51 protein-coding genes (1 of these 51 running past the window's edge) are annotated in these 57671 nt (G+C 62.9%); 29 read left to right on the top strand and 22 right to left on the bottom strand.

From position 1 onward, the window contains the following. From ctaD to AC0L3D_RS06615, 5 genes are all read left to right on the top strand, one after another. Positions 1-1354, top strand: partial view of a cytochrome c oxidase subunit I gene (gene ctaD, locus AC0L3D_RS06635; RefSeq protein ID WP_473643579.1) — the 3' portion only. 1163 nt of this gene lie to the left of the window's left edge; 1354 of the gene's 2517 nt are visible here — the last part of the coding sequence; its start codon lies beyond the left edge, outside the window; it ends in the stop codon at positions 1352-1354. A gap of 7 nt (positions 1355-1361) precedes the next feature. Then, positions 1362-1742 (top strand): hypothetical protein, encoded by a 381-nt coding sequence (locus AC0L3D_RS06630; RefSeq protein WP_027151385.1) that lies wholly within the window; start codon positions 1362-1364, stop codon positions 1740-1742. Further along, entirely contained in the window at positions 1739-2362 is a 624-nt protein-coding gene (locus tag AC0L3D_RS06625; protein WP_287238705.1) for a cytochrome c oxidase assembly protein, read from the top strand. Before AC0L3D_RS06630 ends, AC0L3D_RS06625 begins: the two co-directional genes overlap by 4 nt. After that, positions 2362-3447 carry a c-type cytochrome gene (locus tag AC0L3D_RS06620; protein WP_473643577.1) on the top strand — a complete coding sequence of 362 codons (1086 nt, stop codon included), beginning with the start codon at positions 2362-2364 and terminating at the stop codon, positions 3445-3447. Before AC0L3D_RS06625 ends, AC0L3D_RS06620 begins: the two co-directional genes overlap by 1 nt. 63 nt (positions 3448-3510) lie before the next feature. After that, the gene (locus tag AC0L3D_RS06615; RefSeq protein WP_473643623.1) at positions 3511-4830 is read left to right on the top strand and encodes a PQQ-dependent sugar dehydrogenase; all 1320 of its coding nucleotides are present in this window, start codon (positions 3511-3513) and stop codon (positions 4828-4830) included. Positions 4831-4925: 95 nt separating this feature from the next. Here AC0L3D_RS06615 and AC0L3D_RS06610 read toward each other — a convergent pair whose 3' ends face one another. From AC0L3D_RS06610 to AC0L3D_RS06600, 3 genes are all read right to left on the bottom strand, one after another. Beyond that, positions 4926-6056, bottom strand: a complete 1131-nt coding sequence (locus AC0L3D_RS06610) for a GNAT family N-acetyltransferase (protein ID WP_473643575.1) — start codon at positions 6054-6056, stop codon at positions 4926-4928. Continuing rightward, on the bottom strand, positions 6053-7042 hold the full coding sequence (locus tag AC0L3D_RS06605) for a sterol desaturase family protein (RefSeq protein ID WP_473643573.1): 990 nt from the start codon (positions 7040-7042) through the stop codon (positions 6053-6055). The genes AC0L3D_RS06610 and AC0L3D_RS06605 overlap by 4 nt, the downstream gene beginning before the upstream one ends. A gap of 242 nt (positions 7043-7284) precedes the next feature. After that, positions 7285-9189, bottom strand: a complete 1905-nt coding sequence (locus AC0L3D_RS06600) for a heparinase II/III family protein (protein WP_473643572.1) — start codon at positions 9187-9189, stop codon at positions 7285-7287. A gap of 117 nt (positions 9190-9306) precedes the next feature. Here AC0L3D_RS06600 and AC0L3D_RS06595 point away from each other — a divergent pair, with 117 nt between their 5' ends. Together AC0L3D_RS06595 and asnB are read left to right on the top strand one after the other, a co-directional pair. Beyond that, entirely contained in the window at positions 9307-10545 is a 1239-nt protein-coding gene (locus AC0L3D_RS06595; RefSeq protein WP_473643570.1) for a glycoside hydrolase family 5 protein, read from the top strand. A gap of 235 nt (positions 10546-10780) precedes the next feature. After that, a complete protein-coding gene (asnB, locus tag AC0L3D_RS06590) occupies positions 10781-12667 on the top strand; it encodes an asparagine synthase (glutamine-hydrolyzing) (RefSeq protein ID WP_473643568.1) in 1887 nt (628 codons plus the stop codon). A 107-nt stretch (positions 12668-12774) separates the two neighbouring features. On the opposite strand, the gene AC0L3D_RS06585 is transcribed toward asnB, so the two are convergent. Beyond that, positions 12775-13893 carry a glycosyltransferase family 4 protein gene (locus AC0L3D_RS06585; protein WP_473643567.1) on the bottom strand — a complete coding sequence of 373 codons (1119 nt, stop codon included), beginning with the start codon at positions 13891-13893 and terminating at the stop codon, positions 12775-12777. Positions 13894-14044: 151 nt separating this feature from the next. Here AC0L3D_RS06585 and AC0L3D_RS06580 point away from each other — a divergent pair, with 151 nt between their 5' ends. Continuing rightward, a complete protein-coding gene (locus AC0L3D_RS06580; RefSeq protein ID WP_473643565.1) occupies positions 14045-15484 on the top strand; it encodes a lipopolysaccharide biosynthesis protein in 1440 nt (479 codons plus the stop codon). A 104-nt stretch (positions 15485-15588) separates the two neighbouring features. On the opposite strand, the gene AC0L3D_RS06575 is transcribed toward AC0L3D_RS06580, so the two are convergent. The 3 genes from AC0L3D_RS06575 to wecB are packed head-to-tail and all read right to left on the bottom strand — an operon-like array spanning position 15589 to position 18867. Beyond that, positions 15589-16392, bottom strand: a complete 804-nt coding sequence (locus tag AC0L3D_RS06575) for a WecB/TagA/CpsF family glycosyltransferase (protein WP_473643563.1) — start codon at positions 16390-16392, stop codon at positions 15589-15591. Next, entirely contained in the window at positions 16389-17720 is a 1332-nt protein-coding gene (wecC, locus tag AC0L3D_RS06570) for a UDP-N-acetyl-D-mannosamine dehydrogenase (RefSeq protein WP_473643561.1), read from the bottom strand. The genes AC0L3D_RS06575 and wecC overlap by 4 nt, the downstream gene beginning before the upstream one ends. Then, entirely contained in the window at positions 17713-18867 is a 1155-nt protein-coding gene (gene wecB, locus AC0L3D_RS06565; RefSeq protein ID WP_473629096.1) for a non-hydrolyzing UDP-N-acetylglucosamine 2-epimerase, read from the bottom strand. The genes wecC and wecB overlap by 8 nt, the downstream gene beginning before the upstream one ends. Before the next feature lie 519 nt (positions 18868-19386). Here wecB and AC0L3D_RS06560 point away from each other — a divergent pair. Then, the gene (locus AC0L3D_RS06560; RefSeq protein ID WP_473643560.1) at positions 19387-20508 is read left to right on the top strand and encodes a glucosamine inositolphosphorylceramide transferase family protein; all 1122 of its coding nucleotides are present in this window, start codon (positions 19387-19389) and stop codon (positions 20506-20508) included. 17 nt (positions 20509-20525) lie between these two features. On the opposite strand, the gene AC0L3D_RS06555 is transcribed toward AC0L3D_RS06560, so the two are convergent. Beyond that, positions 20526-21833 carry a VpsF family polysaccharide biosynthesis protein gene (locus tag AC0L3D_RS06555; protein ID WP_473643558.1) on the bottom strand — a complete coding sequence of 436 codons (1308 nt, stop codon included), beginning with the start codon at positions 21831-21833 and terminating at the stop codon, positions 20526-20528. A 171-nt stretch (positions 21834-22004) separates the two neighbouring features. On the opposite strand from AC0L3D_RS06555, the gene AC0L3D_RS06550 reads away from it, so the two are divergent. The 6 genes from AC0L3D_RS06550 (at position 22005) to AC0L3D_RS06525 (ending at position 29494) form a co-directional block, all read left to right on the top strand. Continuing rightward, the gene (locus AC0L3D_RS06550; protein ID WP_473643556.1) at positions 22005-23570 is read left to right on the top strand and encodes a GumC family protein; all 1566 of its coding nucleotides are present in this window, start codon (positions 22005-22007) and stop codon (positions 23568-23570) included. Positions 23571-23578: 8 nt separating this feature from the next. Further along, the gene (locus AC0L3D_RS06545) at positions 23579-24685 is read left to right on the top strand and encodes a glycosyltransferase (protein ID WP_473643555.1); all 1107 of its coding nucleotides are present in this window, start codon (positions 23579-23581) and stop codon (positions 24683-24685) included. Positions 24686-24945: 260 nt separating this feature from the next. After that, positions 24946-26178, top strand: coding sequence for a mannonate dehydratase (uxuA, locus tag AC0L3D_RS06540; protein ID WP_473643553.1), 1233 nt, complete (start codon positions 24946-24948; stop codon positions 26176-26178). Positions 26179-26438: 260 nt separating this feature from the next. Further along, a complete protein-coding gene (locus AC0L3D_RS06535; RefSeq protein WP_473643551.1) occupies positions 26439-27413 on the top strand; it encodes a tripartite tricarboxylate transporter substrate-binding protein in 975 nt (324 codons plus the stop codon). 100 nt (positions 27414-27513) lie between these two features. Continuing rightward, on the top strand, positions 27514-27975 hold the full coding sequence (locus AC0L3D_RS06530) for a tripartite tricarboxylate transporter TctB family protein (protein WP_023797766.1): 462 nt from the start codon (positions 27514-27516) through the stop codon (positions 27973-27975). Positions 27976-27985: 10 nt separating this feature from the next. Continuing rightward, positions 27986-29494, top strand: a complete 1509-nt coding sequence (locus AC0L3D_RS06525) for a tripartite tricarboxylate transporter permease (protein WP_027151366.1) — start codon at positions 27986-27988, stop codon at positions 29492-29494. Positions 29495-29584: 90 nt separating this feature from the next. On the opposite strand, the gene AC0L3D_RS06520 is transcribed toward AC0L3D_RS06525, so the two are convergent. From AC0L3D_RS06520 to AC0L3D_RS06495, 6 genes are all read right to left on the bottom strand, one after another. Beyond that, positions 29585-30661 (bottom strand): ABC transporter ATP-binding protein, encoded by a 1077-nt coding sequence (locus AC0L3D_RS06520; protein WP_128184032.1) that lies wholly within the window; start codon positions 30659-30661, stop codon positions 29585-29587. A gap of 5 nt (positions 30662-30666) precedes the next feature. Beyond that, on the bottom strand, positions 30667-31713 hold the full coding sequence (locus AC0L3D_RS06515) for a carbohydrate ABC transporter permease (protein ID WP_287321159.1): 1047 nt from the start codon (positions 31711-31713) through the stop codon (positions 30667-30669). Continuing rightward, positions 31710-32849: a carbohydrate ABC transporter permease gene (locus AC0L3D_RS06510; protein ID WP_473643549.1), complete on the bottom strand. Its 1140-nt coding sequence runs from the start codon at positions 32847-32849 to the stop codon at positions 31710-31712. Before AC0L3D_RS06510 ends, AC0L3D_RS06515 begins: the two co-directional genes overlap by 4 nt. 74 nt (positions 32850-32923) lie before the next feature. Continuing rightward, positions 32924-34396 (bottom strand): ABC transporter substrate-binding protein, encoded by a 1473-nt coding sequence (locus AC0L3D_RS06505; protein WP_473643547.1) that lies wholly within the window; start codon positions 34394-34396, stop codon positions 32924-32926. 313 nt (positions 34397-34709) lie between these two features. Then, the gene (locus AC0L3D_RS06500; protein ID WP_473643546.1) at positions 34710-35216 is read right to left on the bottom strand and encodes an SIS domain-containing protein; all 507 of its coding nucleotides are present in this window, start codon (positions 35214-35216) and stop codon (positions 34710-34712) included. Beyond that, positions 35201-35980 (bottom strand): orotidine 5'-phosphate decarboxylase / HUMPS family protein, encoded by a 780-nt coding sequence (locus AC0L3D_RS06495; protein WP_473643544.1) that lies wholly within the window; start codon positions 35978-35980, stop codon positions 35201-35203. Before AC0L3D_RS06495 ends, AC0L3D_RS06500 begins: the two co-directional genes overlap by 16 nt. 103 nt (positions 35981-36083) lie before the next feature. Between AC0L3D_RS06495 and AC0L3D_RS06490 the strand changes: the two genes are divergently transcribed. The 3 genes from AC0L3D_RS06490 (at position 36084) to AC0L3D_RS06480 (ending at position 39373) form a co-directional block, all read left to right on the top strand. After that, complete coding sequence (locus AC0L3D_RS06490) at positions 36084-36725, top strand: glucose-6-phosphate isomerase (protein ID WP_473643542.1); 642 nt, start codon at positions 36084-36086, stop codon at positions 36723-36725. Positions 36726-36798: 73 nt separating this feature from the next. Then, the gene (locus tag AC0L3D_RS06485) at positions 36799-37767 is read left to right on the top strand and encodes a shikimate dehydrogenase family protein (protein WP_473643540.1); all 969 of its coding nucleotides are present in this window, start codon (positions 36799-36801) and stop codon (positions 37765-37767) included. Between the two features lie 82 nt (positions 37768-37849). Beyond that, entirely contained in the window at positions 37850-39373 is a 1524-nt protein-coding gene (locus AC0L3D_RS06480) for a xylulokinase (RefSeq protein WP_473643539.1), read from the top strand. 87 nt (positions 39374-39460) lie between these two features. On the opposite strand, the gene AC0L3D_RS06475 is transcribed toward AC0L3D_RS06480, so the two are convergent. Both AC0L3D_RS06475 and AC0L3D_RS06470 read right to left on the bottom strand, forming a co-directional pair. Beyond that, positions 39461-40054 (bottom strand): DJ-1/PfpI family protein, encoded by a 594-nt coding sequence (locus AC0L3D_RS06475; RefSeq protein ID WP_023797753.1) that lies wholly within the window; start codon positions 40052-40054, stop codon positions 39461-39463. A 126-nt stretch (positions 40055-40180) separates the two neighbouring features. Further along, positions 40181-40882 (bottom strand): GntR family transcriptional regulator, encoded by a 702-nt coding sequence (locus tag AC0L3D_RS06470; protein WP_473643537.1) that lies wholly within the window; start codon positions 40880-40882, stop codon positions 40181-40183. 140 nt (positions 40883-41022) lie between these two features. Here AC0L3D_RS06470 and AC0L3D_RS06465 point away from each other — a divergent pair, with 140 nt between their 5' ends. Genes AC0L3D_RS06465 through AC0L3D_RS06455 form a run of 3 tightly spaced genes read left to right on the top strand, consistent with a single transcriptional unit; the run spans position 41023 to position 44591 of the window. After that, entirely contained in the window at positions 41023-42249 is a 1227-nt protein-coding gene (locus tag AC0L3D_RS06465) for an iron-containing alcohol dehydrogenase (RefSeq protein WP_473643535.1), read from the top strand. Between the two features lie 18 nt (positions 42250-42267). Next, the gene (locus tag AC0L3D_RS06460; protein ID WP_473643533.1) at positions 42268-43755 is read left to right on the top strand and encodes an NAD-dependent succinate-semialdehyde dehydrogenase; all 1488 of its coding nucleotides are present in this window, start codon (positions 42268-42270) and stop codon (positions 43753-43755) included. Positions 43756-43766: 11 nt separating this feature from the next. Then, positions 43767-44591 (top strand): alpha/beta hydrolase, encoded by an 825-nt coding sequence (locus AC0L3D_RS06455; protein ID WP_128246223.1) that lies wholly within the window; start codon positions 43767-43769, stop codon positions 44589-44591. Between the two features lie 61 nt (positions 44592-44652). Here the strand turns inward: AC0L3D_RS06455 and AC0L3D_RS06450 are convergent, their stop codons facing one another. From AC0L3D_RS06450 to AC0L3D_RS06430, 5 genes are all read right to left on the bottom strand, one after another. Next, positions 44653-45462, bottom strand: coding sequence for a formylmethanofuran dehydrogenase subunit C (locus AC0L3D_RS06450; protein WP_473643532.1), 810 nt, complete (start codon positions 45460-45462; stop codon positions 44653-44655). Beyond that, the gene (gene fhcD, locus AC0L3D_RS06445) at positions 45459-46367 is read right to left on the bottom strand and encodes a formylmethanofuran--tetrahydromethanopterin N-formyltransferase (protein WP_473643530.1); all 909 of its coding nucleotides are present in this window, start codon (positions 46365-46367) and stop codon (positions 45459-45461) included. The genes AC0L3D_RS06450 and fhcD overlap by 4 nt, the downstream gene beginning before the upstream one ends. Next, positions 46355-47986: a formylmethanofuran dehydrogenase subunit A gene (locus tag AC0L3D_RS06440; protein ID WP_473643528.1), complete on the bottom strand. Its 1632-nt coding sequence runs from the start codon at positions 47984-47986 to the stop codon at positions 46355-46357. The genes fhcD and AC0L3D_RS06440 overlap by 13 nt, the downstream gene beginning before the upstream one ends. Beyond that, a complete protein-coding gene (locus tag AC0L3D_RS06435) occupies positions 47980-49071 on the bottom strand; it encodes a tungsten formylmethanofuran dehydrogenase (protein WP_473643526.1) in 1092 nt (363 codons plus the stop codon). Before AC0L3D_RS06435 ends, AC0L3D_RS06440 begins: the two co-directional genes overlap by 7 nt. A gap of 118 nt (positions 49072-49189) precedes the next feature. Continuing rightward, entirely contained in the window at positions 49190-49570 is a 381-nt protein-coding gene (locus AC0L3D_RS06430; RefSeq protein ID WP_473643524.1) for a 4a-hydroxytetrahydrobiopterin dehydratase, read from the bottom strand. 159 nt (positions 49571-49729) lie between these two features. Here AC0L3D_RS06430 and AC0L3D_RS06425 point away from each other — a divergent pair, with 159 nt between their 5' ends. The 7 genes from AC0L3D_RS06425 (at position 49730) to fae (ending at position 56323) form a co-directional block, all read left to right on the top strand. Then, positions 49730-50698 (top strand): beta-ribofuranosylaminobenzene 5'-phosphate synthase family protein, encoded by a 969-nt coding sequence (locus tag AC0L3D_RS06425; RefSeq protein WP_287171195.1) that lies wholly within the window; start codon positions 49730-49732, stop codon positions 50696-50698. Positions 50699-50739: 41 nt separating this feature from the next. Continuing rightward, complete coding sequence (locus AC0L3D_RS06420; protein WP_473643522.1) at positions 50740-51633, top strand: NAD(P)-dependent methylenetetrahydromethanopterin dehydrogenase; 894 nt, start codon at positions 50740-50742, stop codon at positions 51631-51633. Beyond that, positions 51623-52759, top strand: a complete 1137-nt coding sequence (locus AC0L3D_RS06415; protein WP_473643520.1) for an ATP-grasp domain-containing protein — start codon at positions 51623-51625, stop codon at positions 52757-52759. The genes AC0L3D_RS06420 and AC0L3D_RS06415 overlap by 11 nt, the downstream gene beginning before the upstream one ends. Continuing rightward, positions 52756-53712 (top strand): methenyltetrahydromethanopterin cyclohydrolase, encoded by a 957-nt coding sequence (mch, locus tag AC0L3D_RS06410; RefSeq protein WP_473643519.1) that lies wholly within the window; start codon positions 52756-52758, stop codon positions 53710-53712. Before AC0L3D_RS06415 ends, mch begins: the two co-directional genes overlap by 4 nt. Positions 53713-53798: 86 nt before the next feature. After that, positions 53799-54767: an ATP-grasp domain-containing protein gene (locus AC0L3D_RS06405; RefSeq protein ID WP_473643517.1), complete on the top strand. Its 969-nt coding sequence runs from the start codon at positions 53799-53801 to the stop codon at positions 54765-54767. Continuing rightward, a complete protein-coding gene (locus AC0L3D_RS06400; RefSeq protein ID WP_473643516.1) occupies positions 54764-55648 on the top strand; it encodes a triphosphoribosyl-dephospho-CoA synthase in 885 nt (294 codons plus the stop codon). The genes AC0L3D_RS06405 and AC0L3D_RS06400 overlap by 4 nt, the downstream gene beginning before the upstream one ends. 168 nt (positions 55649-55816) lie before the next feature. Beyond that, positions 55817-56323 carry a formaldehyde-activating enzyme gene (gene fae, locus AC0L3D_RS06395; RefSeq protein WP_023797737.1) on the top strand — a complete coding sequence of 169 codons (507 nt, stop codon included), beginning with the start codon at positions 55817-55819 and terminating at the stop codon, positions 56321-56323. A 241-nt stretch (positions 56324-56564) separates the two neighbouring features. Here fae and AC0L3D_RS06390 read toward each other — a convergent pair whose 3' ends face one another. After that, positions 56565-57263, bottom strand: coding sequence for a HisA/HisF-related TIM barrel protein (locus AC0L3D_RS06390; protein ID WP_473643514.1), 699 nt, complete (start codon positions 57261-57263; stop codon positions 56565-56567). Between the two features lie 55 nt (positions 57264-57318). Between AC0L3D_RS06390 and AC0L3D_RS06385 the strand changes: the two genes are divergently transcribed. After that, a complete protein-coding gene (locus AC0L3D_RS06385; protein WP_473643512.1) occupies positions 57319-57585 on the top strand; it encodes a hypothetical protein in 267 nt (88 codons plus the stop codon). Positions 57586-57671: the final 86 nt, after the last annotated feature.

Genomic DNA, 57671 nt, shown 5'->3' with positions numbered 1-57671 from the left:
CTGGCAGGCGCACGACACGTATTTTGTCGTTGCGCATCTCCATTATGTGCTGATCGGCGGCATGCTTTTCCCGGTGGTGGCCGGGCTCTATTACTATTACCCGCTGATCGACGCGAAGAAACTCTCCGACCGGATGGGGCGGATCGCCTTCTGGCTGATGTTCTGCGGCTTCAACATCGCTTTTTTCCCCATGCATCTGAGCGGCTTGCGCGGCATGCCCCGACGCGTCTTCACCTATCCAGCCGAAATCGGCTGGGACTGGCTGAACCTGATCTCGACGGCCGGAGCCTTCATTTTCGCCGCGGGCGTGCTGGTGGTCGTCTTCGACGTGCTCAGGCCAAAGCACCGGCAGCCGCGCGGCGAATTCAACCCGTGGAATGCCGGCACGCTGGAATGGATTTCCGAGCCGGAGGAGAACTGGGGCGTCCGCTCGATACCCATCGTGCGCAGCCGCTACCCCTTGTGGGACCAGAAGGACCTTGCCCGCAAGGTCAACGAAGGCCGCTATTATCTGCCCGACGCGGAAGAGGGATGGCGCGAGGGACTGGTCACCACCGTGCTCGACGCCGAACCCGTCCAGGTGCTGCGCGTCGGCGGCACCTCGCATGTCACCATCGTCTCGGCTCTTTCGCTCGGAGGCGCCTTCATCGCGCTTACCTTCCACTGGTGGATCGCGACGGCGCTGGCCGCAATCATCTGCTTTTGCGCCATCATCTATTGGCTCTGGACGGGCACTGGCGAAATCCCCGAGAAACCGGAAAAGGATGTCGGCCTGGGCCTCAGCCTGCCGCTTTATGCCTCCGGCTCCGATTCGGTCGGCTGGTGGGCGATGTTCATCACCATGGTGGGCGATGGCACCGCGTTCGCCAGCCTCGTCTTCGGCTATTTCTTCTACTGGACGATCCATGCCAACTTCACCGCGGGGATTGCCGGGCCCGATGCGGTCTGGTCGCTGGTGGCTGCCAGCCTGTTCGCTGCGGCGTGGGGCCTGATGGTGGCGGCACGCACGGTCAACAGGCGCGGCGCTACGGCCACTATGCGCGGCTTGCTGGTGCTGTCCCTGCTAACGACCGTTGCCGCGTCCGCCACAGGCCTGGCCGCGCCATTGTCTCCAGGCATGGACCCGACGCGCCACGTCTATCCCGCAATCGTCTGGATCCTGGTGATCTGGGTGCTCGCCCATGCAGCGCTCGGCACAGTCATGCAGGCCTATTGCCTGGCCCGCTCGCTGGCCGGCCGACTGACACCGAAGCATGACCTGGATCTAGGCAATGTGGTGCTCTACTGGCATTTCCTGTTGATTGCCGCCGTCATCACCTTCGCCACAATCGGCCTCTTTCCGGCAGCGATGTGAGGCGGCGATGCGGCTCGTCCCGAAACAGATCGAGACACTGTGGACGCTGTTCACCGCGCCGGTGGTGTGGGCTGCGCATTTCCTTGTTTGCTATATCGGCGCGGCGATCTATTGCGCCAAGCCCGAGCTTGTCGGGCTGAGTTTCAGCGCTGTGCGCGCCGGCATCGCCGCCGCCACCGTGATCGCCCTGTCGCTGATTGCGCTGTCAGCATGGCTCGCCTGGCGGCAATGGGGCTTCGGCACAGACGATCCGCCGCATGACGATCCGACGAGACGCGACCGGACCCTGTTCCAGGGCTTTGCGACGCTGCTGCTCTCGGGTCTCAGCTTCATCGCCGTGATCTTCACCGCGATGCCCGCGTTGTTCCTGACGGAGTGTATCCGGTGAGACGCGCCTGCCTCATCCTCGGCATCCTTGTCCTCGCCCTGGTCTGGCTCGGGCCGCTGCTCGATGGCTGGCGGGATTCGTTTTCGGCGCACATGCTGGCGCATATGGGAGTGGTGGCGATCGCAGCGCCGCTGATGGCGATTGGGATCCCGCTCGGCCCGACACCAGGTGCAAGCCGGGCGTTCACCCTCGCGCTACCCGCCTCCCTCGTCGAACTCATGATCGTCTGGTCCTGGCACGCACCGGCCTTGCGGGCTCTGGCGCAAAGCTCGCTGTTTGTCACCGCTGTCGAGCAGGCCACGTTCCTCGCCGCCGGGCTGTTCCTGTGGCTGGCCTGCCTGCCGCGCCGCGGCTCGGACACCACAGGCAATGCCGCCGGCGCCTTTGCCCTGCTTCTGACGTCCATACACATGACCTTGCTCGGCGCGCTGCTGGCGCTGACCCCGCGGCCGCTTTATGGGACCGGCGAGACAAGCTGCTTCGGCGTCGCGCTCTCCGCCCAGCAGGATCAGGAACTTGGTGGCGTCATCATGCTTCTGGTCGGCGCCGCGGTGTACGTGGCCGGCGGCGTGACGCTTTTCGCGCGCATCCTCGCCACACCACCGCGAAAGACGGTCTGATGCATATCGGCTGGAAGAAGCTCGCCATCGCGCTTGCCATTCTGCCCTTTGTCGTGGTGCTGGCGGCTTGGATCGGCTTTTTCAATGTCGGTGCCTCGAGCGGCCACTGGAAGATCACAGAATGGTTTCTCCATTTCGCCATGCGATCGGCTGTGCGCACCTATGCCCTGGCGGTCGACGTTCCAGAGGCTCTGCCGCGCCATGCGATTCAGCCGGCCGCCGGGCATTTCGCGCGCGGCTGCGCCATTTGTCACGGTGCGCCGGGCGAGCCGCGATCTCCTGTCGTCTTGAGAATGCTGCCGCAGCCGCCTGACCTTGCCGGGACCATCGGCGAATGGTCGGACGCGGAACTTTTTCGTATCGTCAAGCACGGCGTGCGTTTCACCGGCATGCCGGCCTGGCCGACGCAGGAACGCGACGACGAGGTCTGGGCGATGGTCGCCTTGCTGCGCGAACTGCCGTCGATGGACGAAGCCAGCTATCGTGATCTCGCCTATGGCGAAAGGCCTGCGCCTCCTGCAGACGCTGCCAGAACCCTGCCGCAAGCGCTCGCGGATTGCGCCCGCTGCCACGGCGAGGACGGTTTTGGGCGCGGTTCCGCGATACCCGTTCTGGCCGGGCAGAGCGAGGCCTATCTCCTTGAAAGCCTGCGTGCCTATGCCGAGGAAGGCCGGGCAAGCGGATTGATGAGCCTGCCAGCCATTGCGGCAGGGCCTCAACTCTGGCCGGACCTGGCCAAGCATTTCGCTGCCCTGCCGGCGATGCATCCCGGCGGCGGGGGCGATCCAGCACTTGTCCGGCGCGGCAAGGAAATCGCCGAGAGGGGCGTCAGGGAGGCCAATGTGCCCGCCTGTCTCGGCTGTCACGGAAGACACGACCGCAGCCCACTCTATCCCTCGATCGCCGGCCAGCCGGCGCGCTACATCGAGACGCAGCTTGGGCTGTTCAGGGCGGGAAAGCGGGGTGGAACGCGCTTCGGTCATCTCATGGTCAATGCGGCGAAGGGTCTGAAGGACGACGACGTCCGCGCGCTTGCGGCCTACTTCTCCCGATCGGCCGCTCCGTCCGCAACCGCAACGCGATAGGTGCGTTTGGGTTCTTTCAACTTTTTCGAGGTTCTGGTGAATAACTTGCTTACCGCCCTTCTCATGCTGATCATTGTTTTCGTAATTGCCGCGGGAGCGATCTTCTTCCTGTCCCGCGAAGAGGCGACCGTTCCGATCGCCGAGACCTATGGCCCCAACCCGACCCTGCCGGAGCCCAATCCGACCTGGCTGCCGACCGTCCATGTCGCCAGGGCCACGCCGTGGCCGCAGGGCACGAAGCCGACAGCGGCCCAGGGATTTGCAGTCAACGAATATGCCGGCGGGCTCGACCATCCGCGCTGGCTGTATGTTTTGCCAAACGGCGACGTGCTGGTCGCCGAGAGCAATGCGCCGCCCAGGCCGGAGGAGGGCTTCAGCATACGCCGCTTCATCGTCGATTTCTTCCAGAGTCAGGCCGGCGCGGGGACGCATACCGCCAATCGCATTTCGCTGCTGCGCGATCAGGACGGCGACGGGGTGGCGGAAACCAAAACCGCCTTTCTCACCGGGCTGTTCTCGCCATTCGGCATGACCCTGCTCAACGGCAAGCTCTACGTCGCCAACGCCAATGCAATCGTGGCCTTTCCCTACCAGGAGGGTGCGACCGAGATCACCGCACCAGCGGAGAAGATCGTCGACCTGCCTGCGGGGAGGAACCACCACTGGACCAAGGACGTGACCGCCTCGCAGGACGGCACGAAGCTCTATGCGACGGTCGGATCCAATTCCAATGTCGGCGAGAACGGCCTGGAGGCAGAGCAGAACCGCGCCGCCGTGCTGGAGATCGATCTCGCCTCGAAGCAGACGCGTCTCTTCGCCTCCGGCCTGCGCAATCCGAACGGCCTGTCGTGGCACCCGCAAAGCGGTGAGCTCTGGGTCGTCGTCAACGAGCGCGACGAGATCGGCAGCGATCTGGTGCCGGATTACATGACTTCGGTGAAGGATGGCGGCTTCTATGGCTGGCCTTACAGCTATTTTGGCCAGCACGTCGATAATCGCGTCAAGCCGCAGCGGCCCGACCTCGTCGCCCAGGCGATCAAGCCGGACTATGCGCTCGGGGCGCACACGGCTTCATTGGGACTGACCTTCAACACAGGCGACCTGTTCGGTCCTCAATACAGGAATGGCGCTTTCGTCGGGCAGCATGGCTCGTGGAACCGCAGGCCGCACAGCGGCTACAAGGTGATTTTCGTGCCGTTTACCGGCGGCAGGCCCTCCGGCCCGCCCCAGGACATCCTCACCGGCTTCCTGAGCGAGGACGACAAGGCTTTTGGCCGTCCTGTGGGCGTGGCGATAGACCGGCGCGGCGCCCTGCTGGTGGCGGATGATGTCGGCAACAAGGTCTGGCGGGTCGTTCCAGCTCAGACGCAATCGGCGCTGTGAGCAGTTCGTGCTGCCGGCGACCCGATGAGGAAGCGATAGGACGCCGCTTGCCGTTGCCGGTCGGAAACAGCGTTCCCGCACCGATCAAGCCGAAATCAAGCTGTCGTTGCCAATCCGCGCCCGCGTGCATGCCGGACCCTCTGACGCATACGATCGGCAAGGGAAGCGAGCGAGCCTTGCGCCGTGCGCGTCCCAAGAACGGATTGCAGGACAACGCCCTGCGTTGCGAATTTATGCTTGAACGCCTCTGCACCGCACAGGAAATCGACCGTGCTCAAGCCGTGATCGAACGACCACTGTATGTAGTCCATCATCAGGATCATGCCCGGCGACGCCCGGCTGAAATCCGGATCGAAAGTGGTCACGAACGCCATCATGGTGTGGTGCTGGACGAAGTTGATGGAAATCGCGACCATCGCGCCATCGCATTCAAGTACGAAAATGTGCAGCACGCCGGCGCGCGCCAGCGCGTCAACGAGTGCGGCCAGTACCGGCGCTCCCTCTTCGAAAAGTTGCGATTCACGCTTGCGCTCGACCAGCCATCTGCGCTTCAGCGCAGAGAGCCGGTCCAGTACCGGCTGCAGTGGCTCGTCTGGCGCAAGCAGGCGAAATTTCATTTCCCCGGCTTCTTCCAACGTCTTGACGCCGCGCCGATAGTTCTGCCGCGTCTTTTTCGATTGCTCCGCGAACCACGCGGCTCCGCTCGCCCACTGTCCGGCGACGCGATAACTGACTTCCTCCCTGTGATTGGGCCGAAGCCTGATCCCGCTGGAGGTATCCGGAGTGAAAATCTTGCGGGCCGCCGCACCCGGCAAGAGACGATTAAGAAAGGCAATATCGAAGCCACCGGCGTCACAGATCCGGGCCCATACGTCCTGCAGGGCCGATGACGAGCATTCCGGAGCAACGAGAATATCGCCGTAATCGGTATAGCTGTTGGCCGCCCATTCGAGAAACCGCAGGCCCTTGCGCTTGCGGATCGCCATGGGAAGGACAGCAACGAGCCTGCCACCATTCCAGACCAGGCCGATCCGCAGCGCGCGCTGGTCACGGTCCGCTACGGTATTCCACCAGGCCGAAATCCAGGCATGACTCTGAAAGACCAGCCCATCGGTGCGATGCCAGAGATGCACCCAATCGGCTTCGATCGCAGCCAGGCGATCCGCCGAACGGACAACTTCCAGGCGCTCTGCGCTCGAAGCGTCAATCGAAACAATGGTGTTCATGAAGGGGAACGATCCTGTGCGATGGCATCGGGACGCCTCTGGAACGGTCTGCGGAGATGCCCTCCCATCTTCCTGAGCGGCAGGATGTAAAGCCCAAAGAGCGATTGATAGTCGCGCACATCGCGATCTATCAGACCAAATTTGAGGTCTTCATCCGGATCCGGGACAAACTGCGTCCCGAAGAGGCGATCCCAGAACGAAAACAGCAGGCCAAAATTCTTGTCGTAGTGGCGAGGGTCGATGCTGTGGTGCACCTGGTGCCAGTGCGGACACAAGATGACGTTGTTCAACGGGCCGAAGGAAATCTTGAAATGGGTATGACGAACAAAGTCCATCATCAGGATGTTGCGGACTACATAGACGTTGATGCCGAAGATGGCGATCTCTACCGGATCGAGCGCGATCAGGCTCCAGATGCCGAAGCAGATCCCCGGGATGACGCCATCCCACATGCGGTTCATCAGGTCGTCCAGCGGATGAACCCGATCCTTGGTGATTCCCACCATCACCTCGGCCGAATGATGCACTTTGTGCAATTCCCACAGGAACGGGAAGTGGTGCTGGGCGACATGGTAGAGATAGTATGAAATGTCGTAGGCGATCAGCATGGTTGCGGTGAAGATGGCGATCGTCACCGGCCCGGCCGCGCTATCGATGAGCGGCGCCTCGATATCGAGCAGCCAGCCGATTGCCTGGTGCGTCCCATAGCCGACGGCGGCAACAAAGGTGACGCCGGCAGGGATGAGCAGGAATGGCATTATCGCCCGTTTGGTGACCCAAAATAGGACATCCGCTCGCGCCGACGGGTGCAGGATGACTTCCGCGGGGAAAGCGAAATCGAAAAAGTCCCTGAGGGATTTATGCTCGACAGTCCGCCAGTAAGCGACCACCGCGCTCCCCAGTGCCGTGAAAAACAGGAGGCCGAGCGTCACCAGATCGACGTTCGAAAGCTTTTCCACAATCAATCCGGCGAATTCAGAAAACATCGTTGCGGTGGCTCCTGGGCCGTAAGATGGCCATCCGGCGAATTGCGAAGCAAGAAACTTGCCAAACCCACTGCATGTTGCCGGCAACCAAATGGCTATTGCGGCTGCAACAAGCATAAGCATGCCGGATTTGCGCCAGACTAGCAGTTCAACCGTAACAAAACGCTAAAAGTTCGAACGCAATTAATCTCGAACATGGCCGAAACACCGGAGAGGCCGCTCCGCTGCAGCGCCGGTCGCTATCATAGCGGCCGGCGGATTGCCGCGATGTGTATCTCAATTCCGTCGTCGCCCACTTCGCCACGCCAGGCGATGCGTTCGGCCGGCTGCCTGACGCCAAAACGCGGTGAAACCCAGCCGCCCTGCCCCGGTGCGTCGCCGCCGGCACGGATGTCGACCGCAGCGTCCGGAAAGCGCATGGCTATCAGCGGCTCATCGCCGCGCAGTACCGTGACCGTGTTTTCGTCCCGGTCGGTGCCGAGGCCGGCTGCGAGTTGAAAGACGATCTCGGCCACACGCCTGCCGCCGAGCAGTTGGTCGGTCACGACGATGCCGTCGGCCCGGTGCATCACGGTGCGCTGATGCATGACGCCGAAGCGGCTTTTATACCCGTCATGGCGGGCGCGCAGCTTCCAGTGCGTTCCCGGCTCGCTCTCCACCAACTCCGCAACCGCCTTGTGCGACCAGTTGAACATCCCGGCGATGATGCTTTGGCTTTTGCCCTCGATATTCAGCGTGTTATGCGCCGGTGTCGAGCGAAACCAGTTGCGCCAGACGCCTCCCGAACCGTAGAGCCAGGTGCCGGGATCGACCAGCACCGGCTCGCCATCGATGCACAAGGTGAGCGACAGCGCGTCGGCATGGCCGTGAGCCGCTATCGAGAGATAGCCGAGCGGGCCGTGGTCGAATGTCAGATCGATGCTGCGGCCGTTCATCTCGCCGCGCCAGACCGAGAGCCCGCCCTGCGTGAACGTTTGCAGCCCACGCGACACCGGTGCCGGCTCCAACGGCGTGCCAAAGACAAGCGCCCGAAAATCGTCGGGTCCCGCTGCCTTGCCCGGCATCTGTAGAAAGCCATGGATGGCGGCGGCGACGGATCGGACATAGTCCGGCTCGTCCCCGAGCGTCAGCACGCGACCTTCGTCATTGTCGCCAAAGCCGGCGGCTTGTGGCAGCCAGGCGACAAAATTGGCAAAAGTGGCCAGGCGCGCTTCAACGGGCGAGGCAAACGGCGTTCCGGCCTGGCGTGCCGCAGCGGCGCACAGCAAGATGAGTTCGGCGGTGAAGGCCGCATATGTCGGGGTTTGCTCGGCACCGGCGCCATCGGCGAGAATCTGCTTGCGCGCCTCAGCCAGGAGGGCGCCGCGTGCAGCGTCGGGTGCGGCCCCCAACGCCAGGCCGACCAGATACTCGCCAGCCAGTTCAGCGACGAGATGATTGTTGGCGGAGGAAAACCGGGAGGGGAACCGCGGCAGCCAATAGGCGCTTGCCGCCAGTATTTCGCCCACTTGCTGCCGTGTCGCCGCGCCCAGTTGGTCGCCGACGAGGTCCATGGTGACAATCAGGCTGATGGCGCGCAGCGCGACTTCGATGCCGGAGGCCCAGCCAACCCCCCGAAACGGCGGGTTGGCCGAATGCCAGCTGTCGATCGCCGCCTCTATGGCCCTCCGGGACTGGTCGTCGCCGGCGAGAAGCAGGTGGGCGGCCAGTGGCGGCAACTGCTGCAGCCGGTTGATCTCCCAAACATATTTTACATCGCCACGGCCGCCGCCATGGCGAAAATCGATATCGAAAGTATGGGCCTCGGCACCCGGCCAAAGCCTGCCGGTCACCGGATCAAGGCGCCAAAGCTCAGGAGGAAACAGCCGATCGGGATCGCGCCGTGGCCATGTCCGCCCAAGTGCGGAAAACTCGCCGCCAAGCGTGTTTTGCGCCGCCGCCGCTATGGCTTGCCGTTGTGCCGGTGTCGCAGCCAGCACAGCATCGCGCAATCCACGCAGCACCGGATGCAACCGGGGCGAAGCATAACGTTGCCAGCCGCCGTCGCGGCGGCGCGAAGCGATCCTTCGACGCTGCTCGCCCAGCCGGTGCAACACCTCAGCCGGCTCCATGCTGCGCAACCGGTTGATGTACCAGCCGATTCTCATACCGCCCCGCCAGGGTTTGGATTCTTGTATACCATGCTGTCGAAAAGCCGAGCGACCGCAATCCTCTTTTCCGATCCTGCGGTTAATATCTCCAACCATGAAACGGAAAGAGTGGCGATGAGAAGGACTGCGTTTGTTGCAGCGTGGATGCTCGGCATGGCGATAGCCGCCAGCGCTGCGCCGATCCCGCTGCAGCGCGGCGTTGGCGTGCATGAATGGCTCAACTGGTCGCCGGTGGAGGAGGATGGATCCTACCGTTGGCCTCCCTATCGCAGCGAGCAGGAGTGGCGCGCTGGACATAGGCCGCTCACCGATTGGCCCGGCGACGCGTTTGCGCGCATTCGGTCGATGGGCTTCGACTTCGTCCGGCTGAGCGTCGACCCCGGCCCTCTGCTTGCCAGCCGGGGCGCCAAGCGCCAGCAGGCGCTCGACATACTTGCCGCCGCGGTCGAGCGGGTCACGTCGGCCGGCCTCAAGGTGGTTTTCGACCTGCACGGCGTCACCCAGGTTCCGGCCTACAGCATGGAGATGATCTATGACGGCGCCGACAGCGAAGGCGTTGCCAGCTATCGCGAAATGGTTGTGGCGGTCGCCGCCATGCTGGCCAGGGTTGGCACCGACAAGGTAGCCCTCGAGCCTTACAACGAGCCGGCATACTACCCCTGTGATTCGAGCGGCAGCGATGACTGGCAGCGGATCATGGCAGACACGGTCCGCGATATTCGCGCAGTCAGCAGTGAACTCACCATCGTCGCAACAGGCGCCTGTGGCGGCAGCATTGCCGGACTGGTCAATCTCGCCCCCGGCTTTGACGATCCGAATGTCTACTACAGCTTCCATATGTACGAGCCGCACAGTTTCACGCACCAGCGGTCTGACGGGACAGGCGCTTTCGCCTCGGGGCTGCCCTGGCCGGCCGACAGCAGCACGCCCGAAAAGGTGACCGAAACCCTTAAGGCCCGGATGGACGCCGCCGGCTTGAGCCCGGTCGAGCAGGTGATGAACATGGTCGCGGCGCGTGAAGCAATCGCGCGGTATTTCGAGCAGAATTGGGGGCCGAGCGAACTCGAGGCGAGCTTCCGTCAAGCGGTCGACTGGGCCGAGGCGCATGGCATTCCAGGCCGGCGGCTGTTCATGGGCGAATTCGGCGTCATCCTCATGTCTGCGGACGGCCGCATGGGCGCGTTCGACGCTGACCGTCTGCGCTATCTCGAGGCGGTGCGCCAGCAGGCGGAACGCTTCGCGATACCTTGGTCTGTCTGGGAATTCGCCAATCCCCATGGGATGACCGTCATCCGGCCCGAAGGGCCTGCGGTCCCGGACTTGGAGATGTTGCGGGCACTGGGCCTGCCATAGCTGCCATTACCCCGCTGCACGGGGGAGCATCAAATCACGCAACGGCAGGAGCTACGGTCTGCGGCCGCAACCGTCGGTGGCACTTAAATCAGGCCGCAGAGTTTTGGTCAATCAGTCAAGTCCAGCTTTGAACCACCTTGGCGGCTTCTCCTCGTGATCCGGTTTGTCAGCAACCAAGTGTTTAATACATTCGTCGTAAACAGAGTCGCGAATACGCGCGCCCAGGGAAGAGATAATGTGTGGAATTGCCGGCTGGATCGGCCCGAGGGTCGAGAATCCACAAGATCGGGCCGCCAAAATGTCCAGCACATTGCGGCATCGTGGTCCCGATGCCGAAGGCATCGAGTTCCTGGACTTGAATACCGGCGAGAACCAATTGGCATTGGTGCACCGCCGCCTGGCGATTATTGACTTAAACGCCGAATCAAATCAGCCGATGCATATCGACGACGGCCGTCTCAGGATTATTTTCAACGGCGAAATATACAACTACATCGAGTTGCGCCAGGAACTGATCGGCCTCGGTCATCATTTTCGAACGCGCTCCGACACTGAGGTGCTGCTCAGAGCTTACGATCAGTGGCACTTGTGCATGTTTGACCGATTGAGCGGCATGTTCGCTTTTGCGCTCTGGGATGCTCAGAGGCACGAATTGATCCTCGGCCGGGATCCCTTCGGCAAAAAGCCCCTTTATCTGATGCAAAGCGAAAAATTGCTGTCGTTTGCCTCGGAGATCAACGCGTTGTTGTCATCGCAGCCAAAAGCGCAGCTCGATCTAGACACCGTGCACGAGTATTTGCGCTGGCGTTACGTGCCTGGACCGCGCACGCTTTTTAAACAAATCCGCAAACTCAACCCCGGAAGCTATGCCGTTTGGTCGCAAGGGACCGTGACGGAAACGCGCTATTATACGCCTCCAGATCAAACGGATCTGACCGAGGATATCGAAGACGAAACCGCCAAGCGACGATTTCTGGAGCTGCTCGACCATTCCGTCGAGATCAGAATGCGCAGCGATGCACCCTTTGGCGCCTTTCTCTCCGGAGGCCTCGATTCGTCAGCAATCGTCGCCCTGATGACCAAGCACAGCGACAAGCCCATTCGTACTTTTTCGGTCGGTTTCAGCGAACCGGCCTATAGTGAACTCCCATTCGCGCGACGCGTCGCCGATCATTTCAAGACTGATCATTGCGAACTGGTCATTGAAGCGGACGACCTGATTGACCAACTGCCCAAGTTGATTCGCCATCTGGGCGCGCCTGTTTCACAAAGTTCGGACATTCCAATTTACCTGATGTCGGAGCGAGCCTCGCAGGACGTCAAGATGGTGCTCACAGGGGAAGGGGCAGACGAGATTCTCGGCGGGTATCCCAAACATCGCGCAGAGTCACTGGCTGGAATTTACCGGTCGCTCGTTCCAGCCTTGCTCCACAATAACCTCCTCGCCCCTTTGATACGCGCCATGCCTGGCGCATCGGCCAAGTTCGATACATTTGCCCGAAGCGCGGGTGAAAGAGACTTTGCCGCCCGGATGATCTCCTGGTTTGGAGCCATGACAGCGCGGGAACACGGTCGCCTCATCGGTGCGCCGGCCAATTGCGGCAATGAACGTAACGACTTCCCGTTCTCCTCAAGCGCGAAGGCATCCCATCTTCGCCGGGCGCTGTTTTTCGATCAGACATCGTGGTTGCCCGACAATCTCTTGGAACGAGGCGACCGGATGATGATGGCCGGTTCAATCGAAGGAAGAATGCCGTTCCTCGATCGCGATCTGGTTGCGTTCGTCAGCAAATTGCCCGATCGCTACAAGGTGGGTTGGCGGAAGGGTAAGCTGATCTTGCGCAACAGCATGGCGAACATGCTTCCTGAGGAAATTCTCAACCGCCGCAAGATCGGGTTCAAGGTGCCTGTCGCCGAATGGTTTCGCGGGTCGATGAGGAACTACGTGCACGACCATCTTTGCTCCTCTCAATCCGTCATTCGCAGCTATTTGAGCGCGAAATACCTTGATCAAATTGTCTCGGAGCACACCAAGGGTGCGGCAGACCACGAAAAGCTAATATGGGCGCTGTTGAATTTGGAAATATTCCATCGCGAATTCGCGCTTGGAGCGCCGCAGTGACGCCAATGGGATCGGTGTCGCGCTCGACCCGCAGCTGCTCGTCTTAGGCTCACCTGCGCACTCAAGCGACGGCGCGCAACCTCAGCGTCCATGTTTACAGGACAGCGTCAGCGCTTGACCGATTGAGCCTTTAACGCGACCGACCTCCAGACGTCGCAGATCGCACCGACGAACGGTGCGAGCTCAAGCCGTTCCCGATGCACGGCCATCGCGGCAGCACCAAGCCTGGCTCTCAATGCCGGATTCTCGACCAGCCGTGTCAGCGCCTCGGTCAACGCCGCAACATCGCCGGGCGGCACCAGCAACCCGGATTGCTCGCTTGTGATGATATCCTCCACGGCGCCGACAGGCGTCGTCACTACCGCCAGACCTGCGGCCATACCTTCGATGACCGAGACGGGGAGGTTTTCGGCAAAGGAGGGCAGGACCAGAATGTCCGCCGAAGCGATCAGCGAAGCGACCTCGTCGGGCCCGACCCAGCCAGGAAGGGTAACGCGCTCGGCAAGGCCCAGTTCGGCCGTTCTCATCCGTGCCGCCTCGACGTCGCCATCGCCGGCGATCGTCGCGCGCCAACTCCTGATCGGCTCCATGCGGTGCAGCGCATCCAGCAATTGCGGCACGCCCTTGCGGTCGCCGATGCGGCCAAGGAACAGGATATGCACATGGTCGCCGCCACCGACATGCGCCAAGGAGGGAATCGCCGTGGCGTTGGGAACGATGACGATATTGTCGGTCGCCCGCGGTGCCCGGCTGGCGACGAAGTCGCGCCAAAGCCCGCCCAAGACGATCACCCGACCGGCACGCTCGAACAGAGCTTCGATGCGGCGGCTCATGAAACTGCGATCGTCTTTCCAGAATGTCTCATACTCCGCCCCGTGCAAATGCAGGACATAGGGTATCGACAGCAGCCGTGCGCAGGCGGCGATCACCATCTTGCGATAGGTGCTGCCGGAGACTGATATATTGATGTGGATGACATCGGCGCGCTTGCCCAAACGCGCCGCAAGCATGCGCAAGCAAAAGTCAAACATATAGAAGATCGAAAATCCGACATGCCCCGGGCCGCGGCTGGCAAGGAAGCGCACATCGATGTCGGCGATCTCCTGCCGCTCGAACTCCTGCTTCAGCGCCCCCATGATGCGGTCGATCCCGCCCTGCCCCGAAACGCCCGAAGGCGTCGCGACAAGGACGTGGACCTTTTGATTGTGAACCGGACGCTGCAACATGACTCCATTTCGGAACGACAAAGCAAAGGTTTCAAATAGGGTTTACTACGAATCCGTTAGTTCAAACTGAATCTGTTCACCCTTTGCCGTCATCACGCTGGATTTTCCGCCGGTCGACGGTTAACGAAGGTGAATTTTCGGGGACAACCCTTTGCTGCTGCGCTCCACGCTCATCTATGCCCCGGCGATCCTGCTGACGCGGATTTCCGCGCTGCTCCTGCTGGTCATCGTGACGCGGTTGATCGATCAGACCGAGTATGGCCTGCTGACCCTGGTGGTGACCGTCGGCGAAATGACCGACGTTGCGGTAACCAACTGGCTGCGCATCGCTTTGCTCAGGCTTGGCGGCAAAGGCGACGTCAGCCGCGGCAGCCTGATACTGGCCGGGCGGGTGTTGCTTGCCAGCACGGCACTGGCGCTAATCATATCCGTGGTCGCCTCCGCAGTGATCGTGCCGGAGCGCTGGGTCGAGTTCGCGACCGCTGTGTGCAGCTACCTGATTGCCGGTTCCATCGGCCGCTACGCGTTGACGGTGCTGCAGATGCAGCAGCGTCATTCGGTCTATTCGATGCTCGAGTTCCTGCGCGCCCTGCTGCAGCTGGCGCTGCCGATCGGCGCCATCGTCCTGTTTCAAGATTCCTTTCTGACGGTATCGCTCGGCTCGAGCCTTGGTGTTTTAATCGCCGGTATCGTGGCGGGCATCATGGCATCCCGACGCGTCGTTGCCGGTCCGCCACGCTTCACCCAAAAGGAGTTCTTCGTCCTCGGCGTGCCCCTGGTCATAATGGCGCTGGTAGGCTTCGGCCTGCATAGCGCCGAGCGTGTGTTCCTCAAGATCTATTACGATGCCGGCGCAGTGGCGATCTTCGCCGCAGCCTATGCACTGGCCCGCCAGCCGATCGATATGGTCGCCAATTCCATTAACATGGGCGCCTTTCCCGAGGTGGTCAGTCGGTTCGACGACGACGGGCCTGCGGCATCGGGCCGGTTGCTGTCGCAATTGATGGCCTTGATGATGCGCCTATGCCTGCCGGTTGCAGCGATGCTGGTCGCACTCAGCAGCGATATCACGCAGCTACTGCTGCCCTCCGAATATCACGGCCGTTTCGGTCTGCTCTTTCCGATCATCGCCTTCAGCGTGCTGTGTGCCAATCTCGCCAGCTTCGTCTATGGCACCGTGGTGCACGCGCACAAGCGGCCGTGGCTGCTGATCATCGCCAATTCCTTCGGCTCGGTGGCGACAATCGCACTGTCCGTGCTGTTGATCCCGCCGATGGCGGAGGTCGGCGCTGCTTTGGCACTGGCGGGCGGATCGCTGGTCGGCCTTTTAGCCTGCATTATCATCAGCGAACGGCTCACCCCGGTGCCGGTGCCATGGCGCGACATCGGCATGTCGGTCGTCATCTCGACCAGCACGGGGCTGGCCGCCGGCCTTGCCAGCGCTCTGTTCGGCGATATGCCGGCCATCTTCTCGCTCGTCGCCGGCGGCGCCGCTGGCGCAGTGGTTTTCTTCGGGCTGACCTGGCTGGTCTACCCTGCCGCCGCGATGCAATTCGTAGCCAAGCTGAGGGCGCGGCTAAGGCTCGCCTAGGCCGCAACGGCATTTGCCAAATTGCCGTGCCATAGTCCTGGAAAAGGCGGCTCCGACTTCGGACCGACGCAGCAGCCCAGGGTCGGCGCCCTGGCAATCGCTATTTATGGACCGACCTTCCGGCGTCCCCGACGGCCCCATAACTCCCGGCACAGCAGCGCCGCGTAGGCGGCGTTGGTGTCATAGTAGCGGCGCCACAAGCGTCGCGGCTCCTGCGCCACGCGAAACAACCACTCCAGACCGGCCGCTTGAACCAGTTTTGGCGCCCGGGCAACCTTGCCGCCATAGACATCGAAACTGCCGCCCACGCCCATGACGAAACTCGGGGTGAGTTCGTCACGATAGCGCTTGATAAAGCGCTCCTTGCGCGGCGTCGGCATCGCCACCAACAGGCAGTTGGCCCCCGAGGCGTTGATCGCCTCGACGATGCCGGCCTCGTCTTCCGGCTTGAAATAGCCATTGCGCATGCCGGCGACGACGAGACCCGGATGATCCTTGGCAAGTCGCATTCCAACGGCATCGAGAACGGATTGTTCGGCGCCCAGGAGGAAGGGCCTGAAGCCACGCTTCGCGCAGAGGCTCAGCAGATTGATCATGATGTCGACGCCGGCCACCCGCTCCGGCAGCGCAACGCCGCAAAGACGCGCCCCCCAAAGCACGCCGATGCCGTCGACGTTGATCACATCCGCCGTCGCCACATCCTCCCGCAGCTCGCTATTGTCGCGCATGTTCACAAGCTTGGCGACATTCACCACCACATGATGCAGCGGCCGCCGCAGGGTCATCGCCTCATCGGCGATGGCCAGCGTCTCGGCCATGGTCAGCGCATGGATCGGCGCGCCAAGGAATTCCCGGCGCCGCGACGCCAACAGGCGATGCTGCGCCCATGCCGGGTCGTGCGCGTTCATGCGGCCTCCTCTGCACTTGCAGGAAGCGCCTCGAGCGCTGATTTCTTGCCTTCGATGCGGGCGTCGGGCTTGCGTGCCTTGCGCCAGGTCCACAAACCCCTGGTGTCGATGAGCTTCTTGTCCTTGAGCGCTTCGGGATCAACCAGATTGAACTGCCGATGGTCGACCAGCAGGACGACGATATCGCACTGGTCGATGGCGGAAAGCGCATCGGTGAAGACGATGCCCTTGCCCTCGAGCTCATGCGGCAGCCTGTGTGCGTTGGGTTCAGCCGCAATGATCTTCAGGTTGGGAATATCCGACAAAAGCTTCACCACCTCGACGGCCGGGCTCTCGCGCATATCGTCGATATTGGGTTTGAAGCTGAGGCCAAGACAAGCGATCGTCTGTTTGCGGGACGGGTCGAGCAAGGCTTGTATATCCCTGACCACCGACAACGGACGCTCGGAATTGATCCGGCGTGCCGAAGCCATCAGCCGCGTGCTGTTGGGCGCGGCATCGATGATAAAATACGGATCGACCGCAATGCAGTGGCCGCCGACCCCCGGGCTCGGCTGCAGGATGTTCACGCGGGGGTGCCGGTTGGCGAGATCGATCACCTCCCAGACGTTGAGCGACAGATCCTGGCACACTGCCGCAAGCTCGTTGGCAAAGGCGATGTTGACGTCGCGGAACGCATTCTCGGTCAACTTCACCAGTTCCGCGCTTTCGGCCTGGGTCGTGAACAGGTCGCCGGCAACAAAGGTTGAATAGAGTGCAGCGGTGCGTTCCGACGACTTGCGCGATAGTCCGCCGATTGAGCGATCGTTGTTGATCAGCTCGGTTAGGACCTTTCCCGGCAACACCCGCTCGGGCGAGTAGGCGACCAGGACATCGGCCTGTTCGCCATGCGCGAGAGGAAATTTGAGATCGGGCCGCAACTCGGCAAGCAGTCCCGTCATGATGCGCGTCGTGCCGACCGGCGATGTCGATTCCAACACCACAAGGTCTCCCCGCTTCAGCACCGAGGCGATGCTTCGTGCCGCCGCGAGCACATAACTCACGTCAGGCTTGTGGTTCTCGGTTATCGGGGTAGGCACGGCGATGACAAAGGCGTCCGCCGGCTGCGGCGTCGAGAAAGCCCTGAGCTTGCCGTTGCCTACAACCTTCTGGATCAGACCGTCGAGGTCCGGCTCGACGATGTGGATCTCGCCGCGATTGACCTTCTCGACCACCGCTTCGTTGATGTCGACGCCAATGACGTCGAGCCCACGACTGGCGAAGATGGCACAGGTCGGCAGGCCGATATAGCCCATGCCGATAACGGAAACGGTCTTGATCTCAGCCATGATGCAGCAGTTCCTCAACGATCCGGTTACTGGCCCGGCCATCGCCATATGGGTTGTGTCGTTCCGCCATGCCGCGATAGGCCTCCTGGTCGTCGAGGAGGCTGTTGGCATTCAACAGGATCTTTTGGATATCGGTGCCGACGAGACGGGCGGTGCCCGCCGCGATCCCCTCGGGCCGCTCGGTATTCTCACGCATCACCAGCACCGGCTTGCCGAGCGAAGGCGCTTCTTCCTGCACGCCGCCGCTATCGGTCAGCACCAGATAGCTCTGCTTCTGCAGGAACAGGAACGGCAGATAGTCCTGCGGGTCGACCAGGTGGATGTTCGGCACGCCGCCCAGTTCTGCGTTGACCACCGAGCGCACATTGGGGTTGGGATGGACCGGATAGACGATCTGCACGTCCTCGCGCATTGCCAGCCCCTTCAGCGCCGTGCAGATACGATGGATGCCGCCGTCGAAATTCTCACGACGATGACCTGTGACGAGCACCATTTTCTTGGCCGGATCGAGGAACGGGAAACCGGCGGCGAGTTTTGCGCTCATCAGACTGTCGGCGTCGATCGCGCCGGAAAAATGCAACAGCGTGTCTATCACCGTGTTGCCGGTCACGAAGATGGTGCTCGCAGCCTTTCCTTCGGCGATGAGATTGTCGCGCGCCTGGATGGTCGGCGCGAAATGCCAGGTCGCGATATCGCCGGCAATCTTGCGGTTCAGTTCCTCTGGAAACGGAGAGTTGATATTGTGGCTGCGCAATCCGGCCTCGATATGGGCGACCGGGATGCGCTTGTAGAAGGCAGCCAAAGCCGCAGTCATCGCCGTGGTCGTGTCGCCTTGCACGAGGACGATATCAGGCTTCGCCTGCTCCAGCACTTCGGCCATGCCCAGCAGCACGCGCGAGGTCACGTCGAACAATGTCTGGCCGGGCTGCATGATGTTGAGATCATGATGCACCGGCAGGCCGGTCAGTTCGATGACCTGGTCGACCATCTCGCGATGCTGGCCGGTGATGCATGTCTCGGTGATGAAACCTGGATGGGCAAGCGCGGCACGCACCACCGGAAAGCATTTGAGCGCCTCAGGCCTGGTGCCGAACACGATCAGCAGTTTTTGCCTGGACGGCAGTTTTGGATGTGAAAGGATGTTCATTGCTGATCCTGGTCGCCAGAAGGCGTCGCGACCTGCCGATTATTCGCCACGAGCTATAATAGCGGCAGAAGCCGCCTCCGTTACCTTAAATCTTAATATATGATTAACAGCCAAGCCCACGTTCGCCCCGGTAACTCTTATGAAAGCCTGAACCGATAGGTATCCTGGCAGAGTAGTCTTGAAAAAGAATATATTCGATTGACTAATATTTTAATTATCGGCCACACGGTCGGATCTCGGCGCTGGGAAAATGCGCTTCTGGTGCGGTTGAGCGCAGGCGGTCACGTGGTTTCGAGCGGCCGCGCGCCGACGCCTGCGCCGATCGCACGCGGCCTGGATAGTGTGCTGGCGATCGAGAGCCGGCGCTTCGGTCCCTCATTGGCAAGCCGCTCCGAGCCGTTGCCGTCTGGCGGTTCTGGTCCGGCCGAACTCGTGGTCGATCTTACCGGCACTTTCGCACGGCGAGGCACGCCGGTTTTGACGCTCGAATTTTGCGGCCGCAGCAGCTTCCCTGCCGGTGTGGCCGAGACGCTGGCGAGCGGGCGATTGCCCGAACTTGCCGTGCGCCTCGACGGCGTCACAGTCACCCGGGGCCGACCGATGCTCGGCGACCGGCTCTGGCTGTCTCGCAGCTGCAACGACCTGCTCGCTGGGGCCATCTCGCTGGTTGCGCAAAGCGTTGCCCGTTTTGCCGCGGGCGAACTTGCGCCAATTGCCGATAGTCCGGCGCCGATGCTGAGGAACGCCGGTTTTGTCCGGCACTATCTGCCCTTTTTCTGCCGCGGGTTGCTCGATCGCGCCGTGCAAAAACTCAGGCTTGGACGACGTCCCTTCTATTGGCAGGTTGCCTATCGGCTGATCGACGGGCCAGGTGTCGCCGAAACCGGGCAACTCGACGGTAAGCCGTTCACCGTCCTCGCGGACGATGGCCAGCGATTCTATGCCGATCCGTTCGTCCTCGAGCGGGATGGCCGCCACTATCTGTTTGTTGAGGAATTTCCCTACGCTACCGGTCGCGGCGTGATTTCTGTCGCCGAACTGGGCGCCGACGGCAACTTCGGCGTACCGAGGGTGGTGCTGGAGGAAAAGCACCACCTGTCGTATCCGCAGGTGTTCGCTCACGCCGGCGAGATTTTCATGATTCCTGAAAGTGCGGCGGCGCGCGAGCTTGTGCTCTACCGCGCCGCGCAGTTTCCAGATCGCTGGGTACGCGACACCGTGCTGTTGACGGACAAGGATTTCAATGATGCCACGCTGCTCGAATCGGACGGCCGCTTCTGGCTGTTGGGGACGGAGCGGTTCGGTTATGGCAGCGCGTCGGACACGATGGCGGTTTATTCCGCACCCTCGCTGCGCGGGCCGTGGGTTGCGCATGCGCTCAATCCCATCGCCGTCGATCACTCGGCCGCTCGCCCCGGCGGCGCCTTTATCCGCCACGGTGACGCCCTGGTGCTGCCGGTGCAAAACGGGTCGAGAGCCTATGGCGGCGGTCTCGGGTTGATGCGGCTGGACCGGCTTGACGATTTCGATGTCAGTTTTGCGCCGCCCCGCCCGATCGGCCCGGGGCCGGCATGGGCCCGCACGGGCATTCACACGCTCAACCGCGCAGGCAATGTCGAGGTTGTGGATAGCGCCGGCTGACGCGTCTGGAGCCTGCGCTATCCAGGCCGATTCAGTATTGGCTTGGAAGCAGCCGCGGCCGACAGTATGCTGGCCGGCCCGCTTCGAAACGGGGCGTTTCTATAGGCAAGCAGCAACACCACGATAATGGTGATCTCCGGCGATTTTGACGAGAGCGCGTTGTTCGACAGCGCAGCAAGTAGGAACGTGATGGTGCCGATCCATGCCGGCAGCGGCGCCCCGCGCAGCAACCGGAAAATGAACCAGAACACCAGCCCGATGAAGAGCACGGCTATCGGCAAGCCGAACAGCATGATGATGACCACCGGCGCGCTCTCGATATAGGGTAGATGCAACTTCTCGTTGACGATTGCCAAGAGGTCGTCGACGTTCATGCCGAACAGGATGTCTTTCCAGCTGACAAGTCCGAACACCTGGTAGATCGTCACCCGCGCCATGAAATTTTCGTCAAAGATCGTGTTGCCGAATCGGTTCAGCAGCCCGCCCGAAAACAGTATGGCCACCAGCACTGCGCCGCCCGCCACGGCGAACAGCAGCACGACAGACTTGGCCTGCCGCTGATGCTTGAGCGACAGGCGCGGCCAGGGCACGAACATCAGCAGGATGAGGGTTTCTGCGGCAGCGAGCAACAGGGCGGCGCGGGCGCCTGATGCAGCACAGCCGACGAGCAATATGAAGATCGCCAGCACCCGCACCCATATGCGCCAGTTCGTCAGCGGTACGAACCCGATGACTGTGGCGCAGAGCGCGCCCAGGGCCAGCGGGTGCGCCGATAGGCCGATCGGCCTGAACTGCAGTTCGGTGAGACCGTAGGGCAGAAATCGATGTTGAGTCACCGCTTCGATCGTGCCCATCACAGCGCTGAGGACCACCATCCCAAGCACGAGGTCGCCCAAGGCACGCCGCACTTGCGCGTTCAGGGCCAGCATCAACAGGCCTGCGGCGCCCGCCACCAGATAGGTATCGATGATAAACCCGGAGGAGCCGGCACGGCCGGTGATGAACAGATACGGCACCAGCGCGAAAATCACCCCAGAATAGAGCAGCAAAGCCTTGAAGATTCCAATTTCGTCGCCTTGCAGCAGAAACGGTCGGCTGAAAAGGACGACAGGAAGCAGCAGGAAGATAGCATAGGTGCCGACATGCAGTTTCTCGTAGAACGAGCCACCGTCGGCGGTATAGTCGACGACCATGTTCATGATCTGCGGTGAGACCGTGAAGCGGAGCAGGAACGCCAACGCCGCGCACAGGAAAAACAGAATCGACAGCGCGTTCTGACGGCGCGCCTGGCTGGATCGTTCCGATACGGCAGCTGGATAGCTCATGGCCGATCCAAGTGAAGGTATTCAAACGGCATTCTGGCCAACGAGATCCATTCAAGGGGCCGCTGAACGGACGCGGTGCGTGACTCGGCAAAATATGCCAACTTGGAAAATGACATGTTAACAATCTTTCTGTAGTGCTGGTCCGCGTAGCGAATAACCAGAGTTAGCACCATGTCCGCCGCTTCCGGCACAACCCCTCCCTCTGCAGCGGGTTCCGACCTCAGCGCGTTCGAGCGGATCGCCAATGCGCGGCGCGCCAGCAGGGCAAGGCTGCAACAGGATGCTCCGGTCACGGCGCGCCCCTCCGCCCCTGTCACTCCGCCCACGCCCGAGCCTGTCCCGACGGTGACGCTCGACAAGATCGCCGATTTCCTCGAGCTCGATTTTCGACGCCTTTTTGTCTGGCTGCGTGCCGGGCTCGTCCTGGCATTGATGCTGGCGGTGGCCGGCGGCGTCATCGGCGCCGCCTACGGATTGCTGAGCAAACAGCGTTATACCGTCACGACGGAAATCCTCATCAATCCTGCCAATTTGCAGGTTGTGGAAAACGATGTCTACTCGCAACCGGGCCAGGTCGACAGCCAAATACTGAACGCGCGCAGCAAGCAGCGCATCTTGACCTCCGGCAACGTGCTTGCACGTGTGGTGGACGAACTCGGTCTCGCCAACGATCCGGAGTTTTTCGATCCGGACCAGACCGCTTCCACCTCTGGTGCTGCAGTGAGTGGCGGCAAGTCCGATCCGAAGCTTGTCGCCCAGAAAAGCCTGGCGCAGCGGGTCAGCGTCGCTGCAGATGAAACCTCGTTCGTCACAACCCTCGCGGTATCGGCAGAAACCACCGGCAAGGCGATCCTGATCTCGCAAGCCATGGTGAAGGCTTTCCAGGAAGAACTGGCCACGGCCGAAGCTGCTGGCGCCGGCCGTGCCGCAACTGCTCTTGAGGGCCGGCTCGGCCAACTCAAGCGCGACGTGCAGGCAGCCGAAGAGAAGGTCGAGAGCTACAGGCGCAGCCACAATTTGTCGGCCAGCAATGGCCAGCTTGTCAGTTCGCAGACGATGACGCAGCTCAATAGCGAAATTGGCGAGGCGCAATCGCGCGTCATCGCGGCGCAGGCAAGTTACGACGCCTTGGTTGCTTCCGGTGTCAATGGGGCCAATCCTGACCCCGCGGTTTCGGCAGCACTCTCAGTGCTGCGCGACAAGGCGAATGGCTTGCGGCAGCAGATCGATTCTCAGTCCATGACCTTTGGTCCGCGCCACCCGACGATCGTCCGGCTCAGGACAGAATTCGAAACCGTCAGTTCTCAACTCAGGGCGGAGTTCTCCCGCACGGTCGGCACGGCAAAAGCCAACCTGGACAAGGCCAACGCCTCGTTGGCTTCTCTCACCGCCAGGATGAACGCTCTGAAGAACAACGTTTTCACCGACAGCGAGTCCCAGGTCGCCCTGCGTGAGCTTGAACGCGACGCTGCCTCGAGAAGGGCGGTCTATGAAAGCTTCCTGTCTCGCGCGCGCCAAATCACCGAGCGCGAGCAGATCGACACCACCAATGTGCAGGTGATTTCCACCGCCGTGCCGCCACCGGGTCGCTCGTGGCCGCCCCGCACCCCTGTGACGGCAGGCCTGGGAGCTTTCGCCGGCTTTGCTCTGGGCATGCTGCTGGCCATTGCCATGGGTATCGTTCGCGACATGCGCCAGCCGCCGAACCGATCAGGCATCGGCGTCAGCCGAGCCTGAATCCAGGCATGGCGAAGCGCATTGTCTTTCACATCGCCAGTCTCAGGGGCGGCGGCGCCGAGCGTGTCTTCGTCCTCATGGCAAATGAATTGGCATCGCGTGGGCACGATGTCACCCTTTTTACCTGGAACGCGCAAGGACCCAACGCCGCGCTGCGATCCCCCGCCGTGCATCTGGTCGATTTCGACCTTCCCATCCAGGGCGAGGGTTACGGCAAGTGGGAGACGCTGAAAGGCATCGTGCGAAGCGCAGGTTTGTTCAGCCGCCTTGGTCCGCATGCGGTCTACAGCGCCCCGGAATTTGCCAATCTGGTCGTGGCGCTGGCGCTTCTCCTGGCGCGAAGCCGGGCGCGGTTCTTTCCAAGCTTCCACGCAGCCGCCTCACTGCCTTCCAGCAGCCTCGGCGCGAGAATAGCGGTCTGGCTTTCCGCACTGGTTGCAGCGCGCGCAACCAATGCCATCGCCGTCTCAACGGGTGTCGGCCGCGACCTTGCGGCCCGCGGCTTTCCCAAATCCAAAATTGTCGTCATCAACAATCCGCTGCCGCCGGTTGCGGCGCTCCAGCAGGATCCCCATGCATGGCAGCCACAGCTGGCGAGGATGGGCGATGGCCCGGTCGTCGCCACCGCCGGGCGCCTGGTGCCGGTCAAGGACCATCGGACCTTGCTGCGGGCTTTCGCTATCCTGCGCGCCGGCCGCCGCGCTCGGCTTGTCATCTTCGGTGAAGGTCCGCTGGCTGCCGAATTGCGCGCCTATGCCGAGGAAACCGGTATCGGCGCGGACGTGCTTTTTGCTGGCTACGTCAACGACCCAGCGGCCTGTTATGCCGCAGCCGACCTGTTCGTGCTTTCCTCGACGAGCGAAGGCTTTGGTAATGTGTTGGTCGAGGCCATGGCTGCGGGCGTCCCGGTGGTCTCCACGGATGCGCCACATGGCCCGCGCGAGATTCTCGGTGACGGCCGTTTCGGCGCCTTGGTGCCGGTCGGCGATGCCGCGGCTATGGCAAAGGCGATGGCTGACATGCTGGACCACCCCACTTCTGCCGCCATCCTGAAAAGCAGGGCGGCGGATTTCGAAGTTGAAAAGATCGGCGATCTGTACGAAGCGCTGCTCTAATGCATGTCGCCCAAAAGTGCGCAGCGGTTTTGGGTCAACGACATGCACAAAACAAAGACTTAAAGCGCGTCGCATGAATCCCTTCAGACACGACGCGCTTTAGCCTAGAACTTCGCGCTGGCGTCGATTGCCGCCAGCCGCTATCGCCATTCGCGCCGACATCGAAATTTGATAGCAGCGGATGAAGAAAAGCAGCAGGTCGGTCACCGCGGCAGGAGCGCGGGCAGCCGCGCGGCGATTCTTTTTAAAGGAGTGTTCGAATGAGACATGTGTGGCGTTGGTTCGGCCCGGTCGACAAGGTGACGATTGCGGACGCGCGTCAAGCCGGGGCGCAAGGCATCGTCACGGCCCTTCACCACGTTCCTCACGGCGCCGTCTGGCTGCCCGCCGAAATCGAAAGGCGTCAGCGCGAAGTCGCGTCCTTGCCGGATGGCAGCGCAAGCGAACTGAACTGGGAGATTGTCGAAAGCCTGCCGGTTTCCGAATCGATCAAGACGCAGGTCGGCGAATGGCGCAGCCATCTTGCCAACTACAGGACATCGCTGGAAAACCTGGCGCGAGCCGGCATTTCGGTCATCTGCTACAATTTCATGCCCGTGCTGGATTGGACCCGCACCGATCTTGCCTGGCGCCTGCCGCATGGCGGCACCACCATGCGCTTCGATCTGATCGACTTCGCCGCATTCGACATCCATATCCTGAAACGCCAGGCGGCGCTCGGCGACTACACACCGGAGATCGCCGCCGAGGCGGAGCGCCGATATGCGCAAATGGATGACCGTGCGCGCAAGGTTCTGGCAAGAAGCGTCAATTCCGGCCTGCCCGGCTCGACCGAAGACACGTCTCTCGACGGTCTCGCGGCTCAACTGTCAAATTATGACCGCATCGACGCAACCGCCCTGCGCCGGCATTTCGTCGATTTCCTGGCGGAGGTCGTGCCCACGGCCGAACGCCTCGGCCTGCGACTCTGCTGCCACCCCGATGATCCGCCGTTTCCGCTGCTCGGCCTGCCGCGCATCATGTCGACCGAGGCCGACTACAGCTACGTTCTGGACGCAGTCGACAGCCCGGCCAACGGCGCGACGCTGTGCACCGGATCGCTCGGCGCAATACCCGATAATGATCTGCCCGGCATGATCGAGCGGATGGGGCCAAAAATCCATTTCGCCCATCTGCGCAATGTGCGCAAGGAAGCGGCCGGCACCCCCTGCTCGTTCCACGAGGACGAGCACCTTGCCGGCGACACCGACATGGTGGCGGTGGTGGCGGCGCTGCTTCACGAGGAAGCGCGGCGCAAAGTGGAGGGCCGCCCGGACGCCATCATCCCGATGCGCCCCGACCATGGCCAGGATATCCTCGATGACCTGACGCGCGGGGCGCAGCCCGGCTATCCGGCCATCGGCCGGCTCAAGGGATTGGCCGAGCTTCGCGGCGTCGAACATGCCATTCGCAGGTCGACATCAGGAGAGCCGATCTCCACTTACACCGCATAATCCAGAGGGAAATGCCACAGGCCGGTCCGCGACCTGTGCTCGTTAAACATGCCATCGTTCGACCGCTGGGCGTCCGGCAGTCCGCCTCCGGCTCGATGGCACCTTTTCACCCATTTGCGCGGACTTGTGTATAATAGCAACATGCGGCTTGAGTCCGATTGCAATCCGCTAGGTTACGCTAGTTATTGGTCCACCCGCAGCCGGTGTTGAGAAGAACTCTTGGAGGCGGTTGGGAATTCATATCCTGGGAGGAAATTGAGATGAGAAGATTCGCCGCCGCTCTGGCCGCCGCCGCCGTCACGCTGTATTCGTTCGCCGCGGGCGCGCAAACCTATCCCGAACGCACCATCACCGTGGTGGTGCCGTTTTCGGCCGGCGGCCCGACCGACACGGTCACGCGCCTCATCGCGGAAGCCATGTCGAAGGATCTCGGCCAGCAGATCATCGTCGAGAATGTCGGCGGCGCCGGCGGCACGCTGGGCGCCGGTCGCGTCGCGAGCGCCGAGCCCGACGGCTATACGCTTCTCCTCCATCATATCGGCATGGCGACAAGCGCCACGCTATACAGAAAGCTCGCATACGACACACTGAACAGCTTCGAATATGTCGGTCTCGTTACCGAGGTGCCGATGACCGTCGTCGGCCGCAAGGACCTCGAGCCGACCGACCTGAAGGGGCTGGTCGACTACGCCAAGGCCAACAAGGATACCCTCACCGTCGCCAATGCCGGCATAGGCGCGGCCTCGCATCTGTGCGGCATGCTGTTCATGAGCGCGATCGGCACGCCGCTGGTCACCGTGCCCTACAAGGGCACCGGACCGGCCATGACCGACCTTCTCGGCGGCCAGGTCGACATCATGTGCGATCAGTCGACCAACACCACCAAGCAGATCCAGGGCGGCACGATCAAGGTCTACGCCGTAACCTCGGCTGAACGCCTCGATGTTCTGCCGGACGTCCCGACGACGACGGAAGCCGGTCTCCCGGAAGTGCAGGTCGGCATCTGGCACGGCCTCTACGCGCCCAAGGCCACGCCGGCGGAGGTCACCGAACGCCTGTCGAAGTCGCTTCAGGTCGCGCTGAAGGACCCGAATGTCGTCGCCCGCTTCGCCGAACTCGGCACCAAGCCATCACCTGAAGCTGATGCGACTCCGGCCGCGCTGAAGGCCAAGCTGGAGGGCGAGATCGCGCGCTGGAAGCCGATCATCGAAGCCGCCGGCCAGTACGCCGACTGAGATTTTGAACGGGGCGCCCACCAGCGCCCCGTTTTTTTCGCACCGGCCCCATTTTCACACCGGCATCGGCGCGCCCGCGGCACGGGCCTGGGAGGACGTCATGAAACCCTTCACAATCGACACGACCAACGGCATATGCGCCGCGCTGTTCATCTTTCTCGGCGGATTTTTCGCGCTGCAGTCGCTCGACCTCGAGATCGGCACCGCTTTCCGCATGGGACCGGGCTATTTCCCGCTGGTCCTGGCAATCGTGCTGATCCTGCTTGGCGCCGTCATCCTCGTCGAAGCGGTGCGCTTCGAGAGCGAGCCGATCGGCCATGTAGCCTGGCGCGGCATGCTGTTCATCCTGCCTGCCCCGATCTTCTTCGGCCTGACCGTGCGCGGCCTCGGCTTCCTCCCCTCGATCTTCCTGACGGCGCTGATCGCATCGTTTGCCAGCGGCCGCATGAGACCGCTGACCGCGCTCGTGCTCTCCGCCGGCCTGACGCTGTTTGCGTTCCTCGTCTTCAGCTATGCGCTCGGCCTGCCGTTCCGGCGCTTCGGCCCGTGGCTGCAGTTTTGAGGAGATGAACATGGAACTCCTCGACAACCTCGCGCTTGGCTTTTCGACGGCCTCGTCGCTGGCAAATCTCGGTTTCTGCCTGATCGGCGTCCTTCTCGGCACGCTGATCGGCGTTTTGCCCGGTATCGGCGCCACCGCAACCATCGCCATGCTGTTGCCGATCACCTTCCAGATCGGCGACCCGGTTTCCTCCCTTATCATGCTCGCCGGCATCTATTACGGCGCGCAATATGGCGGCTCGACCACCGCCATCCTCATCAACATGCCTGGCGAATCCTCGTCGGCCGTCACCGCCATCGACGGCTACCAGATGGCCAAGAACGGCCGCGCCGGGGCGGCACTCGCCATCGCGGCGATAGGCTCATTCTTCGCCGGCACGGTGTCGACCTTCCTCGTCGCCGTCTTTGCCCCGCCGCTGACGGCGATCGCGCTGGAATTCGGCGCGGCCGAGTATTTTTCGCTGATGATCGTCGGCCTCGTCTCGTCCGTTGCGCTCGCCCACGGCTCGATCGTCAAGGCGCTGGCGATGGTCGTGCTTGGCCTGCTGCTCGGCATCGTCGGCACCGACATCTACACCGGCACGCCGCGCTTCACGCTCGGCATCCGCGAATATGCCGACGGGCTGAATTTCGTCGCGGTGGCGGTCGGCGTCTTCGGCGTCGCCGAGATCCTGCGCAACCTCGAAAACGAGCACGAGCGCTCGGTGATGATCCGAAGCGTCTCCGGCCTGATGCCGACCCGCGACGACTTTCGCCGCATGGCGGCGCCGATCGTGCGCGGAACCATCATCGGTTCGGCGCTCGGCATCCTGCCGGGCGGCGGCGCGATCCTTGCAGCCTTCGCCTCCTACACCGTCGAAAAACGCATATCGAAAAACCCCGGGGAATTCGGCAAGGGCGCCGTCGAAGGCGTCGCCGGGCCGGAATCGGCCAACAATGCCGGCGCGCAGACCTCCTTCATCCCGATGCTGACGCTCGGCATTCCGGCCAACCCGGTCATGGCGCTGATGATCGGCGCGATGATCATCCAGGGCATCGTGCCCGGCCCCAATGTCGCGATCGAGCAGCCGGCCCTGTTTTGGGGCATCATCGCCTCGATGTGGATCGGCAATCTGATGCTGATCATCTTGAACCTGCCGCTGATCGGGCTTTGGGTGAAACTCCTGACGATCCCCTATTACGTGCTCTTCCCGATCATCATGGCGTTCTGCTCGATCGGCGTTTACAGCGTCAACACCAACATCTACGACCTCTACGCCGTCGCCTTCTTCGGCTTGCTCGGCTACCTCCTGACCAAGCTGCGCTGCGAACCGGCGCCGCTGCTGCTCGGCTTCGTGCTCGGCCCACTGCTCGAGGAAAACCTGCGCCGCGCCATGATTCTCGCGCGCGGCGACCCGACCACCTTCGTGACGAGGCCGATCAGCGCCGGCCTGCTGTTCATCGCCTTCGCCGTGCTCGTCATCGTCTTCCTGCCGGCGGTCAAGAAGAAGCGCGAAGAGGTGTTCGTGGAGGAGAATTAATGTATGTCGCGCAAAAGCATGCCTTTGGGCCTGACCCGAGGGTGCGCAGCGGTTTTGCGATAACGACATCCATACAAACAAGAACTTAAGTCACGCGGCCGCCTGTCTGCCGGCGCGGCCGCCGATGCGGGCTCCGGTTTCCGCATCGAACAGAAAGACGGCGGTATCCTGGAAGGTGATGCCGATCGGCTCATCCATGTCGTAGTGCGCCGATTTATCGGCCTTGACGGTTACGGTGGCCCCACCGAACTGGCAGGTGATCAAGGTATGATCGCCGATCAGCTCCACGGCATAGACCCGCGCCGCAATCTTGCCCTCCGATGGCGCCGTGACCCGGCAATCCTCGGGCCGGAGGCCGGCAGTGACCTTCTTACGGCTTTCGGCAACGCTGGTCGCAAATCGCCCTTCCGCCCAGGCGAAGCTACCCTCGACCAGCTCGCCCCTAAGAAAATTCATCGGCGGCGAGCCGATGAAGCCGGCGACGAACAGGTTCGCCGGATCGTCGTAGATCTGTCGGGGCGTCGCGATCTGCTGCACGACGCCGCGGTTCATGATGGCAACACGGTGCGCCAAGGTCATGGCCTCGATCTGATCGTGGGTGACGTAGATCGTCGTCACGCCCAGATCGGCCTGCAGGCGCTTCAGTTCCGAGCGCATGTGGCCGCGCAGCTTGGCGTCGAGGTTGGAGAGCGGCTCGTCCATCAGGAACACGCTCGGCCGCCGCACCATGGCGCGGGCGAGCGCGATGCGTTGCCGCTGACCGCCGGAAAGCTGCCGCGGATAGCGGTCGAGGAACTCCTCGAGATGCACCTTGACGGCGGCGCTGCGCACGGCGGCGTCGCGCTCAGTGCGCGGCATGCCACGCAGCTTCAGCGGATATGCGATGTTCTCGGCAACCGTCATGTGCGGATAGAGCGCGTAGGACTGGAACACCATCGCCACGTCGCGATATTTGGGCAGCACATGGGTGACGTCGCGGTCGCCGATGAGGACGCGGCCGGAACTCACCGATTCAAGCCCGGCCACCATGCGCAGCGCTGTCGTCTTGCCGCAGCCTGAAGGGCCGAGCAGCACCAGGAACTCGCCGTCCTCGATCTCCAGGTCGAGCCCTTTGACCACCTCGACCGCGCCGAAGGACTTGTAGATATCGGACAGTGTGACCCGCATATTGACTAGCCCTTCACCGCGCCGACCAGCAGTCCGCGCGCGATGTGCTTCTGCAGGATGCTGGAGATAATGATTACGGGGGCGATCATCACGGTGATCAACACCGACATGTTCCACCATTGCGGCCCACGGGTCGTGTTCTGTGCCGATACCAGCACCGGCATGGTCTGCGCATCGGCATTGGAGAGGAAGAGGGCCAGCAGATACTCGTTCCAGGCAAGGATCAGCACCAGCAGGAAGGTCGCGACCAGACCGGACCGCACCAGCGGCAGCGCGATGGTGAAGAAAACGCGGAACTTGGAGGCGCCATCTATTTGTGCGCTCTCCTCGAGGTCGAGCGGGATGCCGGCGAAGAAATCGCGCGTCAGCCACACGACGATCGGCAGGTTGATGGCGGTGTAGGTGGCGATCAGCGCCACCTGCGTGTCAAGCAGGCGCATCTGCTGGAACATCACGTAGATCGGCAATACGGCGACGATCGGCGGCATGATACGGTTCGAGATGATCCAGAACTCAATGTCGCTGTTGCCGACCGCAAGCTTCGTGCGTCCAACGAGCGTGAACAGCGCAATGACGAAGAGAGCTGCCGCCACGACAATGGCTATCTCCCACCGCACGCCGAAAGTGGCCACCGCCACGATGATTGCGGTGAGCAGGATCAAGAAGATTGCAACGGCGGCGAGTTTCACCTGGAAGCGGATACGAACGAGCGCGTAGGCCGCCAGCGAGCCGATCAGGACTGCGAGCAGCGTGCTGGCGACCGCGACAACGACCGAATTCATGTAAGGGCGCAGCGTGTAATTCTGCACCAGCATGAAGTCCCATGCCTGAAGCGAGGGAGCAAAGTCGATGAACGGGAGATAGAACGGCCCGTTGTCGACCTCGCCAGGCCCCTTGAAGGACGTGATGAACACCCAGTAGAGAGGAACCACCACAACCAGCGTCCACAGGAACAGCAGCACATAGGTCACCACCCTGGCGACCGGCGCCTGACTGTCGATCGAGGCCGGCTCGAACAGCCGGCGCGCCAGCGAGCGCGGCTCGGTGCTCATGCTTCGAACCGGCGCGCCGGCCGGACCACGAAGTTGAAGAACGAGACGCATACGATGGTCGAGATGAAGAGCAGCATGTAGCCGATAGCGGCCGAGCCGCCGAGATCCTGGGTGCGCCAGGAAATGAAGGAATGGAGCGTCATCGATTCCGTCGCCAGGCCGGGACCGCCGCCGGTGAGCACGTTCGGCAGGTCGATGATCTTGAAAGCCTCGATGAGCCGGATCAGCACGACGGTAGCGGCAATCGGCGCGATCGCTGGCCAGGTAATGTCGCGAAAAATCTGGAAGCCGTTGGCGCCGTCGAGCCGCGCCGCCTCGACCTGATCGCGTGGCTGGTTCTCGATGGCCGCCAGCAGCACGATAAACATGAACGGCGTCCACTGCCAGGTGTCGCCGACCAACACCATGAGGCGCGCCGACCAGGCCTCTGTCGCCCACGACCACTCGCTGATGCCGAAAGCGCGCACGAGTGGGGCGAAAGGCCCCTTCTGCATGTCGGCGAGCATTCGGAACGTGTAGGCGATACCGACCGGGGTTACCATCAGCGGGATGAAGAAGAGGACGCGAAAGAAATTCCGGCCGCGGATCGGCTGGCCGCACAGCAGCGCGAGGCCCAGCCCCAGTGCGAACTGCACGGACACGCCGACGAACACGTAGAGAAGCGTGTTGACGACAGTCCCCGGCACGCCGCCCGGCGCCATGGTGGCCAGCGCAAGAACCGCCAGGCCCATCGCCATCGAGGTCGCCAGAAGCCGACCAACCGTGCCGACGATGGTCGGCCTGCCACGCAACAAGTAGCGGGCGAGGAGGATAAACAGCCCTGCCGCGATCAAGGCCAGCAAAGCGGATTGGACAAAGCCGAACGTGCCAAACTTGCCGAGCAGGTGATACTGCTGCGAGCCGACCAGCAGCTTGCGGAAGTTCAAAAGTCCGATGAATTTCAGCGTGAATCCGCCCGGCGCGAGCGCAAAGCGCGAAAGCGCGAGGTAGGCCGAGATGATGAGCGGAAAAATTGCGAAGCAGAGAAGCACGACGACGGCTGGCAGCACCATGATCCGGCCTGAGTGACCGTCCAGCCATTCGGCCCAGCTGCGGCGGTCGGCAGCGTCTGGCATCGTGTCGGTTGCGGTGGTCATCATACCCTGAGAAAGTGGGGCAGGCATCAGGCCCGGCGCGGACCGATGCCACGCCGGGTCGTTTGCTTGGCTGCCTATTTGGCGCCGATGGTCGCCTTGTAAAGTTTGAGCTGCTCGTCTTTGCCAATCTCTTCGTTCAGCTCATTCCAGCCTTCCTCGACCGCCGCGACGGTCGCTTCCTTGTCGATTTCGCCGGCGAGGAAGCGCGAGACCGCCTCGTCGAGCACGACCTGCTGGTACTTCTGATTTTGTGGGATGCGCAGGTCGAGGATCATGTTCGGGCTGCTCATGCTGTCGTTGATCGCGCCCAGGTAGACTTTGGCCTCCTCCTCGCTCATCCCGGCCTTCTTCCAAAGGTCGCTGTAGCCGAGCTGCGAGGTGCGGTACGGGTTGAACCCGGTGCCGCCGACGGTGACGTCGGCATTCGACTGTGCCGGCTGCGTCATGAACGAGAAGTAGGCATAGGCGGCGTCCTTCACCTTCGGATCGGCCGCCGCGTTGATGCCGCCGCCCCAGCCGCCAAAGGCGGCGAATGGCGCATGGTTCACGCCGTCGATCGCGTGCGGGCAGTTTTCTGCCGTGCAGGCCTCGAGCTTGCCGGTGTCCCAGTTCAGGACCTCCTTGGATCCGGGCATAATCGCCGCGCCCCATTTGCCCATCACCTTGGACTGCTTCGGATCTATCGAGATCGTGCCTACATCACCCCAGTCGAGGTTCAGCGCGCAGCGGCCGGAAGCGAAGAGCGGCCTTGTATCGCTGACATCGAGGTTCAACTCGTCCGGCGGGCCGTACTTGGTCGATTCAGACAGGAAGTCGAGCGCCTTGCGGAAGGCGTCGTTGTTGACGAGCGGCGTCATGTCCTTGGTGTTGAAGAAGGTGCCCTGGCTGGTTCCCTTGGACTGGGTCATCGAGCCGACCACATCGGTGACGAACCAATAGCTCTGCGCGTTGCGCTTCTTGGCGATGCAGGAGCCGAAATCCGGCGTGCCATCGCCGTTCACGTCCTTGCCATGCGTGGCCTTGGCGACCTCGAGATACTCGTCCCAGGTTTTCGGCACCGCCAGGCCGGCCGCTTCGAGCACGTCCTTGCGGTAGTACATCATGTGGAAGTCGCCATCGAGCGTGATCATGTAGGTCTTGCCGCTGTACTTCTCGGAGAAGTCACGGAAGAACGCGCCCACATCGTCCTGCTGGATGTCCTTGTCGGCCTCCACTCGCGGCGTCAGGTCCTCGAGATAGCCGCCGGCAATGTAGTCGACCATCCATTGCGGGGCGAACACGCCGGCATCGACCGAGTTGGTGCCGCTCGCCCAGTCGGTGAGAATCTTCTGATAGAGATCCGAGAATGGCACCGCGATGACATTGATCTTGGCGCCGGTGAGCGCTTCGAACTCGGGCGCGCGCCGCTGCAGCGGCTCCTGAATCGCACCGGTCTGCGTAATGACGTTCACGGTAACGCCCGCAAACGGTTTGTCCTGCGCGAAGGCAGGCGCGCCAACCAGCGCGGCAAAAGCCGAAAAGCCGGCCAGAAAGACCCCAATTCTCATCAGACTTCCTCCCGTGTTGACCGGGACTTGTTCCTGCGAAAACCAAGCCGCCGGTATCTCCCGTCGGCTGCCGTCGCCAGAGCACGGCACCAACGCTTGCCAAGCACAATATCGGCATCGCGCAGCGAGTCCAGTGCCTTGCCGCCACGGAAGGTGAGCTGCCCAGCGGGGCTTCCCGGCTAATGCATGTCGCCCAAAAAGCGCGCAGCGGTTTGAGCGCGGAGCCGCCAGAAAACCGCTCGATCTTGCCTGGGGAATATTCCACCGCATCGACAATCCCCGTCACCGGTGCACACCACCGTCGGCACGGGCGTCACTGCAAGTTGGTGTGGCGGTACAACATCAGTCTGTGCGCGTCGCGGATCTGCTGCGCCAAGCCGAGCACAATGCTGTCGAGCAGGATGAGGCAGGACTGCTCGAACAGGCTGCCGCCGAACTGTTTCGAACCCTCGACAGGGACATGCAGCGTGACATCGGCAATGCCGACCAGGCTACCGGCTGGCTTATGCATCAGCGTAACGACCTTGGCGCCCTCCGCCTTGGCGATGCGGGCAAGGCCTGTACTGACCGGCGTTTCCCCGGAGCCGGAGACGATCAGCAGCGCATCGCCCTCGCGGATCGATGGCGCCGAAACCTCACCGACGAAATGCACCGTTCGGCCAAGATGCATGAAGCGCATCGCACCCATCTGCGCGACAAGGCCGGAGCGTCCCTGCCCGGAAAAGAACCATCGCTGATCGGCGTCATCGAACGCCTGCACCAGCCCTGCAAAGGCGTCGGCGTCGATCCGGCCAAGAACTTCGGTTATCTCCTGTCCCACGGCCAGCCACGGCCTGGATTGGGCAATCTGTCGCGAATCCATCGGGCTACCTCTTTCGGACTTGCGGATTCTGTGATGGCGCTGCCAACCACGAGGATTTCAGGCTCGACTGCGATCACCGCTTCCAGCGTGTCGGGGCCGATCCCGCCGGCGAGCGAAACCAGAAAGCCGCGATCGTGCATCTTCCTGACTGTGTCGATATGTGACGTGGAAATATTGCCGGCCAGCCGCGCGTCGGTTGGCGAGTGGACCGCGACGTAGCCGAAGCTTTCGGGGAAGACAGCATTCAAGGGAAGCAATTCTGCCTTGCCCGCCTCGGTGATGGTGTCGACGACGACCGTCGCGCCGAATGCGGCGGCACGTTTTCCGACCGCCTCATGCGTGGCGGACGAAGCACACGACAGCACCGTCATGAATGCGGCGCCGGCGCCGAATACCATATCAGCCTCGAACCGGCCGGCGTCGACGGTTTTGGTATCAGCCAACACCATGACTTCAGGGCAGAGCTCGCGCGCCGTGGTGATGGCCGAGAGGCCGAGGCGTTTCAGCAATGGCGTGCCGATCTCGATAATGTCGGCAAATTCCTTCATCTGCGCGAGTAGAGCCAGGTGTTCAGGCTTGTCGAAGGCGACCTGGAGGAGCAAGGCGGTTCTCTCGGATTGGTTAAGACAGCTGGTGCGGCATGACGACAACGCCCAACCTACTGTCGTGTGCTTCGTAGTCGAGATCTGCCATAATCCAGCAACCTCCAGGCTGGTCTGCATAGGGAGCAAATCGTGCCCTGCAAAGCAAGTGGTCTTGTCGAAAGCAGGAGGTGCGGGCCAGATCAGCGCCGACGCCACCTGCAATGCAGTATGAGGTAGTCCTTTGACGAGACTGTTTGAGCCCATTGGATGCAAGGTCGACCTGTCGACTGGTGCGATGGGAAATGCAACCGGCAGCTACCAAAAGCGCTTCCGCGATCTGGACGGGCTCTATGCTGACGCCGCGGCGTTCGAAGCCATGCGCGTGACATGGGGTGAGCGCATCGTCTACGAGGTCTCCGAGTTCCGACCGACCGAGCAGTCGGGCGACCTGATTTTCGGCGTCACGCACATGGCGCCAGGCAAGGTCGGCGACGAATATTTCATGACGCGCGGTCACATCCACAGGCAGGCCGACCGGCCCGAGATCTACTATGGCCAGAAAGGGCACGGTCTCATGCTGATGGAGTCGCCGGAGGGCGAGGTTCGCATCCTGCCGATCGACGCCCAGACCGTCTGTTATGTTCCGCCGTTCTGGATCCACCGCTCGATCAATGTCGGGGAAGGCGATCTGGTGATGCTGTTCTGCTACCCCGCCGATTCAGGGCAGGACTACGAGATCATCGCGAGATCGGGAGGCATGCGCTCGCGTCTGGTCGCCGGCGATGGAGGCTGGAGGCAAGTCGACAACCCGGATTGGCGACCGCGTGACGCAAAGCTGATCTCTGCCCTCTATGGGCAACAATCCGGCACGGCGCCGGCATGAAGGCTCGCTACGAGATCGCTGCTTCATTTAGCACTGCTGCACTGCGCGCTGAGAAAATCCGGGAGAATGGCAAATGAGCCGCTATCTGCCGGCCGCCCAGCCGACATTCTATTTTATCGGCGTCACGACGACGAGCAGCTCGATCATGCGGGTTTTCCCGGCATGGGCGCGCCACCTCGGGCTGAAGGAAGCGGTTCTCAAAGATGCGGTTCTCAGGGGCATCGACTTTCCACTCCATGCCGATCCGGAGGCCTACCGTGAGGTCGTCTCCTTCATAAAATCCGACCCGCAGTCGCTTGGCGCGCTGGTCACCACGCACAAGATCGATCTTTTCAACGCAGCGCGCGACCTGTTCGATGTGATCGATCCGCACGCCCGCCTGATGCACGAGACCAGTTGCCTGTCGAAGCGGGGCGGAAAACTCGTCTGCCATGCCAAGGATCCGATCTCTTCGGGCCTTGCGATAGACGGTTTCATTCCGGCGGGATATTTTGCGGACACCGGCGCGGAGGTCCTGTCGATGGGCGCCGGCGGATCGACGATAGCGATCACCTGGCACCTGATGCGCAAGCAACGTGGCGCCGACGTGCCTTCGCGCATCATTGTCAGCGACCGTTCGCAGCCGCGTCTCGATGAAATCGATCGCATCCACAGAGACATGACGTCGGCGGTCGAGCTCGAATATGTCCTGGCGGACCGACCAGAGATCAATGACGAGACTTTGGCGGCGCTGAAACCAGGCTCGCTGGTGATCAACGCGACCGGACTTGGCAAGGACGCGCCTGGCTCGCCGATTACCGATGACGGCGTGTTCCCCAAGCGCGGCATTGCCTGGGATCTCAACTATCGCGGCGACCTGATCTTCCTCGACCAGGCAAGGCGGCAGCAGGCCCGACAGCAGTTGCAGATCGAGGATGGTTGGACATACTTCCTGCATGGCTGGACGCAGGTGATCGCAGAGGTCTTCGACATCGCGATCCCGGTGTCCGGGTCGGATTTCGACGCGATGTCGCGCATCGCCATCGAAGCGGTGAAAGGCTGATGCCGTGGGTCTCGTCACGCCGCGCTCGCTCTGACCGATAGACAGAGGATCACATGTTTGCCCATCTCAGGACTCTTCCGAAATGAGCGGCGAGCTTTTCCTCGCCATCGACGTCGGCACCGGCAGCGTCCGCGCCGCACTGATCGATGTCGCCGGCAAGATCCTCGAGCTTGCGTCGCGCGAGCACGACCAGATCGTGCCGGAATTCGGCTGGGCCGAACAGCGGCCACTCGACTGGTGGGAGGGTGCGCGAGCGAGCGTCAAGACGGTGCTGGACCGCGTCGAAGGCGCCCGCGAAAACATCTCCGCCATCTGCGTCTGCGGGCAGATGCACGGGCTGGTCCTGCTCGACGCGCACGGAGCGCTGACGCGCGACACGGCACCGCTCTGGAACGACAAGCGCACCGTCGATCTCGTCCGTCGCTTCGAGCAAGCGAATGAGCCGGACAGCTACCTGCCCGAAAGCGGCAACACGCCGACCCCGGCATGGCCGGGCTTCAAACTGCAATGGGTCCGAGACAACGATCCCGCCGCATACGCCCGCAGCGCAGTCGCCATCATGCCGAAGGATTACATCAACTACCGGCTGACCGGCGAGATCGCCATGGATACAGGCGACGCGTCCTGCAGCTTCCTGATGAACCCGGAGCGGCTCGACTGGTCGCCGGTGATGATCGAGCGCATGGGTCTCGACGCCGCCAAGCTGCCGCCGATCCGCAACCCGCTGGATGTCGTCGGCCACGTCACCGAACAGGCGGCGCTCGACACCGACCTGCGCCCTGGAACCCCGGTGCTGGTCGGTGGCGCCGACTATCCGGTGGCACTGCTCGGCTCAGGCGCCTGTCGCCCGGGAATGGGTTCCGACAGCACCGGCACGGGCGCCATCATCACTGTTATCGCGGAGAAGCCGCTGCTTGACCCGGAAATCTCGAACGTTGCGACGGTCGAAGGCAACTGGGCGCAATTCGTGCTGCTGGAGACCGGCGGCGACGGCATGCGCTGGGCACGCCGCGCCTTCCACGGCAACGCGCTGTCCTACGACGAGATCGTCGCCCGCGCCGCCGAGGCGCCGGCCGGTTGCGACGCGCTGCTCTTCATGCCCTTTCTCACCGGCGAACGCCTGGGGCGCCATCGCAACGCCCGCGCACAGTTCTTCGGATTGGGCGCCGGGCATGGCATGGAGCATTTGCACCGCTCGATCCTGGAAGGCATCGCCTTTGCCATGACCCGCCACATCCGCATCATGGAACACGCGTCAAACAGGCCGCTGGAGCGCGTTATCGCCGCCGGTGGCGGGGCGCGCACCGAACTCTGGCTGAAGATCAAGGCCAGTGCCTTCAACATTCCGATCCTGGTCCCGCGGGAGCCCGAATGCGGCATTGTCGGCTGTGCCGCGATGGCCGCGACGGCGACAGGCCGCTTCTCGCGCGTCGACCAGGCGGCCGAGCGCTTCGTGAGCTACGGCGCCGAAATCCTGCCGGACCCCGGATGGGTCGAGATCTACAGCCGCACCCAACCGGTTTTCGAGCAGCTCTACCATCACAGCCAGGCGCTCTACGATGACATCGACGCACTGGCGGCCGCCACGCGGCCGAAGCAGCCGTAACGCATCTCAGGCCTGCCGAGCCCTGACTGCAGCGACAGATCTGGCAATCACGATGCATCCCGTTTGGGATGCATCGGACGATCGACTTCAGCTGTGGCGGATTTCCGTTCCCAGCACCTTCAGGCACTCGCGGATGAACGCGGCAAGTGCGGTCCAGCCCTTTGCCGAGACCATCGTCCCGTCGACATAGGCCTCGGTCGGCGACAGGTCGATATAGGTTCCGCCGGCCAGCGTCACTTCCGGCTCGCAGGCAGCCAGCGCACCGACCTTCTTGCCACGCACGACGCCGTCCACCGCGATCAGGATCTGGACGCCATGACAGATGGTAAAGATCGGCTTCCTGGTCTCGTGGAAATGGCGAACCATCGCCTGCACACGCTTGTCGGTGCGGATGTACTCGGGGCCACGGCCGCCGGCGCAATAGACGGCATGATACTGGTCGAGCTGTCTTTCCGCCTCCGAAAAGGTCTTGTTCAGCAACGCGTAGTGGCCGGGTTTTTCGGTGTAGGTCTGGTCACCCTCGAAATCGTGAAGCGACGTCTTGATCAGGTCGCCAGCGTTCTTGTCAGGACAGACGACATGGACGATGTGGCCGACCGCCTCCATCGCCTGCTGATAGACGAAGATCTCGTATTCCTCGGTAAACTCACCGGTCAACATCAGTATTTTCTTGCCTGGCATGGTCAGCTCCTCGTTTTTTGGATGGAAGGGTTTTATCCGGGATCTCCCGGACGTTTGCTCGCGTTGATCAACGGTGAATTCAACGTGACGGCGCCGCTCCCGACGGTGACGAACATCGTGCCAGCCTCAATCGAACGCCGGCAGCAAACGATCACGGGAATGCTCGATATGACGGCGCATCGCCTGTTCCGCCGCAGCGGGATCGGAGGCAGCGAAGGCGGCCAGGATGGCCTGATGCTCGTCGAGCGCTTCCTCGGTGACGCGCGAATGGAACATCAGGCGGAAGATGTGGAAGTGGGTATGCTGAAACGCCAGCGTCTCGCGCACGAGACCATTGTTTGCAAATTCCATGATCCGGTCGTGGAAAATGGCGTCCTGCCGCGCAAAGTTTGAGTAGCGCAGGCGTTCATCCTTGCCTTCGCGGCGCGCCATGCCGCCTGCGGACTCCTCAAGCACCGCAAGCTTCGTCTCATCCATCAATGCGGCTGCCTTGGCCGCCGCGTGCGGCTCGAGCAGCAGGCGAAGCTCATAAAGTTCGTCAAATCGGCGCCTGGTTATCTGCGGCGCGGCACGGTAGCCGATCAAATGTGTCTTCAGCACAAGGCCTTCGCCTTCGAGGCGGCCAAGCGCTTCACGGATTGGCGTGTGCGATACGTCGAGTTCCTTGACCAGGCTGTCGACGGTGATCCGTGAGCCAGGCGCGATCTTCAGCGACATCAGTTGCGCGAAGATCGCTTCATAGACGTCCTCCACCAGGCTAGTGGATCGCTGGATGCGCCCGCCGGCGGGGTCGACTTCTCGGGCATTGGTTGCGTTCGTGACCTGCATCTTTTTTGCCTCTTGACAGGATCACTGGCTAACACGATGCTTCGCTCAATACAATCCTATATCCTATACGATTTGATAGAGGATACTTTGGGAGTTCGGCGAGATTTCGCCTGTCCACCATCATCGAGGGACGCAAGACCATGAGCCTTTTCGCTGCAATAAGGCTGCCGCGTGAAATCCTCTTCGGCAGGCGCCAGCGCCATGTCATTGCAACCGTTGCGGCCAGGCTCGGCCGTCGCGCTCTCGTCTGCACGGACGAGCGCTTTGCCGCAACTGTCGCCTTCGCCGAGATCATGGCGGCGCTCGAGGGCGCATCGATCGATGTTCTGGTGCACGATCGTGTGCAGCCCGATGTGCCGCGCGACACGGTTGCCGTCTGCGTCGAGGAGGCGCGGGAGTTTGCGCCCGACATGGTGATCGGCATCGGCGGCGGCAGTTGTCTCGATATGGCCAAATGCGCCGCGTTGCTCATCAGCCACGGCGGCCTGCTCCAGGACTACTACGGCGAGTTCAAGGTGCCCGGCCCGACGCTGCCGCTGATCGCGGTGCCAACGACAGCCGGCACCGGCTCGGAAGTGACCCCTGTCGCGGTGATTTCTGATCCGGATCGCACCATGAAGGTAGGCATCTCCAGCCCGCATCTGATCGCGGCAGCCGCCATCTGCGACCCGGAACTGACGATGACATGTCCCCCGGGACTGACGGCGATCGCCGGCGCAGACGCGCTGACCCATGCGGTCGAGGCTTTTACCGCCGCCAGGCGCGGCACTGACCCCAGCCTGCCGCAACAGCATGTCTTCATCGGCAAGAGCGCGCTGACCGATCATTTTGCGCTGCTCGCGATCAAGCTGCTTGGCCGCAGTCTCGAAAAGGCCTGCCGCGCCCCCGCCGACGAGGACGCTCGCGCCGATGTGATGATGGGCGCGCTTGCAGCCGGCTGCGCGTTCGGGACGGCCGGAACGGCGGCGGCGCACGCGGTGCAATATCCGGTCGGCGCCCTTACCCACACCGCTCACGGGCTGGGTGTCGCCACCATGCTGCCGTATGTCATGAAGTACAACCGGGCCGCCGCGGCCGCCGAGATGACCGAGATCGGCCTTGCCCTTGGTCTCGACGGCAAGGACCGGAGCACCGCCGAGATGGCCGACGCGACGATCGACGAGATCGGCCGGCTGTTTGCAGCGATCGGGATCACGCCTACGCTGGCCAGGCTCGGGCTTCCCGCCGACAAGCTCGATTGGACGGCCGAACAGGCGCTCGGCATCGACCGTCTCATCAAGAACAATCCGCGTCCTTTCGATCCGGCAGCCATGCGCGGCCTGATCCAGGCCGCCTATGATGGCGATCTCGCCGCCTGTGTCATGTGAGCAATCGAGGAGCAGGCCATGAACATATCTCATCAGCTGCTGGAGGACGAGGAGGACGCTGCCGGCTTCCATAGATTCTCCCACGGCTTGTATATCGCCGGCCAATGGCGGCAATCCGCCGACGGCAGGGAAATCCAGGTCGTCGACCCCTCCACCGAGGCGGTGATCGCCGCCGTTCCCGATGCGACGATCGAAGATGCAACGGCCGCCGTCGAGGCTGCGGCCAAGGCCGCCGATGGCTGGCGCACAACAGCGCCCCGCAAGCGTTCCGAAATCCTCAGAAATTGCTTCGAACTGATGACGCAGCGTTGCGAGACGCTGGCCACCCTGATCTCGCTGGAAAACGGCAAGGCACTGCGGGACGCGCGTGGCGAGATCGCCTATGCCGCGGAATTCTTTCGCTGGAATGCCGAGGAAGCCGTTCGCATCACCGGCGAATTCGGGATGGCGCCTTCCGGCACCAACCGCATCGTCGTCGACTACGAGCCGATCGGCATCTGCGTCCTTGTCACACCCTGGAATTTTCCTGCCGCCATGGCGACGCGCAAGATCGCGCCCGCCCTGGCTGCCGGGTGCACGGTGATTTTGAAGCCGGCCAGCGAGACCCCGCTCACCGCCTACGCGCTTGCCGCGCTTTATGAGGAAGCGGGTGTCCCACCGGGGGTTGTCAACGTTCTGACAACCTCCAATCCCGGCCCGGTGACGGCCGCGATGCTGGCCGATCCGCGGGTGCGCAAACTCTCCTTCACCGGCTCGACTTCTGTCGGGCGCGTTCTGCTGGCCGAGGCCGCAAAGCACGTGGTTTCCTGTTCGATGGAACTTGGCGGCAACGCGCCATTCCTTGTGTTCGATGACGCGGACCTCGACGCGGCGGTCGATGGGGCGATGGTGGCGAAGATGCGCAACGCCGGCGAGGCCTGCACGGCTGCCAACCGCATCTATGTCCAGTCCGGCGTTTACGATGCGTTTTGCGAAAGCCTCGCCAGGCGGATGTCGGCACTCAAGATCGGCGCTGGCACGCACGCGGCCACGGAGTGCGGGCCGATGATCACCAGGAAGGCCGTCGACAAGATCGACCGTCTGGTCAACGATGCTGTCGCCCGTGGCGCGCGGGTGCTGTGCGGAGGCAAGGCAGGCTCGGGAACGGGATACTATTATCCGCCGACCGTGCTCTGCGACGTCCCGGCCGAGGCGGAGATGGCGCATGAGGAAATTTTTGGGCCGGTGGCGCCGATCTCGAGATTCGACACGGAAGCCGAAATCATCGCGCGCGCCAACGACACCGAATACGGTCTTGCCGCCTACATCTACACGCGCGATCTTGCGCGTGGAATGCGGGTGGCATCCAGGATCGAAGCTGGGATGGTCGCTCTCAACCGCGGCTTGATGTCCGATCCGGCAGCACCGTTCGGCGGGGTCAAGCAGAGCGGCCTCGGCCGCGAGGGCGGCCAGCATCACGGCATTGCCGAGTTCATGGAGGCGAAATACCTCGCCATCAGCATCTGAGCGGAGGAAAAGTGCAAAACGATCCGTTCCGCATCCGCGACCATGTCGCCGATTTCGATCAAATCGTCCAGGACATCGTTCACCGCAGCGAGGCCGTCCGCGCAACCATCCCGATGACAGCGGACATTGCCTATGGGCCGGATCAGACCGAAACCATCGACCTGTTCTTTCCCCCGGGCAAAACAAGCGGCCTGCCGGTGCACATGTTTATCCATGGCGGCTATTGGAGGATGTTCTCCAAGCGCGACTACTCATACGTCGCGGCGACGATTACCCAGGCCGGTGCGATTGCCGCCATCGTCGACTATGCGCTGATGCCCAAGGTCAGGATGGCGACGATCGTCGACCAGGTGCGCCGCGCCAAGCGGTGGGTTCTGGCCCATATCGCCGACCATGGCGGAGACCCGGCAAACCTGACCGTCAGCGGTCATTCGGCCGGGGCACATCTTTCAACGTTCCTGTTCAACAGCGAGCATACCCCATCCAATGTGCGGGCAGCCCTTCTGCTCGGCGGGCTCTACGATTTGAAACCACTCCAAAACTCCTTTCTCGCCAACGAGATTGCAATCACCGATGAGGAAGTCGCCAGGTTTACACCGCTTGCCCATCGGCATGATCCTCAAACCAAGGCGATGGTTCTGGTCGGAGCCAACGAGACGCCGCCTTTCCATCAGCAGGCAGATCGATTCAAGGAGCACCTGCTGCAGCAGGGTTCGCCGGTAACGTCGCTTGTTCTCGCCAACCGCAACCACATGGACAGTGTCAGAGATCTCGGCATCCCCCGGAGCCAGGCGGGGGATTGCCTGACGAAACTGATTGCCAACGACGATCGTTGATCCAGCAGACATGCCGGCCATCATCCATCGCGGCTTACCGCAAGGGCGTCAGCAGCACGCCTCAGCGAGGGAAAAGAACCTCCCCCATGCCAAGCACCGCGTTGTCGCCGCCATATTTCTGCGGCGCGTTGCCCAGCAGCGGCCGTTTCAAAATACCCTCGACAATCAGATGGCGATCGATGACGGCGGCGAAGACGCTCTCCGGCGCGCCGCATTCGACGAAGCTCGGCGACAGGCTTTTCGGCGCGCGATCGAGCAGGATCGAACCGCGACGCATCAGATAGCCGGGCATCTCGCCGGTGCCGCCGGCCACCACCAGCGTGCCGGCGATCATGCGGCTGCCGGCATTGTCGCCCAAGCCTTTCAGCACCGCGATCAGGCCGCGCCGCATGCGGTCGGCGGCAAAAGCGCCGGCTTTGCCCCTGACGATCAGCACGCCGCCATTCATGCCGGCCAGTTCCCCGGCGAGCGGCGCACCAAGGTGATCGCCGGCGTTGCCCGTTATTTCAAGCCTGCCGCCGCGCATGCCGGAGCCGGCATGCGGGCCTGCATTGCCTTCGATGGTGAGCGTGCCGCCGCGCATGGCGCGCCCGGCCTGGGCGCCGGCATTGCCGACGACGCGAACCGAACCGTCCCGCATGGCTTCCGCCACGCGGTCGAGGCGCGCGCTGCCGCCTTCGAAGACGATGTCCAGCGGATCGTTGCCGGCGACGCGAAAGATATCGCCGACCTTCGATCCATGCTTCGACGTGCCGATCTGGATCTTTTCGATATCGCGCCTTTCGATCCCGGCAAGCCGCTCCGGCGTCAGCGGCGACAGGTCAAGGCGCTCGGGCGGCTCGGCGACAAGGGTGAAGGTCAGCGCTTTCACGGCAGCATATCCTTCAGCGAATAGATGAACTTGCCGAGCTTGCCGCCGTAATTGCCGGCGCTTATGCGAACCGCGCCTCGCTTCGGCCCAAGCTCGATGACGGCCTTGATGCCGGCCTTCATCGCGGCGGCAACGGCATCGTTGGTCTCGCCGTCGATGACGATTTCCAGGACGGCGTTGATGTCGGCACCGAGCTCACTCCTGACGACACCGCGCAGTGTCGGCGCATAGGCTTCGTTGGCCGAGGCGATCATGCCCTTGTATTTACCGCCGATCTTGGAACCCGAACGAGCGATGCCGCCCGGAAACGGCACGATCGCGCCCGGCACCAGGCCGATCGCGGCAACCGCGGCCTCGGCGGCAGCCAAGGCCCTGGCGCTGCTTTCAGCCATGACGAAGAAATTGCCGCCGCCGACGGCGCCCTTCGTCAGCCCGGTCGTCGCTTCGCACAGGAATTCGCCGTCCATGACGGGAACGCGCCAAAAATGCCTGCCGCCGATTTTCTTGGAGATCTGCCAGCCGTCGCCAAAATAACGCAGCGCCGAACCGAGCTTCAGCTCGGCGCTGCCCTGCAGTCCGGCGAAGCAGGCGGAACCCGGCGAGGTCAAGACACACTGGCCGACGCGATTGAGCAGTTGTTTCTGCAGTTCGTCTGTTCCCATCGCAAAGATCATCACGCGGCAGCCGGGCCGGCCATCCGGTGTGGCCGATGGCGCCAGTTCGACATCGATTGCCGCTTCGCAGCCGCAGCCGATCACCGAGGTGGCAAAGCCGGTCATGGTGTTCGCCGCCTGGCGCGCCCATTTCCGGTTCGGCGCGGTGATGATGATGGCGGTCGCGCGCATGCCGAAGGCCTCGGCAAAGGTATCGTCGATCACTATGCCATTTACGCTCACGTTCGGCATGCAACCTCGCCGAATGGCTGTTCGCGCGCGATCGCCGATTCCGGGAAATTGAACCAGTCCAGCGACAGGCCGTAGCGCTGCTGGTGATAATCCTCCAGGCGCCGCAGCATCGCCTTGTCCGGCGGCGGATTGAGCCTGAGCGCCTTGCCCCAGCGGTAATGGGTGATCTCTCCGTCCTGCACGACGAGATCGCCATCCTTGAAGACATACGCCGCCTGCCCCAGCATGTTCGCGATATTCTCCTCCCTGCGGTAGACAGCGATGTCGGCTGTCGCGCCGGCGCCGAGATGGCCTCGATCCGTCAGCCCGAGCAGCTTGGCCGGGGCCGCACGCGTCATGATGGCGATTTCCTCGAATGTGTATTCGCGGTCGATCGCGGCCAGGGTGGAGAGCGCCATGGCGGATTTTGGAAGTCCGGCGATCATTTCGGTGCGCGCTTCCCGGCTCATCAGCAGCTCGAACAGGGCCGGATAGGCGGTAAAGGGCGCGCCGTTGGGATGATCGGTGGTGAAGAAGACACGCCAGGGATCGTCGATCAGGAGAAAAAGCTCGAGCCCGATCGCCCACTGCATCGTGCCATAGAAATCCTTGCCATAGCGGTAGGGCACGATGCCGCCGCCATTGCCGTCGCCGTCATGAATGACGGATTTCTTCGGCTGCGCACTGCCACGCGCCGAAAACTGCCGCATGACGTCTGAGGAGATGGTGACGGTCTGGCCGAACATCACCTGGCCGATATCGATGGTGACTTCCGGCGTCGCGTTGACCAGTTCGGCAAGGCGCGCCGCGGCCGAGGAAAACCTGCGCTTGCCTTCCGTGCCGTAGCCGTAGAACTGGAGATGGGCGAGGTGCAGCGGCAATCCTTCCGCCGCCGCGATCGTCGCGGCCGCCGTGTCCGCCGATCCGGGGCTGCCCAGATTGTTGCAATGGACATGCAGCGGATGCGGGACGCCAAGGCTGTCGACGGCCGCCTGCAGCGTCTTGACGATCTTGCGCGAGCTGACGCCATAGGAAGGCACCACATCGTCCAGCGAGAAGGTGCGGACGTTTTCCTTGAAGGCGGCCGCCGCGCCGGCATTGATCACCTTGACCCCAAGCGCCCGCGTCGAGGCGACCGTCCAGGCGACATAGTCCTCGATCATCGTTGAGGAGGCGTCGTCGCGGATCATCGACAGCAGGAAATCGTCGTTGCCGAGAATGGCGAGCGTCGCCTTGTCGATGATCGGGATGTCGGCCAGTTCGAGATGGGTGTGAAGCGCGGCTCCCGGCGACATCGCCGGCTCGACCACCGTGGTGAAACCCATCTTGGCGTAGAGGCACCCGGTCTGGAAGGTCGACCAGCCGGCATTGGAAAGCGGCGTCGTCGCCGGTCGCGCCTGGTGCGCCGCATGCTGCTCGGGCAGGAGCAGCCGTGCCGTATTCACGTTGCCGCCGCCGATGTGGGAATGGATGTCGATGGCGCCCGCCATCACGATGCAGCCGGCTGCGTCGATGGTCCGGTCGGCAGCGCCCGCCGCCGGCGCCGCAGCGATCTTGTCGTCGCTGATCCACAGGTCGCCCTTGCCGAGACGGCCGTTGACCGGATCGATGATGTCGCCGCCGGCGATTTTCGTCAGCATGGCAACGCCGCCTCGGCGGAGACATGACTGGCAACCAGCCGGATAACGGTCGCAGCGGAGGGCAGTTCCGACGCCGCTCGCGCCTCGACCGACCTTAGCGAACCGGTGCGGCTGGAATAGGCCACCGCCTGGTGATCGACGCCGGCTTCGCCGATGGCGATGGTGACCGCAGCACCCGCGACCGGCTCATGCGTTTTCGCCAGGGCGATCAGCGCCATGCGGTTCCTTTTCTTCTGCGGCTGGACAATCGAGGACGAGATCCGCAGGTGCAGGTCGGCTTCGCCGGCGGCGATCATGCGCGCGACATCGTAACGCCAGGGATCGAAGTCCGGGAAGCCGCGCGCAAAGCCGGTGCGCAGCGGAAAACCGGTCATCCAGGTCGAGGCGAGCGCGCTTCCCCAGCCATTTTCGCTCGCCGGCAGATGCAGGCCGGATGCGCGTGATTTGCGGTTGAGATCGCTGACCAGTCCCTGAAGCATCTCCAGCGCCAGCCCTTCGGTTGCGTCGCCTGAAAACAGGAAGACGGGAAAATGCGCAGCCTCCAGGGCTTTGGCGAAATCGTCGAAATTCGACACCGGCTGCGATGTCTGGCGCCCCCTCCACTGCGCCCTCAGTGCCGCCAGCGTCGCGCCGAGGCCTGCCTCGCCGCAGGACAGCAGCGTCGCCATCCGCCCGTTGCTCAACCGCGGCGCAGACGTTTCTTTCGACCCGACCAGAAAGATCTCGCGCTGATTCTTGGCCGAGAGGTCGGGAACCGTCTCGGCAAGCTCGCCGACAAATTGATGATGGATCTGCGGGAGTTCGCCGACGATCACCACGACATCGGCGCGCCGGCGCGTTTCGCCGGGCGCGACGGTCATCGCGCCTTTGTCGGTAAAAAGCGCGGCCTCCCGGGAAACTGCCGCGCCATCTGCATGATCGTATGCCGCGCCAACCCGCTCAGCCAGCGCGATCGCCGCCCTGGTGCCGTGTATATCCGTATCCAGGCTGAAAACCGGGCACCGGCTTGACCCCAACAGCGCGGCGGCATGTGCGGCCGCGCGCTCGACCAGCGTTACCCGGTTGCCGATCCAAGCAACCGCCATTCACTACGCTACTTTCTGGTGCCGGCCCAATCCTAGACGAAACTGGATTGGCCGTGAACCCCGCCTGTCAGCAGATTAGCGAATGTTTTCTTACGCCATCAACAAATTCCGACCGCGCTTAATCATATTTGATGTAACCGAAGCGCTGATCGGTCGGCGGAGTGCCTTCCAGCGCGCCGCCTTCCCGGGCCGGCTGCCACTGGACGACATCCTCGATCTTTTTGGCCAGCTCGAAGTCTTTGTCAGTGATGCCCTTGGCTGCATGGTTCATCAGGCGCACCTCGACCCAGGCATAGGAAGCCGTGATGTCGGGGTGGTGCCATGCCGCCTCGGCGAGATGGCCGACCGTGTTGATGACCATCAGTGTCGATTTCCAGCTGTGGGTCTTGTATTTGCGCCGGATCCAGCCGTTCTCGTAATACCATTTCGGCAGTTCCTTCTCGATCCGGTCGGCAATCTCGGCTTCCGAATAGACTTTTTCCCTCGGCGTCTCGTTCATCTCGACCTCCGCGAATTGCCCGGTCCGTTCTCGCGCCGAGCCAAAAGAAGATAAAACGAATGCACTCTCTGCGGCTTGCCCCTTCGACGAAAACAGCTATCATGGCGACGGGCACCTAAACTTCCATGATGCGTCTATGATGCACCCATCGGGGGGTAGATGTCGAATTCTGTTACCATACAAGTGCCCGCCCGCCTGCATCTTGGCTTCCTCGATCTCAACGGCGATACCGGGCGTCGCTTTGGCAGCGTCGGGCTGCCGCTGAGCGAACCCGAAACCGTCGTCACCCTGTCACGGTCCAGCGAGACCATCGTCGAAGGCGCCGACAGCCGGCGCGCCGGCGAACATCTGTCGACGCTCTGCAGCCATCTCGGCATTCGCGGTCAGCACCGTCTCGTGGTCGAACAGTCGATCCCGAGCCATGCCGGCCTGGGCTCCGGCACGCAGATCGCCCTTGCCGTCGCCGCGGCGCTGCGCACGCTCCACCAACTGCCTCTCGATATCGGCAGCGATGCGACCCTGCTCGATCGCGGCGGACGATCCGGCATCGGCATCGCCAGCTTCGAAAGCGGTGGCGTCATTGTCGACGCCGGCAAGGACGACAGCGGCAGGCCGCCGCCGGTCGTGGCGCGACTGCCGTTCCCGGAAGAGTGGCGCGTCATCCTGATCCTCGACCATGGCGGGCATGGGCTGCATGGCGATGCCGAGATCGCGGCATTTCGTTCGCTGCCACCGTTCCCGGCATCCGGCAGCGGCGAGATCTGCCGGCGGGTGCTGATGGGCATCATGCCGGCTCTGGTCGAGCACGACCTGCAAGCCTTCGGCGCCGCCGTCACCGCGATCCAGATGCTGATCGGCACCCATTTCGCCCCGGCGCAAGGCGGCGTGTTCACCTCCAGGCGGGTCGAGAACGTGGCCCACGCTCTCAACGAAGCAGGCGCTGTCGGCATCGGCCAGAGCTCGTGGGGGCCGACAGGGTTTGCCTTTGCCCCATCGCAAGACGCTGCAGTCAGCTTCGTCAACGCGGTTCGGCAGACAGTTGAAGACGGCATCGAGATCAGGATCGTCAAGGGCAGGAATTCCGGCGCGAAGATCAGTTCGACCAGACTTGACCTCGTCGGCAGCTGACGGCTGGGCAACGCGATCAGGTTCAAGAAGAAAGGCGAGAAATGGCCCGCAAACACATCCTGCACATGCTGACGCCGTTGAAGCATATGAGCCCTTTCGACGTGAACATGGCGCTCGATGCAGGCTTCGACGCCGTCGTCCCCTATGTCGATGTAAGCCTGGGAGAGGTGACAGGCCTCGTGCAGGACGCGATCTTCTCGCGCCCGCCCGATGTGGGCGTCGATACCGGCATTTTTATCGCCGGCAAGGATGCCTCGCTGGCGCTTGACATGTTCGAGGCAGCGCGAAAGGCGATGGTGCCGCCTTTCCAGGTCTCGGTATTCGCCGATCCGGCCGGCTCGTTCACCACGGCCGCGGCGATGGTGGCCAAGGTCGAAAAAGCGCTGGAGAAGAAATTCGAGCGCGGGCTGAAAGACACCAGGATCGCTGTTTTCGGCGCCACCGGCGTCGTCGGCTTCTGCACCGCCGTGATCGCCGCCAGGGAAGGCGCCCGGGTGACCCTGGTCGGCCATGACGGCATCGAAAGGGTCAAGCAGATCGCGGCCGAGATCAAAAGCCGGTTCAACACCGCCGTCGATGCGGCCGACGGATCGAGCGACGCCCGCAAGACGAAGCTGGTCGAGGCGAGCGAGGTGATCCTGGCGTGCGCCAAGGCCGGCGTCCAGGTGGTCTCAAAAGCCCGGTTGAAAGGCGACGGCCTGCTCATTGCCGCCGACGTCAATGCGGTCCCGCCGGCCGGCATCGAAGGCGTGGCCGTCAATGCCAATGGCGATCCGCTCGAAGCGGCAAAAGCTGTCGGCATTGGTCCGCTCGCCATCGGCAACGTGAAATACAAGGTCGAATTCGGCCTCTTCAAAAGAATGATCGAATCCGAAAAAACCATCACGCTCGATTTCCAGGAAGCATTTTCCCTTGCACGCGAGATTGCCAAATAACGCCGGATCTCTCCTGATCGCGGCGATTTCAGGCCGGGCGCTGGCTGCCGCTGCGCGCCGCGCCGGCTATCGTCCGCTGGTCGCCGATTTCTTTTGCGATACCGACACGGTCGCGCTTGCCGAGCGCGCGACGATGCTGCCGGGCGACCTGCAAGGCGGCATCGACGGCGAGCGCATCATCGAGACGCTTCGGCAACTGGCCGGAGACGACCAGCCGGTCGCCATTGTCCTGGGCTCGGGCTTCGAGCGGATGACGGAGACCGTCGACGAGTTCGCGCGCCATTTTCCGCTCGCCGGCAACAGCGGCGCCGCGATCCGCAGGATCAAGGACCCGCAATTGCTGGCCGCCGATTGCGCCGAACTCGGCATCCCGCATCCGGACTTCCGATGGGACCCGCCGCCCGATCCGGAGAACTGGGTGGTCAAGACCGCAGGCGGCGCCGGCGGCGCGCATATCAGGCGGGCCGCCGGAGAAACCCCGATATTACAGTGTCAGGCTCCTGGCGGCCGCTATTTTCAGCGTTTCGTTGCCGGTCGCAGCATCTCGGCCATGTTCGTCGGCGACGGCCAAAGCGCTGACATCGTCGGCTTCAGCCAACAATGGGCGTCGCCTGCCCCGGCAGCGCCCTATCGCTATGGCGGCGCCGTGCGGTTGAGGCGCTTCGATCGCAGACGGGCGGCGATGATCCGCGGCTGGCTTTCAGGTCTGGCGCGTCGCGCCGGCCTGGTTGGATTGTGCAGCGCCGATCTCATTCGCGGACCGGATGGCTACAAGCTCATCGAGATCAATCCGCGGCCCGGCGCCACGCTCGACATTTTCGACGATGCCGACGCGCCATTGATCGAAGCGCATCTGCGCGCCGCGGCGGGCAAGAAATACCGTCTGCCGCGCTTCGTCGATTCGATGGCGTCGATGGTGACCTATGCGGCGGCGCCGATCGCCCGCTTTCCATCGATTGCCTGGCCTGAATGGACTGCCGACCATCAGTCGCCCGGCACCCGACTGATCGCCGGCGATCCGGTCTGCACCATCTTCGCGCGCGGTCCGAGCGCCGATCTGACCAGGCGGCTGATCAAGGGACAAGCCAGCCGATTGCAACACCAATGGGAAGGAGACCGGACATGAAAGACGGTTCGGCATTCCTCAACGACAATGCGCAGCGCATCATCGACGGCATGATCGGCGACGCCGAACGCCTGCGTATCGGCGTTTCCACCGGGCCATTGGGCGAGTGCCTGATCGACGCCGGCGCCAAGGCCGCCGGCGGCGTCGAGGCCGGGCTGCGCATGGCGGAAGCCGCGATGGGCGGCCTCGGCAGCATTTCGGTGTGCATGGACCGTGCGTCGCCAAAATGGCCGTTCACCATCGAAGTGCGGTCGTCGCAGCCGGTGCTTGCCTGCCTGGGCAGCCAGTATGCGGGCTGGAACCTGTCGAGCCAGGATTATTTTGCCATGGGATCGGGACCGGCGCGGGCGCGCGCCCGCGTCGAACCGCTGTTCGAAACACTCTCCTATCGCGACACCGCGTCGTCCGCCGTGCTGATCCTGGAGACGGCAAAACCGCCGCCCCAGGCGATCGTCGAGAAGGTCGGCAGGGCAACCGGACTGGCACCCGAAAAGCTCACCTTCCTCTATGCGCCGACACAAAGCCTGGCGGGCGGCGTGCAGATCGTTGCGCGCGCGCTCGAGGTTGCCCTGCACAAGACCAACGATCTCAAATTTCCGCTGGAGAACGTTGTCGACGGCATCGGCACGGCGCCCATCCCCGCCCCGCATCCGGATTTTCTGACCGCCATGGGCAGAACCAACGACGCCATCATCTATGGCGGCAGCGTCCAGCTCTTCGTAAAAGGCTCGGCGAAAGACGCCAGCGAACTCGCGGAGCGATTGCCGAGCCGCGCCTCGCGCGACCACGGCCACCCCTTCGCCGAAGTCTTCAAGCGGTTCAAGGGAGATTTCTATGCCATCGATCCGCTGCTGTTCAGCCCGGCCGAAGTGATCGTCACGGCGATCGAGACCGGCGATACGTTCCGCGCCGGCGAGCGTGATCTGCAGATGCTCGAACGGAGCCTCGGTTAGACCATGGCGCTGCAATGGATCGGTCTGTCATCCGCCTGCCGGGGCATTCGTTCCGGCTTTCCGTATACCGGTATCCAAGGCGTGACATGATCCCTCGCATCCTGATCGTCAGCGACGTCTCGGACGCCCGCTCCAAGGGCCTGGCGGCAAGGCTGGAGCGGCGCGGCGCCGTGGTCGCAACCGTGCCGCTGGCGGCGATCGCGTTCGACACCGGCAGCCCGAGCGGACTGTCGATCCCCGGTTTCGACGGCGCGCTGCCCGACGCCGTGCTGGTCCGTTCGATCGCCGCCGGATCGTTCGAAGCGGTCACCCGGCGTCTCGGCGTGCTGCACGCATTCGGCAAGCTTTCCATTCCGGTGTGGAATTCCGCGCAGGCGATAGAGCGCTGCGTCGACAAGTCGATGACGACCTTCCTCTTGAAGAATGCCGGCCTGCCGACGCCGCCGACATTCGCGGTCGAGGGTCTTGCCATGGCCGAAGCGGTCGCCAGACGCGAACTGCCGTTCACGCCGCTGGTGCTAAAACCGCTTTTCGGCGCCCAGGGCCGCGGCATCCGGCTGATCGAGACACTGTCCGAGCTCCCCGCCGAAGAAGAGGTGGACGGCGTCTACTATCTCCAGCATTACGTGCCGCGTCCCGGCCCGCCTTACCGCGATTTTCGCGTGTTCGTCTGCGCCGGCGAGGTTTTGGCGATGATGAGCCGCCGTGGCGACGACTGGATCACCAATGTCAATCGCGGGGCGGTGCCCGAGCAAGTCTCGGGGCAGGTTTCGGGGCATGGCGAAACCGAACTGGCGGCGCTGGCACGGGCCGCCGCCGCCGCTATCTCAGCGGATTTCGCCGGCGTCGATATCGTGCCGGCGGCAGACGGCAAGCTGTTGGTGCTGGAGGTCAACAGCATGCCCGCCTGGTCCGGGCTTCAATCGGTGGTCGCGGTCAACATCGCCGATGCGATTGCCGACGCCCTGCTGAAATTCCTGGCTGATCGCCCAGCTGATCACCCAGAGGCGGCGGCGGCGCGACCCTACCGCCTCACCGCGCCGGCGAATTCGTGACCGACGGGGTGGCGCTTTCGCGAGAACGCCTCCGGGCTGCCTACAAGGACGCCTGCCGGATGGAGATCGAGGCGCTGAAGCCGGGCAACGTCCATCTGTTCGCCGACGGGCACGGCATGTCCGCCGCCCAGTTCATGACGAGCGCCGAGGTCTCGTCCGTCCCGCTGACCGATCCGCGCCTGCCGGTCGGACAGCGCATGCTGGAAGCGGTCCGAGCGACACGCCTGGCGGTCGCGACCAACACCAATCTCGGTATCATCCTTCTGGCAGGGCCTCTGCTGTGCGCCGCTGAAATGGCGGGCACCCAACTGCCCGACAATCGACTGCCTGACAATCGACTGCACGACAATCTCGACGCGGTGCTGCGCGCGATGAGCATCGACGATACCAGGGCGGTATTCGAGGCGATCGTCGCCGCCGCGCCGGGCGGCCTCGGAGAGGCGGCGAACGATGTGCGGCAGGAGCCGAAGGTTCATCTGCTCGAAGCCATGCGGGAGGCGGCCGACCGCGACATGATCGCCCGCCAGTATGTTACCGGTTTCGGCGACGTGTTCGGCGTCGGGCTTGCGGCTCTTGAAGCCGCCTTGGCACGCGGCGAAGTCGGCATGTGGCCGACGGTGTTCGCCTATATGGCGTTTCTCGCCGGCTTCCCGGACAGTCATGTGGTGCGCAACCATGGCGCTGAAGTCGCAAATCAGGCGCGTCAAGAAGCCCTTGCCGTTGAAGCGGCGTTGCATGCCAGCGACGACGAGACGTCACGCATTGGTCTGCTCATGGAACTCGACCGCCGGCTGAAAGCGAACAACGTCAACCCCGGCACGTCGGCCGACCTGACCGTGGCTACTCTTTTAGTCCACACCCTCGGCGTTCAGCTTGCATAATCGCAACGTTGGTGGTTGACTTTCAGGAGCGGAAGCTGGGCTTCCGCGGCTATCCAGCCAACCGGTCCGGATCTCCGGGCGCTGCCAACAAGGATAGCTGTCCATCGAGCGCTCGCTCGGTTTGCGGCGTCTTTGGACACCATAACTGTGTCTTGGAGGAAAATTGGCATGGCAAAGATCTCGAAAGTAATGGTCGGTGAATCGCTGGTAGGAGACGGCAACGAAGTGGCGCATGTCGACCTGCTCATCGGCCCACGGGGGAGCGCAGTCGAAACAGCATTTTGCAACGCGCTGACCAACAACAAGGACGGCTTTACCTCCCTTTTGGCGGTGATCGCGCCCAATCTTCAGTGCAAGCCCAACACCGTGATGTTCAACAAGGTCACGATCAAGGGCGCCAAGCAGGCCGTGCAGATGTTCGGCCCGGCCCAGCATGCAGTCGCAAAGGCCGTGCAGGACAGCGTCGCCGATGGGACCATTCCTGCCAATGAGGCGGACGACCTGTTCATCTGCGTCGGCGTTTTCATCCATTGGGACGCCGCCGACGACGCCAAGATCCAGAAGTACAATTACGAAGCGACGAAGGAAGCCATCCAACGCGCCGTTGCAGGAACGCCGACGGCCGCCGAAGCCACGGATAAGCGGGACCAGGTGAAGCATCCGTTCGCGGCTTAGACAAGAGACAGCCCCGCACAGGCAAAACCCTCCGCGGAGCCGGATGGTCTGTTGCGCCGCCTGAAAAAGCTTCTGGGCCTTTAGAGCACCGGACAAAGAGCCTGCCCTCGGGCCTGACCCGAGGGTGGACCGGTTTTGGGAAATCCGATGCTCCAGCAAAGAGATAGAGCGGCGAGACGATCGACTTGACGGCCCGCCGCTCTACAAGGCCCAGTTTCCGAGGCCGAAGTTCGAGGCGAAGTCAGGTGCCAAGCGTTGCGAGTTGCCCCGGCGTGAGCGTGCCGTCATGCAGCGAGGTCGCAACCAGCGCCGCGGCGATACCGAGTGACGAAAGGGTGCGAATGTCAGCCTCATTGCGCACCCCGCCGGCCGCGATGACGGAGCGGCTTCCAGCCTTCGCCTTGATGGCCTTGAGCCGCGTGAAATCGGGACCGGAGGCGGAACCGACCTTGGCCAATGTCATGACGATCACCGTTTGCGGCCAAAGCGCCGGCTCGTCGAGAAATGATGCCGGACCGCGAAACCCATCGTCGAAGAAATCCAGCGACAGGATAAGCTCCGGATGATCGCAAAAACGCCGCAACAGCGCGTCGTCCTGCTGCGATTCGGACCCCACGACCGGGCAAAGCCAGGATTCGGCAAGTGCCGCCGAAAGTGTTTTCTCGTCGGTGACGCCGGCATCGACCCAAAGCTCCGGCGGCTCCGCCATCGCCTTCAGCCGGGCAAGCGCGCCGCTGTTTGGCGTTCCGCCTTCGATGGCATCGAGATCGGCGATATAGAAGGTCGGAAAAGGGTAAAGCCGGCGCAGGCCCTCAGTGACCGCAACGACATCGGAAGTTTGGCTGAGCGGCGTGACGATCGGCCTGTAGCGATCGCGTTTTCCTTGCTGGGCGCGCACCACCTCGCCGCCTTTCAGGTCGAGAACCGGAATGATACGCAACGCTCTTTTTCTCGCTGACCAACTGCCCCTGACAACTATGATGAAAGCTTGAAGTGTGGAAAAAAGAAAGAGCATCGTTGCCGGCTTCGATATTGGCGGCGCCCATCTGAAGGTGACGCGTGCGCAAGACGGCCGCATCGTCGAGGCAGTAACCATCGCCACACCGCTTTGGCTGGGGCTCCATACCCTGACCTCGGCGTTCAGGGAAACGGCCCCGATCTATGCGGGCGCCGATCTCAACGCATTCACCATGACCGGCGAACTGGCTGATATCTTTCCGTCCCGCGGCGCCGGCGGCGCGGCCCCGCGGGCTGAGGTTTGAGCGGGGGGGCCAGGGGGAAAAATGGTTTATTAAAGACCGTCCGCCGTTTTGGGGGGGGGGCGGGCCGCGCCGCGGCGCGCCGCAGT

This window comes from Mesorhizobium sp. WSM4837 (genome assembly GCF_055811435.1).
This window is presented reverse-complemented; position numbering and strand designations above follow the sequence as displayed.

Excerpts from the sequence above, each read along its gene's own strand:
- AC0L3D_RS06630 (WP_027151385.1), top strand. The coding sequence starts at position 1,362 with ATGCGGCTCGTCCCGAAACAGATCGAGACACTGTGGACGCTGTTCACC.
- AC0L3D_RS06620 (WP_473643577.1), top strand. The coding sequence starts at position 2,362 with ATGCATATCGGCTGGAAGAAGCTCGCCATCGCGCTTGCCATTCTGCCC.
- AC0L3D_RS06615 (WP_473643623.1), top strand. The coding sequence starts at position 3,511 with ATGCTGATCATTGTTTTCGTAATTGCCGCGGGAGCGATCTTCTTCCTG.
- AC0L3D_RS06610 (WP_473643575.1), bottom strand. The coding sequence starts at position 6,056 with ATGAACACCATTGTTTCGATTGACGCTTCGAGCGCAGAGCGCCTGGAA.
- AC0L3D_RS06605 (WP_473643573.1), bottom strand. The coding sequence starts at position 7,042 with ATGTTTTCTGAATTCGCCGGATTGATTGTGGAAAAGCTTTCGAACGTC.
- AC0L3D_RS06600 (WP_473643572.1), bottom strand. The coding sequence starts at position 9,189 with ATGAGAATCGGCTGGTACATCAACCGGTTGCGCAGCATGGAGCCGGCT.
- AC0L3D_RS06595 (WP_473643570.1), top strand. The coding sequence starts at position 9,307 with ATGAGAAGGACTGCGTTTGTTGCAGCGTGGATGCTCGGCATGGCGATA.
- asnB (WP_473643568.1), top strand. The coding sequence starts at position 10,781 with ATGTGTGGAATTGCCGGCTGGATCGGCCCGAGGGTCGAGAATCCACAA.
- AC0L3D_RS06585 (WP_473643567.1), bottom strand. The coding sequence starts at position 13,893 with ATGTTGCAGCGTCCGGTTCACAATCAAAAGGTCCACGTCCTTGTCGCG.
- AC0L3D_RS06575 (WP_473643563.1), bottom strand. The coding sequence starts at position 16,392 with ATGAACGCGCACGACCCGGCATGGGCGCAGCATCGCCTGTTGGCGTCG.
- wecC (WP_473643561.1), bottom strand. The coding sequence starts at position 17,720 with ATGGCTGAGATCAAGACCGTTTCCGTTATCGGCATGGGCTATATCGGC.
- wecB (WP_473629096.1), bottom strand. The coding sequence starts at position 18,867 with ATGAACATCCTTTCACATCCAAAACTGCCGTCCAGGCAAAAACTGCTG.
- AC0L3D_RS06555 (WP_473643558.1), bottom strand. The coding sequence starts at position 21,833 with ATGAGCTATCCAGCTGCCGTATCGGAACGATCCAGCCAGGCGCGCCGT.
- AC0L3D_RS06550 (WP_473643556.1), top strand. The coding sequence starts at position 22,005 with ATGTCCGCCGCTTCCGGCACAACCCCTCCCTCTGCAGCGGGTTCCGAC.
- AC0L3D_RS06545 (WP_473643555.1), top strand. The coding sequence starts at position 23,579 with ATGGCGAAGCGCATTGTCTTTCACATCGCCAGTCTCAGGGGCGGCGGC.
- uxuA (WP_473643553.1), top strand. The coding sequence starts at position 24,946 with ATGAGACATGTGTGGCGTTGGTTCGGCCCGGTCGACAAGGTGACGATT.
- AC0L3D_RS06535 (WP_473643551.1), top strand. The coding sequence starts at position 26,439 with ATGAGAAGATTCGCCGCCGCTCTGGCCGCCGCCGCCGTCACGCTGTAT.
- AC0L3D_RS06530 (WP_023797766.1), top strand. The coding sequence starts at position 27,514 with ATGAAACCCTTCACAATCGACACGACCAACGGCATATGCGCCGCGCTG.
- AC0L3D_RS06525 (WP_027151366.1), top strand. The coding sequence starts at position 27,986 with ATGGAACTCCTCGACAACCTCGCGCTTGGCTTTTCGACGGCCTCGTCG.
- AC0L3D_RS06520 (WP_128184032.1), bottom strand. The coding sequence starts at position 30,661 with ATGCGGGTCACACTGTCCGATATCTACAAGTCCTTCGGCGCGGTCGAG.
- AC0L3D_RS06515 (WP_287321159.1), bottom strand. The coding sequence starts at position 31,713 with ATGAGCACCGAGCCGCGCTCGCTGGCGCGCCGGCTGTTCGAGCCGGCC.
- AC0L3D_RS06510 (WP_473643549.1), bottom strand. The coding sequence starts at position 32,849 with ATGACCACCGCAACCGACACGATGCCAGACGCTGCCGACCGCCGCAGC.
- AC0L3D_RS06505 (WP_473643547.1), bottom strand. The coding sequence starts at position 34,396 with ATGAGAATTGGGGTCTTTCTGGCCGGCTTTTCGGCTTTTGCCGCGCTG.
- AC0L3D_RS06495 (WP_473643544.1), bottom strand. The coding sequence starts at position 35,980 with ATGCAGACCAGCCTGGAGGTTGCTGGATTATGGCAGATCTCGACTACG.
- AC0L3D_RS06485 (WP_473643540.1), top strand. The coding sequence starts at position 36,799 with ATGAGCCGCTATCTGCCGGCCGCCCAGCCGACATTCTATTTTATCGGC.
- AC0L3D_RS06480 (WP_473643539.1), top strand. The coding sequence starts at position 37,850 with ATGAGCGGCGAGCTTTTCCTCGCCATCGACGTCGGCACCGGCAGCGTC.
- AC0L3D_RS06475 (WP_023797753.1), bottom strand. The coding sequence starts at position 40,054 with ATGCCAGGCAAGAAAATACTGATGTTGACCGGTGAGTTTACCGAGGAA.
- AC0L3D_RS06470 (WP_473643537.1), bottom strand. The coding sequence starts at position 40,882 with ATGCAGGTCACGAACGCAACCAATGCCCGAGAAGTCGACCCCGCCGGC.
- AC0L3D_RS06465 (WP_473643535.1), top strand. The coding sequence starts at position 41,023 with ATGAGCCTTTTCGCTGCAATAAGGCTGCCGCGTGAAATCCTCTTCGGC.
- AC0L3D_RS06460 (WP_473643533.1), top strand. The coding sequence starts at position 42,268 with ATGAACATATCTCATCAGCTGCTGGAGGACGAGGAGGACGCTGCCGGC.
- fhcD (WP_473643530.1), bottom strand. The coding sequence starts at position 46,367 with ATGCCGAACGTGAGCGTAAATGGCATAGTGATCGACGATACCTTTGCC.
- AC0L3D_RS06440 (WP_473643528.1), bottom strand. The coding sequence starts at position 47,986 with ATGCTGACGAAAATCGCCGGCGGCGACATCATCGATCCGGTCAACGGC.
- AC0L3D_RS06435 (WP_473643526.1), bottom strand. The coding sequence starts at position 49,071 with ATGGCGGTTGCTTGGATCGGCAACCGGGTAACGCTGGTCGAGCGCGCG.
- AC0L3D_RS06430 (WP_473643524.1), bottom strand. The coding sequence starts at position 49,570 with ATGAACGAGACGCCGAGGGAAAAAGTCTATTCGGAAGCCGAGATTGCC.
- AC0L3D_RS06425 (WP_287171195.1), top strand. The coding sequence starts at position 49,730 with ATGTCGAATTCTGTTACCATACAAGTGCCCGCCCGCCTGCATCTTGGC.
- AC0L3D_RS06420 (WP_473643522.1), top strand. The coding sequence starts at position 50,740 with ATGGCCCGCAAACACATCCTGCACATGCTGACGCCGTTGAAGCATATG.
- mch (WP_473643519.1), top strand. The coding sequence starts at position 52,756 with ATGAAAGACGGTTCGGCATTCCTCAACGACAATGCGCAGCGCATCATC.
- AC0L3D_RS06405 (WP_473643517.1), top strand. The coding sequence starts at position 53,799 with ATGATCCCTCGCATCCTGATCGTCAGCGACGTCTCGGACGCCCGCTCC.
- fae (WP_023797737.1), top strand. The coding sequence starts at position 55,817 with ATGGCAAAGATCTCGAAAGTAATGGTCGGTGAATCGCTGGTAGGAGAC.